The sequence below is a fragment of the Sphingomonas sp. BLHR8 genome (genome assembly GCF_056821725.1).
Genome location: NZ_JBPDIM010000002.1, coordinates 279,014 through 336,301 on the forward strand (window position 1 = coordinate 279,014; position 57,288 = coordinate 336,301).

Annotated in this window: 47 protein-coding genes and 2 pseudogenes (2 of these 49 only partly in view); 22 read left to right on the forward strand and 27 right to left on the reverse strand. The window is 67.9% G+C overall.

Annotation, left to right across the window (positions count from 1 at the left end; translation table 11 throughout):
• Nucleotides 1-618, reverse strand: the 5' portion of a protein-coding gene (locus tag ACRYJK_RS11370) for a histidine phosphatase family protein (RefSeq protein WP_482667698.1). 6 nt of this gene lie to the left of the window's left edge; 618 of the gene's 624 nt are visible here — the first part of the coding sequence; the start codon lies at nucleotides 616-618; its stop codon lies off the left edge, out of view.
• A 134-nt stretch (nucleotides 619-752) separates the two neighbouring features.
• Between ACRYJK_RS11370 and dnaN the strand changes: the two genes are divergently transcribed.
• Nucleotides 753-1,868, forward strand: coding sequence for a DNA polymerase III subunit beta (dnaN, locus tag ACRYJK_RS11375; RefSeq protein WP_482667699.1), 1,116 nt, complete (start codon nucleotides 753-755; stop codon nucleotides 1,866-1,868).
• 175 nt (nucleotides 1,869-2,043) lie between these two features.
• Nucleotides 2,044-2,814, forward strand: coding sequence for a hypothetical protein (locus ACRYJK_RS11380; protein ID WP_482667700.1), 771 nt, complete (start codon nucleotides 2,044-2,046; stop codon nucleotides 2,812-2,814).
• 15 nt (nucleotides 2,815-2,829) lie between these two features.
• On the opposite strand, the gene ACRYJK_RS11385 is transcribed toward ACRYJK_RS11380, so the two are convergent.
• Nucleotides 2,830-3,054, reverse strand: coding sequence for a hypothetical protein (locus ACRYJK_RS11385; RefSeq protein ID WP_482667701.1), 225 nt, complete (start codon nucleotides 3,052-3,054; stop codon nucleotides 2,830-2,832).
• A gap of 119 nt (nucleotides 3,055-3,173) precedes the next feature.
• Here ACRYJK_RS11385 and ACRYJK_RS11390 point away from each other — a divergent pair, with 119 nt between their 5' ends.
• Nucleotides 3,174-4,562 carry a PQQ-dependent sugar dehydrogenase gene (locus tag ACRYJK_RS11390; RefSeq protein WP_482667702.1) on the forward strand — a complete coding sequence of 463 codons (1,389 nt, stop codon included), beginning with the start codon at nucleotides 3,174-3,176 and terminating at the stop codon, nucleotides 4,560-4,562.
• Between the two features lie 25 nt (nucleotides 4,563-4,587).
• Here ACRYJK_RS11390 and ACRYJK_RS11395 read toward each other — a convergent pair whose 3' ends face one another.
• Nucleotides 4,588-5,811, reverse strand: a complete 1,224-nt coding sequence (locus ACRYJK_RS11395; RefSeq protein WP_482667703.1) for a polyhydroxyalkanoate depolymerase — start codon at nucleotides 5,809-5,811, stop codon at nucleotides 4,588-4,590.
• A 257-nt stretch (nucleotides 5,812-6,068) separates the two neighbouring features.
• Between ACRYJK_RS11395 and ACRYJK_RS11400 the strand changes: the two genes are divergently transcribed.
• A complete protein-coding gene (locus ACRYJK_RS11400; RefSeq protein WP_482667704.1) occupies nucleotides 6,069-7,880 on the forward strand; it encodes an ABC transporter transmembrane domain-containing protein in 1,812 nt (603 codons plus the stop codon).
• On the opposite strand, the gene ACRYJK_RS11405 is transcribed toward ACRYJK_RS11400, so the two are convergent.
• The 11 genes from ACRYJK_RS11405 to ACRYJK_RS11455 all read right to left on the reverse strand — a co-directional run bounded on the left by ACRYJK_RS11405 (nucleotide 7,877) and on the right by ACRYJK_RS11455 (nucleotide 21,614).
• Entirely contained in the window at nucleotides 7,877-8,977 is a 1,101-nt protein-coding gene (locus ACRYJK_RS11405; RefSeq protein ID WP_482667705.1) for a hypothetical protein, read from the reverse strand. The genes ACRYJK_RS11400 and ACRYJK_RS11405 overlap by 4 nt on opposite strands.
• Nucleotides 8,974-10,317 carry a glycosyltransferase family 2 protein gene (locus tag ACRYJK_RS11410; RefSeq protein WP_482667706.1) on the reverse strand — a complete coding sequence of 448 codons (1,344 nt, stop codon included), beginning with the start codon at nucleotides 10,315-10,317 and terminating at the stop codon, nucleotides 8,974-8,976. Before ACRYJK_RS11410 ends, ACRYJK_RS11405 begins: the two co-directional genes overlap by 4 nt.
• Nucleotides 10,318-10,438: 121 nt before the next feature.
• On the reverse strand, nucleotides 10,439-12,475 hold the full coding sequence (locus tag ACRYJK_RS11415) for a 3-hydroxyacyl-CoA dehydrogenase NAD-binding domain-containing protein (protein ID WP_482667707.1): 2,037 nt from the start codon (nucleotides 12,473-12,475) through the stop codon (nucleotides 10,439-10,441).
• Nucleotides 12,476-12,504: 29 nt separating this feature from the next.
• The gene (locus ACRYJK_RS11420; RefSeq protein WP_482667758.1) at nucleotides 12,505-13,692 is read right to left on the reverse strand and encodes a serine hydrolase domain-containing protein; all 1,188 of its coding nucleotides are present in this window, start codon (nucleotides 13,690-13,692) and stop codon (nucleotides 12,505-12,507) included.
• A gap of 11 nt (nucleotides 13,693-13,703) precedes the next feature.
• Nucleotides 13,704-14,654 (reverse strand): aldo/keto reductase family protein, encoded by a 951-nt coding sequence (locus ACRYJK_RS11425; RefSeq protein ID WP_482667708.1) that lies wholly within the window; start codon nucleotides 14,652-14,654, stop codon nucleotides 13,704-13,706.
• A gap of 160 nt (nucleotides 14,655-14,814) precedes the next feature.
• Nucleotides 14,815-15,612: an SDR family NAD(P)-dependent oxidoreductase gene (locus ACRYJK_RS11430; protein WP_482667709.1), complete on the reverse strand. Its 798-nt coding sequence runs from the start codon at nucleotides 15,610-15,612 to the stop codon at nucleotides 14,815-14,817.
• A complete protein-coding gene (locus ACRYJK_RS11435) occupies nucleotides 15,609-16,670 on the reverse strand; it encodes a phosphotransferase family protein (protein ID WP_482667710.1) in 1,062 nt (353 codons plus the stop codon). The genes ACRYJK_RS11430 and ACRYJK_RS11435 overlap by 4 nt, the downstream gene beginning before the upstream one ends.
• A gap of 133 nt (nucleotides 16,671-16,803) precedes the next feature.
• A complete protein-coding gene (locus ACRYJK_RS11440; protein WP_482667711.1) occupies nucleotides 16,804-17,892 on the reverse strand; it encodes a Zn-dependent alcohol dehydrogenase in 1,089 nt (362 codons plus the stop codon).
• A 125-nt stretch (nucleotides 17,893-18,017) separates the two neighbouring features.
• A complete protein-coding gene (locus tag ACRYJK_RS11445) occupies nucleotides 18,018-19,319 on the reverse strand; it encodes an acyl-CoA dehydrogenase family protein (protein ID WP_482667712.1) in 1,302 nt (433 codons plus the stop codon).
• A 4-nt stretch (nucleotides 19,320-19,323) separates the two neighbouring features.
• Nucleotides 19,324-20,751: an MFS transporter gene (locus tag ACRYJK_RS11450; protein ID WP_482667713.1), complete on the reverse strand. Its 1,428-nt coding sequence runs from the start codon at nucleotides 20,749-20,751 to the stop codon at nucleotides 19,324-19,326.
• On the reverse strand, nucleotides 20,748-21,614 hold the full coding sequence (locus ACRYJK_RS11455) for an SDR family NAD(P)-dependent oxidoreductase (protein WP_482667759.1): 867 nt from the start codon (nucleotides 21,612-21,614) through the stop codon (nucleotides 20,748-20,750). The genes ACRYJK_RS11450 and ACRYJK_RS11455 overlap by 4 nt, the downstream gene beginning before the upstream one ends.
• A gap of 189 nt (nucleotides 21,615-21,803) precedes the next feature.
• Between ACRYJK_RS11455 and ACRYJK_RS11460 the strand changes: the two genes are divergently transcribed.
• The 7 genes from ACRYJK_RS11460 to ACRYJK_RS11490 all read left to right on the forward strand — a co-directional run bounded on the left by ACRYJK_RS11460 (nucleotide 21,804) and on the right by ACRYJK_RS11490 (nucleotide 31,715).
• Complete coding sequence (locus ACRYJK_RS11460; RefSeq protein WP_482667714.1) at nucleotides 21,804-22,988, forward strand: acyl-CoA dehydrogenase family protein; 1,185 nt, start codon at nucleotides 21,804-21,806, stop codon at nucleotides 22,986-22,988.
• Between the two features lie 127 nt (nucleotides 22,989-23,115).
• Entirely contained in the window at nucleotides 23,116-24,252 is a 1,137-nt protein-coding gene (locus tag ACRYJK_RS11465) for an acyl-CoA dehydrogenase family protein (protein ID WP_482667715.1), read from the forward strand.
• Between the two features lie 136 nt (nucleotides 24,253-24,388).
• Nucleotides 24,389-25,186: an SDR family oxidoreductase gene (locus ACRYJK_RS11470; RefSeq protein WP_482667716.1), complete on the forward strand. Its 798-nt coding sequence runs from the start codon at nucleotides 24,389-24,391 to the stop codon at nucleotides 25,184-25,186.
• A 76-nt stretch (nucleotides 25,187-25,262) separates the two neighbouring features.
• Nucleotides 25,263-25,928, forward strand: a complete 666-nt coding sequence (gene rpe, locus ACRYJK_RS11475; RefSeq protein WP_482667717.1) for a ribulose-phosphate 3-epimerase — start codon at nucleotides 25,263-25,265, stop codon at nucleotides 25,926-25,928.
• Complete coding sequence (locus ACRYJK_RS11480; RefSeq protein ID WP_482667718.1) at nucleotides 25,928-27,712, forward strand: heparinase II/III family protein; 1,785 nt, start codon at nucleotides 25,928-25,930, stop codon at nucleotides 27,710-27,712. Before rpe ends, ACRYJK_RS11480 begins: the two co-directional genes overlap by 1 nt.
• A 27-nt stretch (nucleotides 27,713-27,739) precedes the next feature.
• Nucleotides 27,740-29,329: a bifunctional phosphoribosylaminoimidazolecarboxamide formyltransferase/IMP cyclohydrolase gene (purH, locus tag ACRYJK_RS11485; protein ID WP_482667760.1), complete on the forward strand. Its 1,590-nt coding sequence runs from the start codon at nucleotides 27,740-27,742 to the stop codon at nucleotides 29,327-29,329.
• A gap of 277 nt (nucleotides 29,330-29,606) precedes the next feature.
• Nucleotides 29,607-31,715, forward strand: coding sequence for a malate synthase G (locus tag ACRYJK_RS11490; protein ID WP_482667719.1), 2,109 nt, complete (start codon nucleotides 29,607-29,609; stop codon nucleotides 31,713-31,715).
• 3 nt (nucleotides 31,716-31,718) lie between these two features.
• On the opposite strand, the gene ACRYJK_RS11495 is transcribed toward ACRYJK_RS11490, so the two are convergent.
• Together ACRYJK_RS11495 and ACRYJK_RS11500 are read right to left on the reverse strand one after the other, a co-directional pair.
• The gene (locus ACRYJK_RS11495) at nucleotides 31,719-32,012 is read right to left on the reverse strand and encodes a GNAT family N-acetyltransferase (RefSeq protein WP_482667720.1); all 294 of its coding nucleotides are present in this window, start codon (nucleotides 32,010-32,012) and stop codon (nucleotides 31,719-31,721) included.
• An 80-nt stretch (nucleotides 32,013-32,092) separates the two neighbouring features.
• Nucleotides 32,093-33,457, reverse strand: a complete 1,365-nt coding sequence (locus ACRYJK_RS11500; RefSeq protein ID WP_482667721.1) for a cytochrome P450 — start codon at nucleotides 33,455-33,457, stop codon at nucleotides 32,093-32,095.
• A gap of 48 nt (nucleotides 33,458-33,505) precedes the next feature.
• Between ACRYJK_RS11500 and ACRYJK_RS11505 the strand changes: the two genes are divergently transcribed.
• Both ACRYJK_RS11505 and ACRYJK_RS11510 read left to right on the forward strand, forming a co-directional pair.
• Entirely contained in the window at nucleotides 33,506-33,826 is a 321-nt protein-coding gene (locus tag ACRYJK_RS11505) for a hypothetical protein (RefSeq protein WP_482667722.1), read from the forward strand.
• A gap of 60 nt (nucleotides 33,827-33,886) precedes the next feature.
• Nucleotides 33,887-34,879 (forward strand): LLM class flavin-dependent oxidoreductase, encoded by a 993-nt coding sequence (locus tag ACRYJK_RS11510; RefSeq protein WP_482667723.1) that lies wholly within the window; start codon nucleotides 33,887-33,889, stop codon nucleotides 34,877-34,879.
• On the opposite strand, the gene ACRYJK_RS11515 is transcribed toward ACRYJK_RS11510, so the two are convergent.
• Entirely contained in the window at nucleotides 34,876-35,730 is an 855-nt protein-coding gene (locus ACRYJK_RS11515) for a GAF domain-containing protein (RefSeq protein WP_482667724.1), read from the reverse strand. The two genes, ACRYJK_RS11510 and ACRYJK_RS11515, sit on opposite strands and share 4 nt — an antisense overlap.
• A gap of 420 nt (nucleotides 35,731-36,150) precedes the next feature.
• Between ACRYJK_RS11515 and ACRYJK_RS11520 the strand changes: the two genes are divergently transcribed.
• Nucleotides 36,151-36,309: a hypothetical protein gene (locus ACRYJK_RS11520; RefSeq protein ID WP_482667725.1), complete on the forward strand. Its 159-nt coding sequence runs from the start codon at nucleotides 36,151-36,153 to the stop codon at nucleotides 36,307-36,309.
• 59 nt (nucleotides 36,310-36,368) lie between these two features.
• On the opposite strand, the gene ACRYJK_RS11525 is transcribed toward ACRYJK_RS11520, so the two are convergent.
• Complete coding sequence (locus ACRYJK_RS11525) at nucleotides 36,369-37,964, reverse strand: isocitrate lyase (protein ID WP_482667726.1); 1,596 nt, start codon at nucleotides 37,962-37,964, stop codon at nucleotides 36,369-36,371.
• 118 nt (nucleotides 37,965-38,082) lie between these two features.
• Here ACRYJK_RS11525 and ACRYJK_RS11530 point away from each other — a divergent pair, with 118 nt between their 5' ends.
• Complete coding sequence (locus ACRYJK_RS11530) at nucleotides 38,083-39,480, forward strand: helix-turn-helix domain-containing protein (protein WP_482667727.1); 1,398 nt, start codon at nucleotides 38,083-38,085, stop codon at nucleotides 39,478-39,480.
• A 4-nt stretch (nucleotides 39,481-39,484) separates the two neighbouring features.
• On the opposite strand, the gene ACRYJK_RS11535 is transcribed toward ACRYJK_RS11530, so the two are convergent.
• The 3 genes from ACRYJK_RS11535 to ACRYJK_RS11545 form a co-directional block, all read right to left on the reverse strand.
• Entirely contained in the window at nucleotides 39,485-40,132 is a 648-nt protein-coding gene (locus ACRYJK_RS11535; RefSeq protein WP_482667728.1) for a hypothetical protein, read from the reverse strand.
• A gap of 234 nt (nucleotides 40,133-40,366) precedes the next feature.
• Nucleotides 40,367-41,566 (reverse strand): ADP-forming succinate--CoA ligase subunit beta, encoded by a 1,200-nt coding sequence (gene sucC, locus ACRYJK_RS11540; protein ID WP_482667729.1) that lies wholly within the window; start codon nucleotides 41,564-41,566, stop codon nucleotides 40,367-40,369.
• Between the two features lie 82 nt (nucleotides 41,567-41,648).
• Nucleotides 41,649-41,981: a hypothetical protein gene (locus ACRYJK_RS11545; RefSeq protein ID WP_482667730.1), complete on the reverse strand. Its 333-nt coding sequence runs from the start codon at nucleotides 41,979-41,981 to the stop codon at nucleotides 41,649-41,651.
• A 75-nt stretch (nucleotides 41,982-42,056) separates the two neighbouring features.
• Here ACRYJK_RS11545 and ACRYJK_RS11550 point away from each other — a divergent pair, with 75 nt between their 5' ends.
• A complete protein-coding gene (locus ACRYJK_RS11550) occupies nucleotides 42,057-43,088 on the forward strand; it encodes a sigma-54 interaction domain-containing protein (RefSeq protein WP_482667731.1) in 1,032 nt (343 codons plus the stop codon).
• Nucleotides 43,089-43,333: 245 nt separating this feature from the next.
• On the opposite strand, the gene ACRYJK_RS11555 is transcribed toward ACRYJK_RS11550, so the two are convergent.
• Complete coding sequence (locus ACRYJK_RS11555; RefSeq protein WP_482667732.1) at nucleotides 43,334-45,052, reverse strand: alkaline phosphatase family protein; 1,719 nt, start codon at nucleotides 45,050-45,052, stop codon at nucleotides 43,334-43,336.
• A gap of 87 nt (nucleotides 45,053-45,139) precedes the next feature.
• On the opposite strand from ACRYJK_RS11555, the gene ACRYJK_RS11560 reads away from it, so the two are divergent.
• From ACRYJK_RS11560 to ACRYJK_RS11570, 3 genes are all read left to right on the forward strand, one after another.
• A complete protein-coding gene (locus ACRYJK_RS11560) occupies nucleotides 45,140-47,215 on the forward strand; it encodes a protein-disulfide reductase DsbD family protein (protein ID WP_482667733.1) in 2,076 nt (691 codons plus the stop codon).
• Nucleotides 47,212-47,940, forward strand: coding sequence for a TlyA family RNA methyltransferase (locus ACRYJK_RS11565; protein WP_482667734.1), 729 nt, complete (start codon nucleotides 47,212-47,214; stop codon nucleotides 47,938-47,940). Before ACRYJK_RS11560 ends, ACRYJK_RS11565 begins: the two co-directional genes overlap by 4 nt.
• A 257-nt stretch (nucleotides 47,941-48,197) precedes the next feature.
• Complete coding sequence (locus tag ACRYJK_RS11570; protein ID WP_482667735.1) at nucleotides 48,198-48,668, forward strand: hypothetical protein; 471 nt, start codon at nucleotides 48,198-48,200, stop codon at nucleotides 48,666-48,668.
• Nucleotides 48,669-49,091: 423 nt separating this feature from the next.
• On the opposite strand, the gene ACRYJK_RS11575 is transcribed toward ACRYJK_RS11570, so the two are convergent.
• Together ACRYJK_RS11575 and ACRYJK_RS11580 are read right to left on the reverse strand one after the other, a co-directional pair.
• On the reverse strand, nucleotides 49,092-50,648 hold the full coding sequence (locus ACRYJK_RS11575; RefSeq protein WP_482667736.1) for an MDR family MFS transporter: 1,557 nt from the start codon (nucleotides 50,646-50,648) through the stop codon (nucleotides 49,092-49,094).
• Nucleotides 50,649-50,651: 3 nt separating this feature from the next.
• Nucleotides 50,652-51,800 carry an HlyD family secretion protein gene (locus tag ACRYJK_RS11580; RefSeq protein ID WP_482667737.1) on the reverse strand — a complete coding sequence of 383 codons (1,149 nt, stop codon included), beginning with the start codon at nucleotides 51,798-51,800 and terminating at the stop codon, nucleotides 50,652-50,654.
• A 97-nt stretch (nucleotides 51,801-51,897) separates the two neighbouring features.
• On the opposite strand from ACRYJK_RS11580, the gene ACRYJK_RS11585 reads away from it, so the two are divergent.
• From ACRYJK_RS11585 to ACRYJK_RS11595, 3 genes and pseudogenes are all read left to right on the forward strand, one after another.
• The gene (locus ACRYJK_RS11585) at nucleotides 51,898-52,371 is read left to right on the forward strand and encodes a MarR family winged helix-turn-helix transcriptional regulator (protein ID WP_482667738.1); all 474 of its coding nucleotides are present in this window, start codon (nucleotides 51,898-51,900) and stop codon (nucleotides 52,369-52,371) included.
• Between the two features lie 10 nt (nucleotides 52,372-52,381).
• Entirely contained in the window at nucleotides 52,382-53,977 is a 1,596-nt protein-coding gene (locus ACRYJK_RS11590) for an ABC1 kinase family protein (protein ID WP_482667739.1), read from the forward strand.
• Nucleotides 53,978-54,187: 210 nt separating this feature from the next.
• Nucleotides 54,188-54,301: pseudogene (locus tag ACRYJK_RS11595) on the forward strand (MlaD family protein); the annotation flags it as partial.
• Nucleotides 54,302-54,643: 342 nt separating this feature from the next.
• On the opposite strand, the gene ACRYJK_RS11600 reads toward ACRYJK_RS11595, so the two are convergent.
• The 3 genes and pseudogenes from ACRYJK_RS11600 to ACRYJK_RS11610 all read right to left on the reverse strand — a co-directional run.
• The gene (locus ACRYJK_RS11600) at nucleotides 54,644-54,931 is read right to left on the reverse strand and encodes a site-specific integrase (protein ID WP_482667740.1); all 288 of its coding nucleotides are present in this window, start codon (nucleotides 54,929-54,931) and stop codon (nucleotides 54,644-54,646) included.
• Nucleotides 54,921-56,096, reverse strand: coding sequence for a DUF6538 domain-containing protein (locus ACRYJK_RS11605; RefSeq protein WP_482667741.1), 1,176 nt, complete (start codon nucleotides 56,094-56,096; stop codon nucleotides 54,921-54,923). The genes ACRYJK_RS11600 and ACRYJK_RS11605 overlap by 11 nt, the downstream gene beginning before the upstream one ends.
• A 410-nt stretch (nucleotides 56,097-56,506) precedes the next feature.
• A pseudogene (locus ACRYJK_RS11610) lies at nucleotides 56,507-57,288 on the reverse strand (benzoate/H(+) symporter BenE family transporter); it runs 1 nt beyond the window's last position.

The following is a 57,288-nucleotide window of genomic DNA, read 5'->3' on the forward strand; positions in this document are numbered from 1 at the left end:
GACGAAATGCACCGTCTCGCGCCCGTTTGCGATGGCGACGTAGCTTCCCTGCGGCACCGGCGAAGCGATCGGCGTGCCGCATGACGGGTGGGGTCGCCCTTCGCCCACGAGCAGCGCGCGCAGCACGGCGGCGGTGACGCCGTGGGTGACGATCAGCCGGTCGCCGCCGCGTCCCGTCTCGTCCGCCAGCCAGCATTCGAGCCGCGCGCGCACATCCGCGTAGCTCTCCCCGCCCGGCGCGACGCGGATGAAGGCGGCGTGCGCATCGCTGTAGATGGGGCCTTCGCGCGCGACGATGTCGGCATAGCTCTGCCCGTCCCAGCCGCCCATGCCGATCTCCAGCAGGCGATCGTCATATTCGACATCCGCATACTCGCGCCCAAGCCGTTCGGCGATGATCGCGATCGTCTGGCGCGTGCGCTGGGTCGGTGAGGCAACCAGGCGCAGCGGCGCGCCCGGCGCGATGCGCGACGCGAGGTCGGCGCCCAGCGCGTCGACCTGCGCAAAGCCGCGGCGCGTGAGCGGGGTATGTTCGAGCGCGCCCTGAATGCGCTTGGCCGCGTTGAAAACCGTTTCGCCATGGCGGGCGATGAACGTCGTCCCGTCGAGCAAAGCCACCCCCCTTTTCGCCCACCATCGCACCGCCTTGCGAGTCGTGGAGGCCGCGTTAAGGATGCTGTGCCAGACCGGGGGGAATCGGCCAACCGGGCGCTGCACGACGCCCAGCAACCCGGCCGAATAGAGGGTATGCAATGAAAGCGAAGATCGAGCGGGCGGTGCTGCTGCGGTGCCTCGGCCACGTTCAGTCGGTGGTCGAACGCCGCAACACGATCCCGATCCTGTCCAATATCCTGATCGAGGCAATGGGGGGCTCGGTCATGCGGATCATGGCCACCGACCTCGACCTGCAGGTGGTGGAGACGATCGACGCGGTGGTCGAAACCCAGGGCGCGACCACGGTCAGCGCGCATCTTCTCTACGACATTGCGCGCAAGCTGCCGGACGGGAGCCAAGTGTCGCTGTCGGTGGAGGACGGCATCATGACCGTCCGCGCGGGCCGCTATCAGTCCAAGCTCAAGACGCTGCCGCGCGACGATTTCCCGGTCATCGCCGAGGGCGAATTGCCGACGCGGTTCGAACTCGATGCCAAGGACATCGTGCGGCTGATCGACAAGACGCGCTTCGCCATTTCGACCGAAGAGACGCGCTATTACCTCAACGGCATTTTCCTGCATGCCTCCGACGAGGGCGCGGGGGTGCTGCGTGCAGCGGCGACCGATGGCCACCGCCTCGCTCGCTACACGCTGCCGCGGCCGGCGGGGGCGGAGGCGATGCCCGACGTGATCGTGCCGCGCAAATGCGTCGCCGAACTGCACAAGCTGCTCGGCGAAGGTGGGGAGGGCATGGTCGAGGTGGAGCTGTCCGCGTCGAAGATCCGCTTCACCTTTGGCAACGTCGTGCTGACGTCTAAGCTGATCGACGGCACTTTCCCCGACTACACCCGCGTTATCCCGACCGCGAACGACAAGCTGCTGCGGGTCGACCCGGTGTCGTTCGGTCAGGGCGTCGACCGCGTCGCCACCATCGCCAGCGACAAGACGCGGGCCGTCAAGATGCTGCTCGATACCGACAAGGTGACGCTGTCGGTGACCAGCCCCGAGAACGGCACCGCGGCCGAGGAGATCGAAGGCGATTACAGCGCCGCGTCGATGGAGATCGGCTTCAACGCCCGCTACCTCAAGGACATCATCGACCAGATCGACGGCGACACGGTGGAGGTCCACCTTGCCGACCCAGGCGCGCCGACGCTGATCCGTGAGGCGGAGGAATCGAACGCGCTCTACGTGCTGATGCCGATGCGGGTGTGATGTCGGCGGCACCTGCGTAAACCATCCTTCGCCGCGCCAGACATTGCCCCGCGCTGGCACAGGCGGAGGGCGCGTTAACGCTGTTGCGGGGTTGCGACCTCCATCGCCAAAGCGCAATCATGCACGGCAGGATGTGCGCGATCGGCTCGCGCGGCGAGGGATGGACGAGGGCGCGATGACAGGGATGCAGTTTCGCAGAGGGGCGATGGCGGGCGCTGCCGTCGCGGTCGCGCTGGGTCTCGCCGCATGCCAGCAACCGGCGCCGGCGGCGAACGCCGACGACGCGGCCGCATCGAACGATCCGGCGGTGCGTCAGGCGCTCAACCAGCCGCTGATGGTCGATCCCGACCGCGCCGGAAACACCGATGCGACCGCGGTACGCGCCACCCCGGCCGTGGCTGACGGCGGGGTGCCGGTGGTGCGGGGCGCGGGTGAACCGCGACTGGCCATCGCCGATGCGCGCGCGCTGGCGGGGGGCGAACTCACCCGCGCGCCCGCGCCGGGGGCGTGGGCCGCGCAGAAGTGCGAGGGGGCCTGCACGCGCACCGATCCGCAGGCGCGATCGGTGACGCTGGGCGGTCTCGCCCGCGAGCAGGCCGACCGCGCGGGTCGCTGCGGCACGATCACTTACGGCGACGGCTGGGCGCAGCGGCTGCCGGCAGCGTTCCCCGTCTATCCCCGCTCGGCGCTGGTGGAGGCAGCGGGATCGGAATCGACTGCCTGCGCCATGCGGGTCGTCAATTTCCAGACCCGCGTCGACATGCAGTCGCTGATGGATTTCTACTATACGCAGGCGCGGCGCGGCGGGTTCAGCGCCGAACATCTGCTCGACGGGCGCGAACATATTCTCGGCGGGACGCAGGGCGACAAGAGCTTCGTCATCTTTGCCCGGCCGATCGCGGGCGATGTGATCGACGTCGACCTGGTGACCAACGCCGGCCGCTGATCGTGCGGCAGGCGCCTAGTGCCGGGTCGCGTCGGTAGCGGCATCGAGCGCGACCGACAGCCGCTCCACCGCCCGCCAGTGCAGGTAGTCGACCGCATTGTCGCGCGCGAGGCCGGCGAGCGCGCGTGATCGCGCCGCCAGCGGGGCATCGGCACCGTGTTCCGCCACCAGCCGCGCGCAATCGGCAGCGAGCGCGCTCGACCGGCGGGTGAGGGCAGTGGGGAGGGTCGCAGCAGTCATGGCCGCCGCGTAGCGCAACGCCCCCTCCTGCGCGGTGTCGTGATAGGGTGAAGGTCGCGTCAACGCTGTTTTGATGCGACCGCGTTGCGCCCGAACGTGGCGCGGCCTAGCGTAAGGTCATGTTGCGCAAGCTCCTCATCGCCGCTGCCCTGATCGCGATCACGCTGGGGACCGTTTTCTTCATCGTGACACGACCCGACCCGTCGCGCCTGTCGCAGGTCGAGCTGACCGGCCGCGTGCCGGTCATTTCGGGCGTGCGACCGGAGCGCGTGCCGACGGTCGGCCTGCCGGAGATTGTGCGCTGGCAGGGCGACGCGCGCCCGACGACGCTCCCGCGCATGGTGGTGCAGCCCTTTGCCACCGGGCTCGCCCACCCGCGGCAGGCGCTGGTGCTCCCCAACGGCGACGTGCTGGTCGCGGAGAGCGATGCGCCGCGCAAGGAAGCGAGCGGGATCAAGGCGCTGATCGCCAAGCTGCTGATGCAACGCGCCGGCTCCAACCGCGGCTCCGCCAACCGCATCACGCTGCTGCGCGATGCCAATGGCGACGGCGTGGCGGAGGTGCGCGGCACCTACATCACCGGGCTTAATTCGCCCTATGGCATGGTGCTGCAAGGGAGCACGCTGTTCGTCGCCGACACCGACAAGCTGCTCGCCTTCTCCTATGATCCGCAAGCGACGTCGCTCACCGGCAACGGGCGCGTGGTGACCCAGCTCCCCGCCGCGGGAAGCAACCAGCATTGGACCAAGGCGCTGGCGGAGGGGCCGGACGGCGCGCTTTATGTGGGCGTCGGCTCCAACAGCAACATCGCCGATGAAGGGATGGCGACCGAATATGGCCGCGCGATGGTCTATCGCATCGACCCGCGCACCGGCGCGCGCTCGGCGCTCGCGACGGGTCTGCGCAACCCGTCGGGGCTGGCGCTGGAACCGCAGAGCAAGCGGCTTTACGCGGTCGTCAACGAACGCGACATGCTCGGTTCGGACATGGTCCCCGATTATCTGACGCGGGTGGAGCAGGGCGATTTCTACGGCTGGCCCTGGTACTATTGGGGCGGTTTCCTCGACGATCGGATCAGCGAACCCGATGCGGAGGACCGCTCGAGCTATGTGCGGCGCCCCGACTATGCGCTCGGCGTGCACGTCGCGCCGCTCGGCATCAGCTTCGCGCGGAGCGACCTCGCCAACGCCCCGCACGCGCTCGGCGCACCGTTCGATCGCGGCGCCTTCATCGCGCTGCACGGATCGTGGAACCGCAGCCCGGTGACCGGGGGGAGCGTGGTGTTCGTCGCCTTCGACGACAGCGGGCGCCCGCGCGACGTGCTGCCGATCCGGGTGCTGGGCGGCTTTCTCGATGCGCAGGGGCGGACGCAGGGGCGCCCGGCGGATGCGGACATCGCCAATGATGGCACGCTGCTCGTGACCGACGATGTCGGCGGCGCGGTCTGGCGGGTCAGCCGCGCGCCACCGCCGACGCCGCTCCCCGGCCGGCAGACGAGCGCGCGCTGAGCGAGCCGCCCGCCGCACGGGGCGGTCAGGCGTCGTGCTGGCGGATCCACTCCTCCAGCACCGGCGCAATGCGATCGCGCCACTTGCTGCCGTTGAAGATGCCGTAGTGGCCGACGTCGGGCGCGAGGAAATAGCGTTTCTGCGCATCCTCCAGCCCCGTCGCGATGTCGAGCGCGGCCCGCGTCTGGCCGATACCGGAGATGTCGTCGCGCTCGCCCTCCACCGCCAGCAGCGCGGTGCGGGTGATCGCGCCCGGATCGATGAGTTCGCCACGATGACGGAATTCACCGCGCGGCAGCAGGTGGCGCTGGAAGACGACATCGATGGTCTGCAGGTAAAAGGCCGAATCCATGTCGCAGACGCTGCGATATTCGTCGTAGAACGCTTTGGTCGCCTCCGCGCTTTCGCCGTCGCCTTCGACGAGGTGGCGGAACATGGCGTAGTGGCTCATCAGATGGCTGCCGAGGTTCATCGACAGGAATCCGGTGAGCTGGAGGAAGCCCGGATACACGCGCCGACCTGCGCCGGGGTAATAGGCGGGCACAGTGGCGATGACATTGTGCGCGAACCAGGCATGCGGCCGGTCGGTGGCGAGCGTGTTGACCGCGGTCGGCGCCTGCCGCGTGTCGATCGGTCCGCCCATCATGGTCAGCGTGCGGGGGATGGCGGGGTGCTCGCGCGCGTTCATCAGCGCCGCCGCCGCAAAGCTCGGCACCGACGGCTGGCACACCGCGAGCATGTGCGCGCCCGGCCCGATCGCCTCAAGGAATTCGACCAGATAGTCGACATAATCGTCGAGATCGAACGTGCCTTCGCTCATCGGCACCAGCTTCGCATCGGCCCAGTCGGTGATGTACACCTCGTGCCCTGGCAGCATGCGTTCGACCGTGCCGCGCAGCAGCGTCGCATAATGGCCCGACATCGGCGCGACGATCAGCAATTTCGGCTGTCCTGCGGGCGCCCCGTCGCGGACGAAATGTTTTAGATTGCCGAACGGCTTCTGGACGATCTCGACCTCGCTCACCGCATGCCGGCGGCCGTCGATCAGCGTATGGTCGAGCCCGAAGACGGGCTTTCCGCGCGGTTCGGCGGCGTGGGCGAATACTTCCAGCGCCGATGACAGCGTCGGGCCCATGCCAAGATAGGCGGGGTGACGTTCGAACGCGTCGATCGCGCGCGCAGACCAGCTCGCCCACTGCGCTGCCCCGGCAAGCATCGCGCGGTGCCAGTCATAAGCCTGATAAAGCAAGTTCGCGCGTCCCTTCGCGGCTGATCGAGCCGAAGCGGCCTCACCGCATATAACACGCTGACACGCACTTTGCTGCACTGCAAGATTAAGGATCGGTCCCCGTTCAACGCCCCGTCATCCTGAACTCGTTTGAGGGTCCAGGAGCTGCACCGCCCGGCTGTGGATGCTGAAACAAGTTCAGCATGACGGGAGCAAGGCCGACAAGGCGATCAGGGGAGTGTGAACCCCCGCGCCGCTCTGCTAGGGCGCGGCTTACCATGGCCGACGCCCCCTCCCCCGCCGCCCCGACCGATCCAGCCGCGCCCGACGCCAAACCCCCCAAGCCGCGCCTCGGCAGCCTGCGGATGGTGTGGGACGCGACGCGGCGTTATCCGGCGCAGATCGCGGTGGCGTTGGTCGCGCTGACCGTCGCGGCGCTGGCGACTTTGCTCATCCCGGCGGGGCTGAAGCGGATCATCGACCAGGGCTTCGTCGCGGGCGGTGGGCAGAATATCGACGTTTATTTCTACGAGCTGTTCGGCGTGGTCGCGCTGCTCGGCGTTGCCACCGCGGCGCGATTCTATTTCGTGAGCTGGCTCGGCGAGCGCACCGTCGCTGACATCCGCGCTGCGGTGCAGCGCAACCTGCTGCGTCAGTCGCCCGCATTCTTCGAGGAAAACCGCCCGTCCGAAATCGCCAGTCGCATGACCAGCGACACTGCGGTGATCGAACAGGTGGTCGGCACCACCATCTCGGTCGCGCTGCGGAACGTGGTGATGGGGATCGGCGGCACGCTCTATCTCTTCACCCTCGCGCCCAAGCTGACGGCGATCATGCTGGTGGCGATCCCGATCATCATCCTGCCGATCGTCGTGCTCGGCCGCCGGCTGGGGAAGATCGCGCGGGCGAGCCAGGACCGCGTCGCCGACGTGGGCGCGATGACCACCGAAGTGCTGGGCGCGATGAAGATCGTGCAGGGCTTCAATCAGGAGGGGCGCGAGGCGGACCGCTTTGCGAGCGCGGTCGAGCGCACATTTTCGACCGCCCGCCGCCGGATCGCTCTGCGGGCGCTGATGACCGCGCTGGTCATCACGCTGCTGTTCGGCTCGATCGTCGCCCTCCTCTGGTACGGCGCGAGCGAGGTCGCAGCCGGGCGCATTTCGGGGGGCACGATCATGGCCTTCGTGCTGGCGGGCGGCCTCGTCGCGGGTGCGTTCGGCGCGCTGACCGAAGTCTATGGCGACCTCATCCGCGGCTCGGCGGCGGCGGGGCGGCTGTCCGAACTGCTGGTTGCAGAGCCCAACATCACCGTGCCCGCGCAGCCGCTCGCGCTGCCGCTGCCGGCGCAGGGGCGGCTGACGTTTGACGCGGTCGAGTTCCGCTACCCCAGCCGGCCGGACGTCGCGACACTCAAGGACTTCACGCTCGACATTGCGCCCAACGAGACGGTGGCGGTCGTCGGACCGTCGGGCGCGGGCAAATCGACGCTGTTTCAGCTCGCGCAGCGTTTCTACGATCCCCAAGGGGGCCGCGTGCTGCTCGACGGCGTGGACATTCGCGACGCGGACCCCGCCGACGTCCGCGCACGCATCGCGGTCGTCCCGCAGGAAACGGTGGTGTTCGCCGCCTCCGCGCGCGACAATCTGCGCTACGGCAACTGGGGGGCGAGCGACGAGGCGATATGGACCGCCGCGCGCGCGGCCAATGCCGAAGCGTTCCTGCGCGCACTGCCCGACGGGCTCGACACATTTCTCGGCGAAGCGGGGACGCGGCTGTCGGGCGGGCAGCGCCAGCGCATCGCCATCGCCCGCGCGCTGCTGCGCGATGCGCCGCTGCTGCTGCTCGACGAAGCGACCAGCGCGCTGGATGCGGAGAGCGAGCGGCTGGTGCAGGACGCGCTCGAAACGCTGATGCACCAGCGCACGACGGTGGTCATCGCGCACCGCCTGGCAACCGTGCGCGCGGCGGACCGGATCGTCGTGATGGACGAAGGGCGCATCGTCGAGATGGGACGGCACGACGAGCTGGTGGCGCAACGCGGCCTCTACGCCCGCCTCGCCAGCCTGCAGTTCGACGCGCTGCCCGCTTAAAAGCCGCTCGACAGCGTCAGGGTCGGGCCGTGCGCCGGCGCGGCGTTGCCGGTGATCCGCTGGCGCCAGTCGAGCGCGACCCGGTGTCTTCCGAGCGGCGCGACGAAGCTCAGCCCCACATCGACGCGCCGCGTGTCGCGCTGCGCCGCGCTCCAGATGGCCGGCCCAACCGCGGCGGCGCCGATCCGCGCGCGCGCGGCGATGGCGCTCTCGGCGAACCATTCGGGGTCGCGCAGGGGCGCGTCCGGAGCGACCCGCGCGCCGACCGTGGCGTAGGTTTCGATGTCGAGCGGCCCGACGCGCGCCGCCCGACCTCCCGACAATGTCGCCAGTGTTGCGTCGCGCCCGCGCGTTGCGATGCCCTGCCGCCGCCACGCCGCAGCCGCCAGCGGCGTGCCGGCGATGCGCGCGCTCAAGCCCAGCGCAGCATCGGCGCCGTGACGATCCGCGCTCAGCCGACCCATCGCCTCCACCCCGCGCGTGAGGCGATAGCGCCCCTCCACCATCGCCTGAGTGCCACCGAGCGACGGCGTGACCGGATCGGCGCCCGACCCGCTACGCGCGAAGATATATGCCCCGCCAGACCAACGCCCGCTGGCCGGTCGGAGCGGGCGAGGGGGTGCATGCAGCGAAGTCGAGCCGTCGCCGACCGACTTCTGTTGTCCGTCGGTTGCATCAGGCGCAGGGGAGGGCGCCGCTCCCGAGGCCGACGCACCTGGCACCACCGGGCCCTGCCCGGTCGGATCGGCTGTGGCGACCCAGGCCGCCGCGGGGTGTGGGCCCAGCACCGCCGCAACGACGCGCCCCGGCTTCCCGCCCGTAAGGCGCAGACGATCGGCGATCGCTCCACGACGCTTGGCGAACGTCCGGGGCGACGCGGCCGATCGGGACGCTAGCGCGTGATGGGCGGGGGATGTTGCGTGGCTCACAGGCTCTTCGCCCACGACTGCCGCCGTCTGCAAGGCAAGCCGCGGGCGCAGCGACGTCGTATTGCTGCTCGCATCCCACCACAGCGCGCCTCCGCGCACGCCGAACCATAGCAGCGTCACGCCGACGAGCAGCCGCAACGGGCCGGATGCGGTCGGCCTGGGCGTCACTCGGCGAAATGCGGCTGCGGGTGGTCGGTCTTGTCCCAGTGGAGCGGTGCGCCCGCTCGTCCCGCGCGATATTGCAGCACCGCCCGGCGCGCGACGAGAATGAGGATGAGGTTCGCGCCGAATTGCCGGGGCAGCGACCGCACGCCCTGCCGCCAGCCGTAAATCCTCGCGGTATAGGCCGCCCGTACCGCGAGGCGCCAGAGCAGCAGCGCCGCGGTGGCGCTCGCCAACCAGGGCGCCCAGCCCGGCAGCGCGGTGGCCGGAGCCCCGGCAAGAACGCCCGCCAACCACATCAGCGCGCTTGCGTAGCTCACCACCAGCGCGATCGCCGCGAGCACGGGCCGCCGGTCGCGCCACAGCATCCAGCGCCAGATCATGCGCCGCGCAAGGCTGGCGTCCTCGGGCACCGGCCAGCCCAGCCGGTCCCAACCGTCGAGTGCAACCCCGCGCACCCAGCGCGTCTTCTGGCGCAATGCCGCGCCGAGCTGCGTCGGAAACGGCGAACGCACCGCGATTGGGCGACCGTCATCGCCGCGCGTGTCGATCATCGCGCCAACGAAGCCCGCCCTCGCCAGCTGAATCCCCGCTTCATAATCCTCGGTGAGCGAACGCGGTTCGAACGGCGCGCCGCCGCGCAGGTCGGCCAGCGCGCGGATGGCCTCGACGCGAAATGCGCAGCCGGCGCCCGCAGTCGGCAACGCGACGCCGAGCGCGGCCCGCAGCGGCAGTTCCTTGGCATGCGCTTCGGCGAATTCGTCGGCATAATGATTGCCGACCCACGACGGGCCGATGTCCGGAATGACGGGCAGCTGCGTATAATGCGCATCGGCGAGCGATGCGCGCACCGCCGCCAGTTCCTCGCGCTGCACGCGGTCCTCGGCGTCATGGATCAGCAGCGCGTTCGGGTCGAACGCGGCCAGCTCCCGCTCGACAAAGGCCCAGATGCTGCCGAGATTGTCGCCCTTCGTCGTCGGGCCGGGGCGCGGGTTGACGGCCAGCGACACGCGCGCATCCGCCGCCGCAGCGGCCCGCGCAGCGCTCACCGTGGCGGGGTCATTGGCATAAACGCCGATTACGAAGCGCACGTCGTCGTCACTCGACCAGGCTCCGCCCATCGCGCGAGTGGTCGCGGCGATCAGCGCGCCCTCCTCCCAAGCGGGCAGCGCAACGACGATGCGCCGGATGTCGCGGCGGGGCGCACGACCGTGACGTTTCGGACCTCGCCCCCGATGCAGCCACAGCAGGTCGAGGGCCACATCGTCGGCGCCGCCGATCAGCAGCAGCACCGCCGCGAACAGCGCGCATTCCCGCGCGCAGCCCAGCAGGGCGGCACCCAACAACCCCCAGTCCATGCCATCCCCGCTGCAGTCCCTGCGAGCGGGGATGGCGATCAGTCCATGATGGTGCAACCGGCTTTTGCGCGCGATCGCACTAACCTCGATCAGGGAACACGGGCGCCGGTCAGAACCCTGCCTTGGCGTCCGCCTTTTCGCGCAGCAGCGGGCTCACCTCCAGCCCGTGCTTTTCAAGCCCCGCAACGATCTTGTCGGTACCTTCGAGGCCGGCCCAGAACATCGGGCCGCCGCGGTAGACCGGCCAGCCGTAGCCGTAGATCCACACCACATCGATGTCGCTCGCGCGCTGGGCCTTGCCTTCGCTGAGGATCTTCGCGCCTTCGTTGACCATCGGGTAGAGCGTGCGCTCGACGATCTCCTGGTCGGTGATCTGGCGCTTGGTCACGCCTTCCTTCTGGCGGAATTGCTCGATGATCTCCTCGACGCGCGGGCTGGGCGACGCCTGCCGCTTGTCGTCATAGTCGTAGAAGCCGGCCTGCTTCTTCTGCCCCCAGCGGCCTTCCGCGCAGAGCGCGTCGCGGATGCTTTCGATGCGGTTTTCGTCGCGGTGCCAGCCGATGTCGGTCCCAGCGAGGTCGGCCATCTGGAACGGCCCCATCGGCATGCCGAAGTCGGTGTGGACCTTGTCGATCTGCGCCGGAGTCGCCCCTTCGAGCAGCAGCTTCTGCGCCTCGAGCTGCCGCGGCGCGAGCATGCGGTTGCCGATGAAGCCGTGGCAGACGCCAGCAACCACCGCGACCTTGCCGATCTTCTTGCCGGTCGCCATCGCGGTGGCGAGCACGTCGGGCGCGGTCTTGTCGCCGCGCACCACCTCCAGCAGCTTCATCACGTTGGCGGGCGAGAAGAAGTGCATCCCCACCACGTCCTGCGGGCGCGAGGTCGCCGCCGCGATCTCGTTCACGTCGAGGTAGCTGGTGTTGCTGGCGAGGATCGCGCCCGGCTTGGCGATCGCGTCAAGCCGGCCGAAAATGTCCTTTTTCACGTCCATGTTCTCGTACACGGCCTCGATGATGAGGTCGGCGTCGGCGAGGTCTTCGAGGGCCAGCGTTGGGGTGAGGAGGCCCATCATCTGCTCGACCTGTTCGGGCTTGAAGCGGCCCTTGGCGGCGCTCGCCTCGTAATTCTTGCGCACCGTGGCGATGCCGCGGTCGAGCGCTTCCTGCGCGGTCTCGACGATGGTGACCGGGATGCCCTTTTGCAGGAAGTTCATGGCGATGCCGCCACCCATCGTGCCCGCGCCGATGACGCCGACCTTCTTGACCTCGCGCAGCTTGGTGTCGGCGGGCAGGCCGTCGATCTTCGCTGCCTGCCGCTCGGCGAAGAAGATATGGCGCTGCGCCGCCGACTGCGTGCCGAACATCAGCTTCATGAACTGCTCGCGCTCGAATGCCATGCCTTCGTCAAAGGAAAGGCGCGTCGCCGCCTCCACGCAGGCGAGGTTGGCGAAGGGCGCGTCAAAGCCCTTCCACTTGCGACCGAACTCCTGCTTGAGCGCCTCGATCGCGGAGGCATCGCCCTTGACCTCGCGCTCGCGGGTCGGGCGCGGGCCTTCCGCGATCTTGCTGCGCGCAAAGGCGACCGCGTCGACGCGCAGGCTGTCCTCGCCGGTCAGCGCATCGACCAGGCCCAGCTCGTGCGCCTTGGGCGCGGGGACCGGGTCGCCGGTCGCCGCCATGCGCGCCGCGGCCTCGACCCCGACGACGCGCGGCAGCCGCTGCGTGCCGCCCGCGCCGGGGAGGAGGCCGAGCTTCACTTCCGGCACGCCCAGCTTCGCCGACGGCACCGCCACGCGATAATGGCAGGCGAGCGTCGTTTCGAGCCCGCCGCCCAGCGCCGTGCCGTGGATCGCAGCGACGATCGGCTTGGACGCGCCCTCCATCATGTTGAACACGCTGTTGAGGTCGGGCCCGCGCGGCGGCTTCGAAAATTCGGTGATGTCCGCGCCGGCGATGAAGGTCGCGCCGTCGCAGGTGAGCACGATCGCCTTGACCCCATCGTCGGCGAGCGCGGCGGTCATCTCGCGCTGCAGCCCTTCGCGCACGTGCCACGACAGCGCATTGACCGGCGGGTTGTCGACCACGACGATCGCGACATCCCCATCGCGCGTGGTGGTGACGGTCATCGGCGTCGCTTCATCGGTCATCGCAGGAACATCCTTGGCTGGTTGGGAGATCAGTCGGCAATGGCGGCGTGGACGAGCGTCTTCAACTCGCGCCGCACCTTGTAAGTGGAGGAGGGGGAAAGCTGGGTCATGAACACCATTGCCAGCTGCTCCGCCGGATCGACAAAGAAGCCGGTCGAGAACATCCCGCCCCAATAAAGATCGCCGACGCTCGCGGGGAGCAGCGTCGCGGCGGGGTCGATGGTGGTGGCAAAGCCGAGTCCGAAACCGACCCCGGCATTCTCATCCTCGCTGAACAGGCCGATGCTATGTTCGGTGAGGTCGCCGCCGCCGGGGAGGTGGTTTAGCCCCATCTGCTCGAGCGTACGCCGCGAGATGATGCGCGTGCCGTCGAGCGCCCCGTCGCCGAGCAGCATGGCGCAGAAGCGGTAATAATCGTCGAGCGTGGAGACGAGCCCGCCGCCGCCTGAATGGAACCGCCGAGACCTCGCCCAGCGGCTATCCGCGCCGCTGTCCCACAGCCGCTTGCCTTGCGGGTGAAAGACAAAGGCGTCGGTCACGCGGTGGCGCTCGCTCTCGGGCACCTCGAACCCGGTATCCTTCATGCCGAGCGGGTCGAACAGCCGCGCCTTGAGCACGTCGGCGAACGGCCGCCCCTCGACCTTCTCGATGACCGCGCCGAGCACGTCGGTGGCCATCGAATAGCACCAGCGCGTGCCCGGATCGAACAGCAGCGGCAGTTTCGCGATGCGCTCGATGAATTCGTCCATCGACTGATCGGCGTCGAAATCATCGATCTTTTGCGCGCGGTAGGCGGCGTCGACCGGGTTGCGCTCCTGAAAGCCGTAGGTGAGCCCCGCGGTGTGGCGGAGGAGGTCGACCATCAGGATCGGGCGCGCGGGCGGGCGCGCCACGAACGGGATGGCGCCGCCACCGGCGACGAACACTCCGGTGTCCTTGAACTGCGGCAGCACCGCGTGGAGCGGGGTGTCGAGTGCGACCTTGCCCTCCTCCACCAGCATCATGAACGCGACCGAGGTGATCGGTTTGGTCATCGACGCGATGCGAAAGATCGCGTCGTCCTTCAGCGGCTCGCCGCGGCGTGCCTCGCCGATGGCGGAGCGGTGGACGATCTCCCCCCGCCGCGCAACCAGCACCGCCGCGTGCGGCAGTTTGCCCTGGCGGACGTAATGTTCGTCGAGAAACGCGGGGATGCGCTCGAGCCGCGCCCGATCCATGCCGCCTGAACTCACGAAACGCGCACTTTTTCGAGCGCCGCCTCCGCGCGCGCGAACAGCGCGGGGTCGATGCTGAGGCCCGACGCCGCGGCATTGTCGTCGACCTGCTCGGGCCGGCTCGCGCCGACGATGGCGCTGGTCACTTCTGGGCGCCGCAGCACCCAGGCGATGGCGAACTGCGCCATGGTGCAGCCCGCCTCCTCGGCGATCGGACGCAGCTGCTGCACCGCCTCCAGCACCGACGTTTCGAGATACTGGCCCATGAAGCTGTCGCCCGCGCTGGTCGTCGCGCGGCTTCCCTCGGGGACGGGCGCGCCGGGTGCGTATTTGCCCGTCAGCACCCCCATCGCCAGCGGCGACCAGACGATCTGACCGATGCCGTTGGCGTGACTGATCGGAAACACCTTCGCCTCGGGGCGGCGGTAGAGCATGCTGTACTGCGGCTGTGAGCTCACGAATTTGACGTTGGGCGGGGACAGTGCGAGCGCCGCCTCGATCTGATCGGGCGACCATTCGGAAAAGCCGATGGCGCGCACCTTGCCGCTGTTCACGGCCGCCGACAGCGCTTCCATCGTCTCCTCGAGCGGCGTGTCGGGGTCGTAGCGGTGGCATTGGTAGAGGTCGATATAATCGGTCTTGAGCCGCCGAAGGCTCGCGTCGAGCTGCTTTTCGACCTGCGCGCGGCTCAATCCGCGGTCCTGTTCGGTCATCGGCCAGAACAGCTTGGTTGCGAGGATATAGCTGTCGCGCGGGCGCCCCTCGAGCGCGCGACCGAGGAACTCCTCCGCCGCGCCCTTGCCGTAGATGTTGGCGGTGTCGATGAAGTTGATCCCGCGCTCGAACGCCCGGTCGACGCACGCGCGCCCGACGCTGTCGTCGACATCGACGCCATAGGTCAGCCAGCTGCCGAGGCAGATCTCCGACACGCGAATGCCGCTGTCGCCGAGGTTACGATATTGCATGGCTGTGACCTTTCCCAACTCGACGCGCCGCTCTCGTCATTGCGAGGAGCGAAGCGACGAAGCAATCCATCACCAACGCTCGCACGCTACGCGACGTTGCGACTGCCGCGACCCCGGGTGATGGATTGCTTCGCTCCGCGCAATGACGGACGTAGCCCCATCACACCGCGGTCCGCCCGGTCAGCTGGCGTGTCACCGGATGGCTCGACGACAACCCGCCGTCGACGACCAGCGCCTGCCCGTTGACGTAGCTCGCAAGGTCGCTCGCCAGGAACAGCGCGGCGTTGGCGAGCTCCTCCGGCTGCGCGGCGCGGCGGAGCGGATTGAGTTGCCCGAGCTTGTGCTCGACCCCCTTGCCGCGCGCATAGTCGAACGTCGGCTGGGTCATGCCGGTCTCGGTGAGCCCCGGGCAGATCGCGTTGACGCGCACCCCCGTCTCGCTGAGCTGCTGCGCCGACGTGGCGGCGAGGTTGATGACCCCCGCCTTCGACGCCGAATAGGCCGGCCCGCCCGCGCCCGAGCGTAGCCCTGCGACGCTCGCGGTGAGGATGATCGATCCGCCGCGCCCCGCGTCCCACATCGCCTTGCCGGCATGCTTCACCATCAGCCACGGGCCGATCAGATTGATCCGTAAGAGTTCCGCGAAGGCCTCGGGTGTCTCGTCGAAAATGCCGGGTAGCCCGCCCGACACGCCGGCGTTGGCGAAGGCGATGTCGAGCCCGCCGAAGCGTTCCTGCGCAGTCGCGACCAGGCGCGCGACGTCCGCCTCGCTCCCCGCATCGACCTCCAGCGCCACCGCCGCTTCGCCCAGCTCGCCCGCGACGTCGTGCACGCCGCCCGCACGGTCGCCCAACACTACCCGCGCGCCCTCCGCGACGAACCGCCGCGCCGCCGCACGCCCGATCCCCGACGCCGCCCCGGTGATGATCGCCACTTTGCCGTCGAGCAACCCCGTCACGCTCCCGCCCTCTGCGCAAAATGCCACGCGCGCGCCGCCAGTTCGCCGACCTTTTCGCTCATCGCGCGGGCGTGAGCCGAGGTGGCGGTGCCGTCGATGACGCGCTTCTTGATGCCCTGGATGATGCCTGCCAGCCGGAAGAAATTATAGGCGAAATACCAGTCGAGCTGCGGCAGCCCGTCGCGCCCCGTCGCCGCGCAATATCGCGCGACCGCCTCGTCCAGCTCGGGGATGCCGAGGGCCTTGCGGTCGAGATCCTGCACCCCCGACCGTCCGCCATTGTCGGTCACCCACGCCATCAGGAAATAGCTGAAGTCCGCCAGCGGATCGCCCAGCGTCGACAGCTCCCAATCGAGCACCGCGCGCACCAGTGGGCCGTCGGGCGCGAAGATCAGATTGTCGATGCGATAGTCGCCGTGGACGATGCTGGTGCGCGTCTGTTCGGGGAGGCTGGCGGGCAGGAACGCGATAAGCCGCTCCATCTCCGGCATCGTCTCGGTTTCGCTGAGGCGATATTGCTTCGACCAGCGCTCCACCTGGCGGCCGAAGTAATTGCCCGGCTTGCCATAGTCGCCGAGGCCCGCCGTGTCCGGGTCGATCGCGTGCAACGCGGCGAGGTTGTCGACCATCGCGAAGTAATGCGCGCGGCGGCTCTCCTGGGTCGCGCCGGGCATCGCGCCGTCCCAGATGGTGCGCCCCTCGACCAGAGCCATGACGTAGAACATCGCGCCGATAACGCTGTCGTCGGTGCACAGGCCATAGGGCCGCGCGACCGGGTAGCTGGTGGGATGGAGCCCGGCGATCACGCGATACTCACGGTCCACCGCATGCGCCGAGGGGAGCAGCGGCCCGAACGGCTTCCGGCGCAGCACATACGACCCCGAGGCCGCATCGAGCCGATAGGTCGGGTTGGACTGCCCGCCCTTGAACTTTGCGATGCGCAGGGGACCGGCGAACCCCTCGACATTGGCCGCCATCCACTCCGTCAGCCGCCCCTCGTCGAGCCGGTCCTGCCCCTGCGGTTCGACCGTGCCGGTGAACGCTTCCTCGGCGTTCATCCGATCCTCCCTGGCTCGCCGGGGAGGGGGACCAGCGAAGCTGGTGGAGGGGTGTTCGGGGGGCCGTCGACCCCTCCCCCACCCCGCGGGTGGTCCCCCTCCCCGCCTGCGGGGAGGATCTGGAGCAGCCCCCTCATTCGAACACGATCACACTGCGCGCGCTGTCGCCGCGCTTCATCCGGTCGAACCCTTCGTTGATGCGCTCGAGCGGGATCGTCTCCGCGACGATCGTGTCGAGGTCGAGCAGCCCGCGCAGGTAGAAGTCGACCAGCCGCGGGATGTCCACCGGGAAGCGGTTGCCGCCCATGATCGCGCCCTGCAGCTTCTTGCCCGAGAGGAGGTCCATCGCCCCCAGGCCGACCTGTTCCGTCAAAGGCATCATGCCGAGGATCGTCGCCGTTCCCCCGCGCCGCAGCGATTTGACCGCGAGGTTTGCCGACGCTGGCCGCCCGACCGCCTCGACCGCATGATCGACCCCGCCCTTGGTCATTTCGACGATCTGCGCTGCCGCGCCGTCGCTCGCCGCATCGACCACGTCGGTCGCGCCGAGCTTCTTGGCGAGCTCGCGCTTTTCGGGAATCGGGTCGGCGGCGATGATCCGCCCGGCGCCCGCGATCTTGGCGGCGTTGATGGTGGCAAGGCCGACCCCGCCGCAGCCGATCACCGCCACCGTCTCCCCCGGCGTCAGCTTGCAGGCGTTGAAGATCGTTCCCGCGCCGGTCGTTACCGCGCAGCCGATCACCGCCGCGCGGTCGAGCGGCATGTCGGGGTCGATCGCGACGCAGGCATGTTCGTGCACCAGCATCGTCTCGGCAAAGGCGGAGAGGTTGAGCATCTGATGCACGACGCTGCCGTCGGGGCGGGTGATGCGCGGCGGTTCATCGGCCCCGCGCCGCGTCTCGCCGCCGAGGCACAGCGACATGCGCCCGGTGACGCAATATTCGCAGTGCCCGCAGAAGGCGGAGAGGCAGGTGACGACCGCGTCGCCGACCTTCACCGTCCGCACCTCGCTGCCGACCGCCTCGACGATCCCCGCCGCCTCGTGCCCCGGGATTGCGGGGAGGGGGTGGGGGTAGGTGCCTTCAATGAAGTGCAGGTCCGAATGGCACAGGCCGCAAGCGGCGGTGCGAATCCGCACCTCGTGCGGGCCGCAGTCGGCGACGCGGACCTCCTCGATTACGAGCGGCTGGCCGGGGGCGGTGAGGATGGCGGCTTTGGTCATGATATAATCCTAGCAAGCACCTCCCCTTCAGGGGAGGGGTTGGGGTGGGGGCTATCGTCCTAACCCTGCGCCAGCCGGAGAGCCCCCACCCCCGGCCCCTCCCCTGAAGGGGAGGGGAGGGTTCATCACCGCGTCACACCCAGCTGCCCCGAACTCATCTCGCGCGCGGCGGCCATGGCTTCGCGGCCGCCATATTTGCCGAATTCGCTGCGGGCGATGGCGCGGGCGTGGACTTCGTCGGGGCCGTCGGCGAGGCGGAGCGTGCGTTGGTGGGCGTACATTTTGGCGAGCCCGAAGTCCTCGCTCACCCCGCCGCCGCCGTGCGCCTGGATGGCGTCGTCGATGATCTTGAGTGCCATCGTCGGCGCCTGCACCTTGATCATCGCGATCTCGTTCTGCGCGATCTTGTTGCCCGCCTTGTCCATCATGTCCGCCGCCTTGAGGCAGAGGAGGCGCGTCATTTCGATGTCGATGCGCGCGCGGGCGATGCGCTCCTCCCACACCGAAAACTGCGCGATGGTGCGGCCGAAGGCGACGCGGCTAAGGAGCCGCTTGGTCATCCGCTCGAGCGCCTCTTCGGCGACGCCGATGGTGCGCATGCAATGGTGGATACGCCCTGGCCCGAGCCGCCCCTGCGCGATCTCGAACCCGCGCCCTTCCCCGAGCAGCATGGCGTCGGTGGCGTTCACGCGCACGTCCTTGAGCTCGATCTCCATGTGCCCGTGCGGCGCGTCGTCGTAGCCGAACACGGGGAGGTGGCGCAGGATGGTGACGCCGGGCGCGTCCATCGGCACCACCAGCATCGACTGCTGGCGGTGGCGCTCGCCTTCGAAATCGGTCTTGCCCATGACGATGGCGACCTTGCAGCGCGGATCGCCCGCGCCGCTCGACCACCATTTCCGCCCGTTGATGACATAATCGTCGCCGTCGCGCTCGATCCGCGTCTCGATGTTAGTTGCGTCGGAGGAGGCAACCTGCGGTTCGGTCATCAGAAAGGCGCTGCGGATTTCGCCGTTCATCAGCGGGCGCAGCCAGCGTTCCTTCTGCGCGGCGGTGCCGTAGCGATGGAACACCTCCATATTGCCGGTGTCGGGGGCGGAGCAGTTGAACACCTCGCTCGCGAAACCGACGCGGCCCATCTCCTCGGCGCATAGCGCATATTCGAGGTTGGTGAGGCCCGGCCCCTCGAACGCGACCGTCTCGTCGACATGGTGATGGTGCGAAGATCGCGGCGGCATGAACAGGTTCCAGATGCCCTGGGCCTTGGCTTCGGCCTTCAGTTCCTCGACCACCGGCAGCACTTTCCAGCGATCGCCAACGTGATCCTGCTCGACATAGGTCGGAACGGCGGGGCGGACTCGCTCGTCGATGAAGCGCTTCACCCGGTCGCGCCAGTGCGTCTGCCGATCGGTAAGGGCGAAATCCATGAAGCTACTCCTGAACGGGGGCGAGCGCGCGCTCGTCGAGCGGGAAGCGGGCAATGAAATACGAAGCGAGCATCCCAAGCAAAAGGATGACCGCGCCATAGGAAAGGATCAATCGGTCGAGCACATCGGGCGCGACCTGGCCCTTCACCGCGCCGGCGGGAAAGCCGACCAGCACCAGCATCTGCCCGACGATGAAGATGCCGAGCCCGCCGACGCATTTCTGGATGAACAGCTGCCCGGCGAAAAACACGCCTTCGCGCGCGCGCCCGGTTTCGACGCGGTAGGCGGTGGTGACGTCGGCCATCATCGACTGCGCGGTGAGCAACCCCGCGACGCCAGTGCCGGTCGACAGCGCGGCGAACAGGAACACGACGGCCGCGCGCTCGATCGTCACCGCGTCGGGCAGCTCACCCAGCAGGAACAGCAGGAACGGCGCCGCGCCGATGAACGGGGTGATCAGCACCATCGTCATCGCCGTGCGCCGCTTGCCGACGCGTCGCCCGAGCGCGCGCGCAAGGTAGAGCCCGAGCGCGACGCCGACCCCCAGCAGCACCGCGTACGCCAGCAGCCCCGCGGACGTAAGCTGCCAGACGTAACCGAGCACATAATTGGTGATGGCAAAGGTGACCCCCTGGCTCGCAAAGGCGAACACCATCGCCAGCACCAGGATACGGAACGGGCGATAACGCGCGCAGCCGATCATATCGCCGATGCTGGGGTGGGCGGTGGTCGCCGGCACCGGGCGCGCATAGCGGCGGTGCGTCCCCATCGCCGCGGCGAGCACCGACACGAACATTACCGCCGCCCCGGTCATCGCATAGGCGTGATAGCTCGCCTGGCTCGCTTCATCGATCGGGATCAGCTTGAAGAAACCGTAAGCGAGGCCGAGCGTGATCAGCCCGCCGAGCCAGCCGAGCATGAACCGCCAACCGACGACCTCGGTGCGTTCGTGCGGGTCGCTGGTCATCTCGGGCAGCATGGCGAGGCTAGGCACCTCATTCAGCGAAAGCGACATGCGCACCGCCAGCGCGCAGAAGAACACCCACAGATACGGCGCCCACCCCTCGCCCGAGGGCGGTATCCACAGCAGCACCCAGAACAGCGCGATCGGGATGGCGCTCGCGTAGAGGAAGGGGTGCCGCCGCCCCCAGCGCGAACGGGTGGCGTCGGTCCAGTGGCCGACGACCGGGTCGAACATCGCGTCGAGCACCAGCACGACCAGCAGCGTGATGCCGACGCGGCCGGGATCGAGCCCGATCATCTGGTTGAGGTAGATCAGCAGGAAGACGGAAAAACCGTTGTCCTTAATCCCGTAGGCGACCGCGCCCAGCCCGTAGAAAAAGCGCTCTTTGAGCGGCACCTGCGCCGGTGGGCGGTGGAGGGTGGGCGCCACCGCCGGCACGCTGGTCGAGGCGGGGGCGGCGAGGCTCACGTCGTCGCTGGGCTCGCCGTCATGCCCGCTTGCGCCGCAAAGGCTTCGAGCGAGTCGAACAGCCCTGGCATTTCCGGGTCCCAGCTGTAACGCTCGCCGATGGTCAGCCCGCCGTCGACCAGGATCGACGTGCCGGTGACGAAGCTCGCATCGTCGCTGGCGAGGTAGAGCACCGCCCCGGCGATGTCATCGGGGGTGCCGCTGCGGCGCACCGGTTGCGCGTTCGACGACATCTGCGCGATCAATGCCTTCGCCTGGGCGGCGGTATCGCCGGTGAGGCCGACGCTGCTCGTGAAGATATTGGTGTTGATGAATCCCGGAAGCACCGCATTCACCCGGATGCCGAACTGCGCGAGGTCGGCGGCGGCGATTTTCGATAGGTGCAGCACCCCCGCCTTCGCCACCGAATAGGCGGTGGGCGCGTAGCCCGACCGCAGCGCGGCGACGCTGGCGGTGTTGATGATCGACGCGCCCCGCCGCGTCTGCATGTGCGGCACGGCGTAACGGATGCCGAACGCGACCGAGCGCAGCAGCAGGTCCATCGTCCGGTCCCAGCCGTCGGGCGCGATCTCGGCGATGTTCTCCTTCGCGCCGCCCGCGCCGGCGTTGTTGAACAGGACGTCGATTCCGCCCGACTCGGCTGCGGCAAAGTCCATCAGCGCGGCGATGTCCTCAGCGCTCGTCACGTCGGTGCGGTGAAAGCGGATGCGCCTGTTGGACTCGTCGGCGAGCGCGTTGCCGCCCGCTTCGTCGATGTCGGCGGCGACGACCTGCGCTCCCTCCGCGGCGAATCGCAGCGCAGTGGCGCGACCGATACCGGAGGCGGCGCCGGTGACCACCGCTGTTTTGCCCGACAGGCGCATAGACACGTCTCTCCTCGCGGCGTCTCCCGGCCCGACGGGTCGGTGCGCCATCGCCATACTGTGCTTTCGACAATCGCCTCGCGTCAAGCGAATACGCCGGTCGCTGCGACATTCCGTTTCATCGCAACGGTGCTTGCGGGGCGGCCCGCTTTTCTCCTAGCGTGCGCCGCCAGACAGGAGAGACGTAACATGGCCGAAGACCTCAACGCCTTTCGGAGCGAGGTGCGCGACTGGCTGGAGGCGAACTGCCCGGCGGAGATGCGCACCCCCGCGACGGGCGAGGGTGACGTGTGCTGGGGCGGCCGGCGGTGGCAGTTCAAGAACGACGCGCAGCGCCAGTGGCTCGAGGCCTGCGTCGCGAAGGGCTACACCGTCCCCGATTGGCCCAAGGATTACGGCGGCGCTGGCCTTTCGCCCGAACAGGCAAAGGTGCTGCGCGAGGAGATGGCGCGGATCGGCGCGCGCTCGCCCCTCTCCAGCTTTGGCATCTGGATGCTTGGCCCGGCGCTGCTCCACTTCGGCACCGAGGAGCAAAAGCTCAAATATCTGCCGCCGATCGCGCGCGGAGAAATCCGCTGGTGCCAGGGCTATTCCGAACCCGGCGCAGGAAGCGACCTCGTCTCGTTGCAGACTTATGGCGAGGACGCGGGCGACCATTGGGTGGTCAACGGGTCGAAGATCTGGACCAGCTACGCCGATCAGGCCGACTGGATCTTCTGCCTCGTCCGCACCGACAAGAGCGACAAATACCGCGGCATCACCTTCATGCTGTTCGACATGGAGAGCCCCGGCGTTTCCACCAAGCCGATCCTGCTGATCAGCGGCAACTCGCCCTTCTGCGAGACCTTCTTCGACGATGTGAAGGTGCCCAAGGACCAGTACATCGGTGAAATCAATCGCGGCTGGGATGTCGCCAAATATCTCCTCGGCCACGAACGCGAGATGATCTCCGGCGGCGGCGCGGGCGGTGACATGGTGTCCGTCGGCGCGCTCTACGCGCAGTCGCTTGGGCGCAACGCGAACGGCGAGCTCGACGACCCGATCCTGCGTGCGGAGATGGCGGCGTTCGACGTCGATGTCTTCGCCTTCCGCGCGATGGGCGAACGCTTCATGGACATGTGGAAAACCGGCCGCGCGCACCCCGCAAGCTCGAACATGATGAAATATGCCGGGACCGAGCTCAACAAGCGCCGCTACGAGCTGGTCATGGCCGGCGGCGGCAGCGACGCGCTCGAATGGGAGAGCGAAGCGAGCGTCGGCGGCGCCAAGGCGCGGACGTGGCTGCGGACCAAGGCGAACTCGATCGAAGGCGGGACGAGCGAGGTGATGCTCAACGTCATCGCCAAGCGAATCCTGGAACTGCCGGGGGGGTAGGGCGGCTCGAGCCCCTCCCCTTCAGGGGAGGGGTTGGGGTGGGGGCTACCGTCCTCACGCCGCGCTAACCGGAGAACCCCCACCCCCGGCCCCTCCCCTGAAGGGGAGGGGAGACGAAGGAAGAACAATGCCTCTCTACCACAGCGACGACCAGGCGATGCTCAAGGACATGGTGGCGCCGTTCGTCGCCGAGACGGCGCCGGTCGCGCACCTGCGGTCCTTGCGCGACACGAGGGACGAAACCGGCTTCTCGCGCGACCTGTGGCAGCAGTTTGCCGAGATGGGCTTCACCGGCATCCTAGTGCCCGAAGCGCAGGGCGGCATGGGGCTGGGCCATGCCGAAGCGGGCATCGTGCTCGAGGAAATCGGGCGTAATCTGACGCCCTCGCCGTTTCTGACCACATCGGTCGCGGCGGCGTCGGCATTCCGCGCGGCGGGCGGCGCGCTGGCCGACGAATGGCTGCCAAAGATCGCCAAGGGTGAGGCGGTCGCCGCGCTCGCCATCGACGAAGGCCCGCGTCATGCGCCCGAGCGCACCGCAATGAAGGCGGAGCGCGCGGGCAACGGCTTTCGCCTGTCGGGCACTAAGCAGTTCGTGTTAGGCGGTCACGTCGCCGACGTGCTGCTCGTCCTCGCGAGGACCGCGGGGGGTGAGCGTGAGGAGGCGGGGCTGACGCTGTTCGCGGTGCCGAAGGACGCCGCCAACATGACCGCCGACCCGCGCCGTCTGGTCGACGCTAGCCTCGCCAGCCACCTCACCTTTGACGGCGTCACGGTCGATGCCGACGCGGTCGTGGGCGAGGTCGACGCGGGGTGGGACTCGGTGAAGCCCCTTCTCGCCGCCGCCCGCACCGGTGCCGCGGCGGAAATGCTCGGCGTCGGGCAGGGGGCGATGGATATGACCATGGGCTACCTCAAGCAGCGCAAGCAGTTCGGGCGGCTTATCGGCGAATTTCAGGCGCTCCAGCACCGCGCCGCGCATCTTTATTCCGAGCTCGAGATCGCGCGCGCCAGCGTGATGAAGGCGCAGCAGCTGCTCGACGAAGGGAGCGAGGGCGCCGAGCTGATGGTCTCGGTCGCCAAGGCCAAGGTCGGCGCCGCCGCCAACCTCGCGGTGCGCGAAGGGGTGCAGATGCACGGCGGCATCGGCATGACCGACGAATATGACATCGGCCTCTACATGAAACGCGACCGCGCGCTGAGCGAGTTCATGGGCGATGCGCGATACCACACCGACCGCGTGGCGCGGATGAACGGGTATTGAGGCGACGCCCTCCCGCAAGCGGGAGGGGAGAAGTTTTGAGCCCGTCATGCTGAACTTGTCTCAGCATCCAGCGGCGGGGCGCGAGAACATGGACCTTGAAACAAGTTCAGGGTGACGAGCTGAAGGACGCGACGATATGAACCTCAACCAACTCTTCACTCTCGAAGGGCGCACGGCGCTGATTACCGGCGGGTCGCGCGGGATCGGGGCGATGTTCGTCGAGGGATTCCTCGCGGCGGGAGCGGCGAAGGTCTATATCACCGCGCGCAAGGAGCATCAGATCGCTGCCGCGGTGGAGCGCTTCGGCGGCGACCGCGTGGTCGGCTTCGCAGGCGATGTGTCGACGGTCGACGGCTGCCGCGCCATCGCTGAAGAGATCGCCGGGCGGGAAAAAAAGCTCGACATCCTCGTCAACAATGCTGGCGCGGCCTGGGGGGCGGACTTCGAAAGCTTTCCCGAAAGCGGCTGGGACAAGGTGATGGACGTCAATGTGAAGGCGCCCTTCTTCCTCAGCCAGGCGCTGTATCCGCAGCTCAAGGCTGCGGCGAGCGCCGAGCGGCCGGCGAAGATCATCAATGTCGGCTCGATCGACGGGCTGCGGCTCAATGGTTGGGAAACTTACAGCTACGCCGCGTCGAAGGCCGCGATCCTGCACCTCACGCGGCGGCTCGCGGCGCGGCTGGTGCGCGACCATATCCATGTCACGGCGATCGCGCCCGGTGCGTTCCAGAGCGACATGAACAAGGCCGCGCGCGATCACGGCGACGCGGTCGGCGCCAACATTCCCGCCAAGCGCATCGGCTCGCCCGAAGACATGGCGGCGGCGGCGATCTACCTCGCCAGCCGGGCAGGGGATTATGTCATCGGTGAGACGCTGACCGTCGATGGCGGGCTGGTGCACGCTTCGGTGGGGTCGTCGATCGACGCCGACTAAGCAGCGCCGGGGGCGGGCCAACCCGCCGTCGCTCGCGTTGCCCCTCGGGGCGGGTCACGCTAGGGGCGGCGGCACCATGACCGTTGTTGCTCCGCTCATCGCGCCGTCGATTCTCAGCGCCGATTTTGCCGCGCTGGGCGAAGAGGTGCGCGCGATAGATGCGGCGGGTGCCGACTGGATCCACATCGACGTGATGGACGGGCATTTCGTGCCCAACATCACCATCGGTCCGGCGGTGGTGAAGGCGCTGCGCCCGCACAGCGCCAAGCCGTTCGACGTGCATCTGATGATCGCGCCGGTCGACCCGATGCTGGAAGCGTTTGCCGAGGCGGGCGCGGACCTGATCAGCTTTCACCCGGAGGCGGGGCCGCATCCGCATCGCACCGTCCAGTCGATCAAGGCGCTGGGGAAGCGCGCCGGCATCGTGCTCAACCCCGCGACGCCAGTGGAGGCGGTCGACTGGCTGATCGGCGACCTCGACCTGATCCTCGTCATGAGCGTCAATCCGGGCTTTGGCGGGCAAAAGTTCATCGCCAGCCAGCTCCACAAGATCGAGGCGCTGCGCCGTCGCATCGACGCCAGCGGGCGCGACATTCGCTTGCAGGTCGATGGCGGGGTCGACCCGACCAACGCCGCGCAGGTGGTGGCGGCCGGGGCGGACGTGCTGGTGGCGGGTTCGGCGGCGTTCCGTGGTGGGCGCGATCACTACGCCGCCAACATCGCCGCGCTGCGGGGCGGCTGATGGCCCGGCAGGCGCCCGATCTGTTCGACGACCTGCCGCCCGGCGTGCGCGATGTCGATCCGGTCGACGCCGATCGCCCCGACACGATCGAGACGGGCAAGCGACTGATCCGCCTCAGCGAAAACCGCGGTGCCAGCCTTGCCGAGCGGGTCGCGGCGCAATTCTATCGGCTGACCTGGCGAACGCCGCTGCACGCGCTGAAACTCAAGGGAAAGTTCCCCCTAAAACTGCTGGGCGTGCCCGAAGACCCGATCCCCGGCGACGTGGTGGCGGGGAAGGCGATCCGCGCCGGGCATTTCCTGTTCCGCGGCCTCAAACTGCCGACCGCGCGCACCGATTTCGGGCAGCCGGGCGTCCCCAACCAGTTCGCCGACCATCTGCACAGCTTTGCCTGGCTGCGCGATCTCGCCGCGGCCGGTCCGATGGCGGAAGTTGCGCCCACCGCCGAAGCGCTGCAGCGCCGCTGGCTCGACGCGCATGACGAGCGCATCACCACCGCCGCCTGGCGCCAGGACGTGGCCGGCTGGCGGCTGCTGTTCTGGCTCGCCTACGCCCCGGCGCTGCTGGCGAGCAACGACATCGTCCATCGCTCGAAGACATTGAACCACATCGCCCGCGTCGCGCGGCATCTCGACCGCACCGCGCCCGCGGCGCGGCCGGGCGTGGCGCAGGTGGTGGCGTGGAGCGCGATCGTCGCGGCGGGCCTCGCGCTGCCTAATGGCGATGGGCGCCGAGCCTTCGGTGAAGGGGGCCTGCGCGATGCGCTGCTCGCCTGTTTCTACGCCGACGGCGGCACCATCAGCCGCTCGCCTGACGCGCAGATCGAGGCGATCGCAGCGCTGTCGATGCTCGCGCGCGTCTATGCGCTGCGGCGGCTGGAGGTGCCGGCGTGGATCGCGGAGACGCTCGGCGTCGCGGTGCCGGCGCTGACCGCGCTCACCCACGGCGACGGCGGGCTCGGCAACTGGCAAGGCTCGGGCGCAATCCCCGCGGAGCGTGTCGCCGCCATCGTCGCCGCGAGCAAGGTGCGCGCGCGGCCGCTGCGGCAGGCGCGCGACTGGGGCTATCAGCGGCTCACCGCGGGGCGCACCGTGCTGCAGGTTGACGCCGCCCCGCCGCCGGTCGCGCGCGCCACCGACGCGGGCTGCGCCTCGACGCTGGCGTTCGAATTTTCTGACGGCGGCGACCGGCTGATCGTCAACTGCGGCGGCGCGGGACTCGCGGGCGCGCTGGTCCCGAGCGAGCTTGCTAAGGGGCTGCGCACCACCGCAGCGCATTCGACGCTGACGCTGGCCGATCAGAACTCGACCGCCATCCTCGCCGACGGCACGCTCGGGCAGGGCGTGACCGAGGTCGAGATCGACCGGCGCGAGCTCGATAGCGGCAGCCGCATCGAACTCTCCCACGACGGCTATCGCCGCCGCCACGGCTTCGTCCACCGGCGGCTGCTGATCCTCGCCGGGTCGGGGCGAGAGCTGCGCGGCGAGGATATGCTGATTCCTGCGGGCCGGAAACGCCGCGGCGATGCATTGCCGTTCGCGGTGCGATTCCATCTCGCGCCCGAGGTGCAGGTGAGCGTGCTCGATGGCGAGGGCCAGCTGCTGCTCCGCCATGACAGCGGCGCGGGCTGGCATTTTCGTTGCGCGGGCGCGGCGGTGCGGATCGAGGACAGCCTGTGGGTTGACGGCGACGGCCGCCCCGTCCCCTCCTATCAGATCGAGCTCTCGGGCGAAGTTCCCCAGGGCGGCGTCAGTGTCGGCTGGCGTCTGCGCAAGCTCGGTTAATCCAATCAGAACAAGGACTCTCCCGTGATCGATCGTATCGCCATCCGCCGCGCGCTGCTCAGCGTTTCCGACAAGGCCCGGGTAGTCGAATTGGCGCAGGCGCTCAGCGAGGCGGGGGTCGAGTTAATCTCCACCGGCGGGACGGCAAAGGCGCTGCGCGACGCGGGACTCGACGTGCGCGACGTCAGCGACCTCACGGGCTTTCCCGAGATGATGGACGGCCGCGTCAAGACGCTTCACCCGATGGTTCACGGCGGCATCCTCGCGGTGCGCGGCTCGGACGAGCATCGCGCCGCGATGGACGCACACGGCATCGGCGCGATCGACTTGGTTGTCGTCAATCTTTACCCCTTCGCCGCCACCGTCGCCCGCGGGGCGGGGCGCGAGGAGATCATCGAGAATATCGACATCGGCGGCCCGGCGATGGTGCGCTCGGCGGCGAAGAATCATGCCGACGTGGCCATCGTCACCGACCCCGCCGACTATGCCGCGCTGATCGAAAGCGCCGCTTCGGGGGTGGCGTCCACCGACCTCGGCCAGCGCCGCCGCCTCGCCGCCAAGGCGTTCGCGCACACCGCGACCTATGATTCGATGATCGCCAGCTGGTTCGGCTTCGGCGATCAGGGCGAGCGCTTCCCGGCGACGCTGCCGCTGGTGGCGGAGCGTGTGTCGACGCTGCGCTACGGCGAAAACCCGCACCAGAACGCCGCCTTCTACCGCCCCACGGGTCCGCACGTGAAGGGCATCGGTCACGCCGAGCAGGTGCAGGGCAAGGCGCTTTCCTACAACAACCTCAACGACGCCGACGCCGCACTCGAGCTGGTGGCGGAGTTTCGCGACGACCGCCCCGCGTGCGTCATCGTCAAGCACGCCAACCCGTGCGGCGTGGCGCTGGGCGACGATCTGGTGAGCGCCTACACCCGCGCGTTCGAGTGCGACCATGTCTCCGCTTTCGGCGGGATCGTCGCCTTGAATCGCCCGCTCGACGGGGCGACGGCGGAGGCGATCGCGGCGATCTTTACTGAAGTGGTAGTAGCGCCCGACGCCGATGCCGATGCACGCGCGGTGTTCGCGAAAAAGCCTAACCTGCGGCTGCTGCTGACCGGCGAGCTCCCCGATCCGGCGCGCGCGGGTCTGGCCGTGCGGCAGATCGCGGGGGGCTGGTTGGTGCAGGACCGCGATGCGGCCAAGCTCGACCTCAACTCACTCAAGCTCGTCACGCAGCGCGCCCCGAGCGAGGCCGAACGCGCCGACGCCGCGCTTGCCTGGACGGTGGCACGGCACGTCAAATCCAACGCCATCGTCTATGCTAAGGACGGCGCGACCGCGGGCATCGGCGCCGGGCAGATGAACCGCCGCGATAGCGCGCGGATCGCTGCGGCGAAGGCGCGCGAAGCGGCCGAGCATTTCGGCTGGGATGCGCCGCGCACGGTCGGCAGCGCGGTCGCCTCCGACGCCTTTTTCCCCTTCGCCGACGGGCTGATCTCCGCGGCCGAAGCAGGCGCGACCTGTGTCATTCAACCGGGCGGATCGATGCGCGACGCCGAAGTCACAGCTGCCGCGGATGAGGCGGGGCTTGCAATGCTGTTCACCGGGGTGCGCCACTTCCGGCATTGAGCCGGTCCCGAACCCCAGTCCGTCACGCTGAACTTGGTTCGTCATCCAGCAGGGGCGCGCTGCCGCATGGACCCTGAAACAAGTTCAGGGTGACTGAGGGGGTGTGAGCGAGTGACCCTCCATCCCGTCACTCCGGACTTGTTCGGGGGTCAGGCTTTCCTTTCGAAGCGCGGTGAAACCAGCCCTGGATCAAGCCCGGGGCGGCGTTGTGTTTTGCGGATGGGTGGCGCTCCCCCGCCGCCCGCGTTACGCCGCGGGGGCACGACGATGGAGCTTGATGCGCATGGCGATGGTGGAGCGGGCGGGGTTGCAGGTCGACGAGGCGCTGGCGACGTTTCTGGAAACGGAGGTGCTGCCCGCTGCCGCCATCGAATTCGCAGCGTTCTGGGCGGACGCCGCGCGGATCTTCGCCGACCTCACGCCCGAAAACCGCGCGCTGCTCGCGAAGCGCGACGCGCTGCAGGCGCAGATCGACGATTGGTGGCGCAAGCAACGCGATGCCGCGCCGACAGTCGAGCAGCAGGAGGCCTTTCTCCGCGAGATCGGCTACCTCGTCCCCGAACCTGCGCCGTTCGCCGTCGACACCGCCAACGTCGATGATGAGGTCGCGCGGCTCGCCGGGCCGCAGCTGGTGGTGCCGATCCTCAACGCGCGCTTTCTCCTCAATGCCGCCAATGCGCGCTGGGGGAGCCTGTACGACGCGCTCTACGGCACCGACGCGCTCGGCGACGCGCCGGCGGGCGGGGGCTATGACAAAGCGCGCGGCAGCCGGGTAATCGCTTGGGCCAAGGCGTTCCTCGACGAGGCGCTGCCGCTGCGCGAGGGAAGCTGGGCGGACGTCACCGACGCTGACGCCGTGGAGCTTGCCGACCCGTCGGTGCGCATCGGTCGGACGCATCGCGGGCCGCTGTTCCGCCACCACGGCCTCCATATCGAGATCATCGTCGATCGCGACCATGCCGTCGGCGTCGACGATCCGGCGGGGATCGCCGACGTCATGCTCGAAAGCGCGCTGACGACCATCTGCGACCTCGAAGACTCGGTGGCGGCGGTCGATGCGGCGGACAAGCTCGCCGCGTATCGCAACTGGCTGGGGCTGATGCTCGGCACGCTCGAGGAGCGCTTCGACAAGGGCGGCACCAGCGTCCACCGCACGCTCAATCCCGACGTCGCCTACACCGACGCGAGCGGCAGCGCGCAGACGCTGCCGGGGCGGAGCCTGCTGTTCGTGCGCAACGTCGGGCATCTGATGACCACGCCTGCGGTGCGCCTCGCCGACGGGAGCGATGCGCCCGAAGGGATGCTCGACGCGATCGTCACCGCCGCAATCGGCAAGCTCGACCTGATCGGCAAAGGCCGTTTCCAGAACAGCCGCGCGGGGTCGATCTACATCGTCAAACCCAAGATGCACGGGCCCGAGGAAGCCGCCTTCGCCGACCGGCTGTTCGACCGCGTCGAGGACCTGCTGAGCCTCCCGCGCAACACGATGAAGATCGGGGTGATGGACGAGGAGCGCCGCACCAGCGCCAACCTCGCTGCGACGATCCACGAGGTGCGGCACCGCGTCTGCTTCATCAACACCGGCTTTCTCGATCGCACCGGCGATGAAATCCACACCGCCATGCAAGGCGGGGCGGTCATCCCCAAGGGCGAGATGAAGGCCAGCCGCTGGATCGCGGCCTATGAGGATCGCAACGTCCAGATCGGGCTTGCTTGCGGGCTCGCGGGGCGCGCGCAGATCGGCAAGGGCATGTGGGCCGCGCCCGACCGCATGGCAGACATGCTCGAGCAGAAGATCGCGCATCCGATGAGCGGCGCGACGACCGCCTGGGTGCCGTCGCCCACCGCGGCGACGCTGCACGCAACACATTATCATCGGGTGAGCGTCGCCGATCGGCAGGCGGAGCGCACCAGCGAATCCGTGGCGCCGCTCGCCGCGCTGCTCGACGTGCCGCTGGCGGGCGGACGCAACTTCAGCGACGAGGAGGTGCGCGCGGAGCTCGACAACAACGCGCAAGGCATTCTGGGCTATGTCGTGCGCTGGATCGACCAGGGCGTGGGCTGTTCCAAAGTGCCCGACATCCACGACGTCGGACTGATGGAGGACCGCGCGACGTTGCGGATTTCCTCGCAGCATATCGCCAACTGGCTGCTGCACGGGGTGGTGACGCCAGCGCAGGTGGACGCCGCGCTCACGCGTATGGCGGCCAAGGTCGACGCGCAGAATGCGGGCGATCCGCTCTACCGACCGATGGCCGGAAACGAAGCCACCAGCCTTGCCTATCAAGCCGCGCGCGCGCTGGTGTTCGATGGGGTAGAGCAACCGTCCGGCTACACCGAACCGTTGCTCCACGCCTATCGGTTACGGGCGAAGGCCGGCGCCTAAGCGTCAGGCGCGCAGGTCGGCCCAGTCGGGGTTCTTGTCGAACAGCCGTGCGACGTAGCTGCACGTCGGGTGAACCTTGATACCGTCGCGGCGGGCGTCGGCAATCAGCGCGTCGACCAGCTTGCGCGCGGCACCAGTGCCCTGCGTCGCCCCGTGAGCGTAGGTGTGGTCGGCGCTGATCGTGCCGTCGGGGCGGCGGCCGTAAATCAGCTCCGCCTCCTCGGCCACGCCCTCCACCTTGGCGACGTAGCGACCGCCGTTGGCGGACTCTTCGTGACGGACGTCCATGTTCGGCATGCTGCTACTCCCGCAGATGATCTTCTCAGCACCCACAACCCCCGCGGGGGCGAGACGATCCAGTGCGCGCGGTCGAGCGATCAGGCCGGATGCACGATCAGCGGCATGCCACCGCGCGGGCGCAGCGTGACGCCGCCGGCGGGGTCGGGTTGCCAGCCCGGCGGCAGCGCGATGCGCCAGCGTTCGATCCAGCGCGAGAGGATCAGCGCCGCTTCGACCATCGCAAAACGCTGGCCGACACACACGCGCGGGCCACCGCCGAAGGGGATGTACTGGAACCGACGGATCGCACCGCGCCGCTCGGGGGCGAAGCGGCGATGGTCAAAGCTATCGGGATCGTCCCACCACAGCCGGTGGCGGTGCACCACCCATGGCCAGATCGAGACGAGGTTGCCCCGCTCGATCGCGACGTCGCCCAGCATGTCACCGGCCTGCGCCTCGCGATCGAAGCGTGGCGCGGGCGGGTAAAGCCGCAGCGATTCCTCCAGCACTTGTCGCAGCAGCGGCAGCGCGTCGTAACGGGCGTCGGGATCGGACCGATTGGCGACGGCGGCTTCGGCGCGCACCTGCGCCTGCAACGCGGGTTGCGCGGCAAGGCAGTAGAGCGTCCAGGCAATCGCGTTGGCGGTGGTTTCGTGGCCCGCCACGTAAAAAGTGACGGCATTGTCGATCGCCAGCGTGCGCGCTTCGTCGGGCGGGTAATGCTCGCGAAGGCCGCGGATCAGCTCGCCGAAGCTGTCGCCACCGCCTGCGTCGCCGCGGCGGTCGACGAGATCGGTGAGCGTGGCGCGCAGCCACGCCTGCGACGCGCGAGCCTTGCGCATGGTCGGCGAAAAATCCCAGTCCTGCACGCCGAGCAGCGCAGACAGCCGCGCCTGCCCGCCCGACATCACCAGCGTTTCGATGTGGCGCGCGGCGAGCGGGGTCACCAGCGCAGGATCGCCACTGAACAGCGCCGCGGCGATGATGCGCATGGTGGTGTCGGTGGCCGCCGCGGCGAGGTCGACGCGCCCGCCCGCCTGCGGCCAGCGCGTCATCGCGTCGGCCGCGCAACCGTCGAACACCGGAGCCAGCCGATCGACCGCGGCGGGGGCGAAGCTGTGCGCGACGAGCTTGCGCTGGACGCGCCAATCCTCTCCCTCCGCCGACAGCAACCCGCGCCCGAGCAGCGGCGCGAGCAGCCGCTGCGCGATGCCGGGGCGGAGATAATTGGGCTTGTTGGTGAGCAACACCCGCTCGATGGCGGCAGGATCGTTCACGAAATGGACGGTGAAGCCCATGATCCGCCGCGTGAAGATCGGCATTTCGAACGCCGCTTCGGTCCAGCCGTAAACGCTGTTGCGCAGCCGCTCGCCGAAAAAGCCTGCCCACACCGGCGGCAGCGTTCTGGGGCGGTGGGGGTGCACCGGCACGAACGGCGGAGGCGCGAGGGTCGCCATGCTCATCATGTAAGGCGGCTTGCGCGGGCGTGCGAGGGGGGCAATGCTCGCGCAATGGTGCTGACCACGCCCGACGGGCGCTACATCATCGTGCGCGGACGGCTGTGGCGGGCGAGCAATCCGAACCTCTCGGATAGCGAACGCGCCGCGGCGGTGAAGGCGCTGATGGACGCCCGTCGCGCGAAGAAGGCCGCGATGGCGGCGGGCGATGCGAACGCGCGCGAGGCAGCACGCGCCGCGGTGGACGCGGCCAAGGTCGCACTTGGCGAACGCGGTCCGCTGTGGTGGGACGACGGCGCGCCCGACCTCAACCGGCGGATGGCGAAGAACACGCCTTACGCGGCGTGGTACGCGAGCGTCGCGGACGAGTCGTAACCGTAGGCACGAGTTCGCCCATCGCTTGCGCGCGACGATGGCGCTGCCCATCTTGGCAGCATGACACCGCTCAGCGTCCTCGATCTCGTCCCCGTCATCGAAGGCGGCGACGTCGCTCAGGCGCTCGCCCGCAGCGCCAATGCGGCTCGGGTGGCGGAGGGGGAGGGCTACAAGCGCTACTGGATCGCCGAACATCACGGGATGGCGGGCGTCGCGGGGGCGGCGACGAGCGTGGTCATCGCCCACGTCGCCGCCGCGACCTCGACCATCCGCGTCGGCGCGGGCGGCATCATGCTGCCCAACCACGCCCCGCTCGCCGTCGCCGAACAGTTTGGGACGCTCGCCGCGCTGCATCCGGGGCGGATCGACCTCGGCCTCGGGCGCGCCCCGGGGAGCGACGGGCGGGTGGCGCAGGCGCTGCGCCGCAACCTCGATAGCGATGCCAACCAGTTTCCGCGCGATGTGGTCGAGCTGCGCGCCTATTTCGCGGGCGACCCGCGGCTCGGCATCACCGCGACCCCGGGCGAAGGGGCGGAGGTCGAGATGTGGATCCTCGGCTCGAGCCTGTTCGGCGCGCAGCTGGCGGCCATGCTCGGGCTGCGATTTGCCTTTGCGAGCCATTTCGCGCCCGATCATCTGATGGACGCGCTCGCCATCTATCGGCGTGACTTTCGGCCGTCGGAGACGCTCTCACAGCCCTATGCTGCGGCGGCCATGGGTGTCGTTGCGGCGCCGACGCGTGAGGAGGCGGTGTATCTCGCCAGCTCGCAGGCGCAGGCGTTCGTCGCGCTGCGAAGCGGTTCGCCGGGCCGGTTGAAGCCTCCGGTCGAGGGCTATCGCGAAACGCTGCCCGAGTCGGCGCAGGCCATGCTGGCGCACGTCGGTCGCTACGGCGCGATCGGCACCGGCGAGGAGGTCGCGCAGGCGATCGCCGACTTCGTCGCGGCGACGGGGGTCGATGAGGTGATCACCGCAGGGTCGATCTACGATCCGGCGGCGCGCGAACGCTCGCTCCGCCTTGTCGCACAGGCGTGGGCAGCGCGGGGGGCTTAATCGAGTTTGGGCACGCGGCGCATGATGCCGGTCATGATGTCGCGACCGCCGACGTCCTGCGTGCGTTCGCCGCGGCAATCGATGAGGTAATCCGCACCCTTGTCCGCGAGTTCGAGGATGAGGTCGAAACGCTGCCCCGACGACGTATCCGTCACCGCCTCGGTCGACCCTTGTTGACTCGCCTCTGTCAGATATTCGAGCACCTCGGGCACGGTCATCGCCCGCCGCTCGGTCATCCCGAACATGGCGTAGAGATTGTCGGACCAGCTGATCTTGCGGCTGGCAAGGTCGATTTCCCAGAAGCCAATGTCGGCTTCGGTCGAGGCGAGCCGCGTGCGGCGCACTTCGCGTTCGAGCGCGGCGGCGGTCGTCGCGACGCCCTCGCGCGTACGTTCGAGCAGCCTGGCGCAGCGCTGATTTTCGATAATGTCGCTCGCCATCACGGCAAAGTTGCGCATCGTTTCCCGCAAGGCATCTTCGGGCGGCGGCTGTCCGGCGAACTGGGCGCACAGCACGGCGACGGTCCGCCCGCGATCGTTGTTGATCGGAAAGCCAGCGTAGGCGCGCTGCGGTGCGCCCGGGTCCACTCCGGCTTCGAGCGCGCGCGGGTCGGCGGAGAGGTCGGGGATGAGCAGTTCATCGCCGGTGGCGATGACATGTCGGCAGATCGACGCGGCGGCAGTCGTGCGGTCCACGTCGGTTCCGGACCGCGCGTAAAGCCGCTGGGTATCGTCGTTGACAAAGGTGACCGCCGTCATTGACGCGCCGGTGTCACGGCGCACGAGATCGACCAATATATCGAGCGACAGGGGCGCTTTCTGCTCCGTCGCGAACACCCAACTATATGCCATCGCCTGACAGTCCTGAATCCCCCGCTGCCCACTCTACCCGAAATCGTTAACGAAATCCTACCGGATCGAAGCCGTTTTTTCGAGCGCGTAACGATTTGTTAACCAGACAGCGCGCATCTGCGGCTGGTCGACGAGAAGTGCTCCCCAGCGGGCGCGCCACGTCACAACGCTGAACGTCGCAGGACCAGATCGACGGGATGCGAAAAAGGGCGGCCACGTTCGCTGCAGCGACGTGACCGCCCTTCGGGTTCGACCGTCCAAGGGGACCAGACCATGGACAGTCTGAAGGGGTTTAGCGCCGCCTTCGATGCACAAAGTCGCAGCGGAGCGTAAACAAACTCTTAATTGCGATGCGGATCGCGGCACTAATTCGTCGACGCGACAACGCGCGGGCAGCGCACCGGGGAGCTGGTCGGTAATGTGCTGAGCTCGCTGCTCGGCGGCGGCACCAGCCGGACGCGGCGGATGCGGATGGACGCGGACGCGGTCGCCTGGCGGGAGGGCGTCGGTGCGGTTGGCGGCGAGGCGATCGGTCGCATGCTCACCGCGGTCGCGGCTACTCCTGCTGTGGCGCGCTGACAAAAAAGGGGGCGGACGCCTGCACGTCCCGCCCCCGCTCTCCCGAACCCGGCTCCGCGTCAGGCGGCGAACTGGTTCATCGTATTGTCCTTGCCGCCCGCCTTCAGCGCGGCTTCCCCGGCGAAATACTCCTTGTGGTCGTCGCCGAGGTCGGAGCCGGCCATATTCTGGTGCTTTACGCAGGCGATGCCCTGGCGGATCTCCTCGCGCTGCACCTTCTTGACGTAGCCCAGCATCCCTTCGTCGCCGAAATAATCGCGCGCGAGGTTGTCGGTCGACAGCGCCGCGGTGTGATAGGTGGGGAGGGTGATGAGGTGATGGAAAATCCCCGCCCGCTGCGCCGCGTCGCGCTGAAAGCTGCGGATGCGCGCGTCGGCCTCGTCCGCGAGCGCGGTGCCGTCATAATCGACGCTCATCAGTTTGGCGCGATCGTAGGCGGACAGGTCGCGGCCCTCCGCTTTCCACGCGTCGAACACCTGCTGGCGGAAGTTGAGCGTCCAGTTGAAGCTCGGGCTGTTGTTATAGACGAGCTTGGCGTTGGGGATGACCTCGCGGATGCGGTCGACCATGCCGGCGATCTGCTCGACGTGGGGCTTTTCGGTCTCGATCCACAACAGGTCCGCGCCATTCTGTAGCGACGTGATGCCATCGAGCACGCAGCGGTCCTCCCCGGTGCCGGGGCGGAACTGGTAGAGGTTGGAGGGGAGGCGCTTCGGGCGCAGCAGCTGGCCGTCGCGCGCGATCAGCACGTCGCCGTGGCGCAGATTCGCGGTATCGACCGGCTCGCAGTCGAGGAAGCTGTTATACTGGTCGCCGAGGTCGCCGGGCTCGCGCACATAGGCGATCTGCTTGGTGAGGCCGGCGCCGAGGCTGTCGGTGCGCGCGACGATGATACCGTCCTCGACCCCCAGCTCCATGAAGGCGTAGCGAATGGCCCGGATTTTCGCGAGGAAGTCCTCGTGCGGCACGGTGACCTTGCCGTCCTGGTGGCCGCACTGCTTTTCGTCGCTGACCTGGTTTTCGATCTGCAGCGCGCAGGCGCCCGCCTCGATCATCTTTTTGGCGAGGAGATAGGTCGCCTCGGCATTGCCGAAGCCGGCGTCGATGTCGGCAATGATCGGCACGACGTGCGTTTCATATCCGTCGATCGCCTGCTGCACCGAGCGCGCCTTGACCTCGTCCCCCGCCGCCTGCGCCGCATCGAGCTCGCGGAACAGCCCGCCCAACTCGCGCGCGTCGGCCTGGCGGAGGAAGGTGTAGAGCTCCTCGATCAGTGCGGGAACGCTGGTCTTTTCGTGCATCGACTGATCGGGCAACGGGCCGAATTCGCTCCGCAGCGCGGCAATCATCCAGCCCGAAAGATAGAGGTAACGGCGCTTGGTGGTGCCGAAATGCTTCTTGATCGCGATCAGCTTCTGCTGGCCGATGAAGCCATGCCAGCAGCCGAGCGACTGGGTGTAGTTGGCGGGGTCCGCATCATAGGCGGCCATATCCTCCCGCATGATCCGCGCGGTGTAGCGGGCGATGTCGAGCCCGCACTGGAAGCGGTTCTGCAGCCGCATGCGCGCGACCGCGCCGGCGTCGATCGCCGCCCACGGCGAACCGCCGCGGTCGATCGCCTGCTGCGCGTTTTGCATTTGCTGCTGATAACCCATCGCGTGCCTCCATCGATCTGCTGGCACAGAGACTAGGGTCCAGTGGGAGGGTCGCATGGCGGCGCGTGGTCAGCTTGTCAGACTTTACAAACTCGCCGCGTAAGCTTGTAAGGACGCGGTGAAGCAGGCCACGTACCTCGGTCCGCGGGTGAAGCGGTTGCGGCGCGAGCTGGGGCTGACGCAGGCGCAGCTAGCCGCCGACCTTGGCATATCCGATTCCTACGTCGCGCTGATCGAGCGCAACCAGCGCCCGGTGACCGCGGACCTGCTGCTGCGGCTGGCGGCGACGTATCGGCTCGATCTCGCGGCGCTGGCGAGCGGCGGGGCGGAGGATGACGCGACGCGGCTGGCGGCGGTGCTGCGCGATCCGTTGCTGGCGGGGGTCGACGTGCCGGCAATCGAAGTGCGCGACGTCGCCGCCAACTATCCCGGCATCACCGAAGCGATGGTCCGGCTGCACACCGCGCTTAGCGAAAGGATGCTGGCGCTGGCCGATGCTGAGGCGGCGCAGACCGGCACGGCGGCGAACGACCCGGTCGCGCAAGCGCAGCACTTCATCGCCGCGCGGCGCAACTGCTTCCCCTCGCTCGATGAGGCGGCGGAGGACCTCGCCGCCAAGGTCGAGGGGGCAGGTGGAATGGAGCGCTACATTGCCGACCGCTTCGAAGTGCGCGTGCGCACGTTGCCGAGCGACGTGATGATGGGCGCGCAGCGTCGCTATGATCGGCACCGCGAGGAGTTGTGGATCGACGAGACGCTTGATGGTGCATCGCACCGCTTTCAGGTTGCGCTGCAACTGGCGTGGCTGGCGCTGAGGGCGCCGATCGAGGCGGCGATGGGCGACACCGACGCGCTGGGCGAAGAGGCACGGGTGCTGATTCGCCGTGCGCTGGGCGGCTATGCGGCGGCGGCGCTGCGGCTACCCTACACCGCCTTCGCGCGCGATGCCGAGGGGTCGCTTTATGACCTCGACCGGCTGGCGCGGCGCTGGGGGGCGAGCTTCGAGCAGGTGGCGCATCGGCTGACGACGCTGCAAAAGCCGCGGGCGAGCCATGTCCCGTTCTTTTTTCTGCGCGTCGACATCGCCGGCAATGTGTCAAAGCGGCTGGACGGCGCGGGCTTTCCCTTTGCGCGGCACGGCGGGGCGTGTCCGCTGTGGAACGTCCACGCCGCCTTTCGCGAGCCGCGTCGTATCCTGACGCAGTGGCTGGAGCTGCCCGACGGCAAGCGCTTCTTCTCGATTGCGCGGACGGTGACCTCGGGGGGCGGGCAATATGGCGCGCCGCTGGTCGAGCGCGTCGTCGCGCTCGGCACCGCCGCCAGCGAAGCGCACCGTCTGATCTACACCCGCGGCGAGGGCGCACCCGATCCCGAGCGCCCGACCCCGATCGGTCCCACCTGCCGCCTGTGCGACCGCACGCAATGTCCGGCACGCGCACACCCACCATTAGGGCGAGCCCTCCTCCCCGATGACAGCTACCGCGGGGCGACGCCTTGGAGCTTTGCGGAGGGGTGAGGGGTCAGCAGGTGCCTTCGCTCACCGACCAGCGGCCGGCGTTCTCGGCGATGTGGTGGGTGCGCTGCGGCACGTTGCTCCAACTCCCATCCGCGCCGACAGTCTGGGCGTCAAATTGGATGCATCGGTCGGTCACCCAGCGTGCGTTTTCATAGGCCGCGAGCGTGCCCGGCTGTGCGCCGCTAGGCATATAGAACAGGCGCATGAGGCGACCGCCGCACAGATCGACCACGTTGATGCCCTCGTCGGATGGGTGCGACTCGCTGAAGGAAAATGCTGCCAACTTGTGGCCGTCAGGGGAAACCAACGGAGCCTGTCCCAGCGAGAGCGCGGTGCCGTCGCGTGAGAACAGCATGTAGTCGCTGCCTTCATAAAAGCCGAGGCGAACGCCCACGATACTTGTGCCGAACCTGCGGTCGAGATGATAGACGACGCCCTCGTCGGGATGCTCTTCCGGGTGAACGTCGCGCAGTTTTCGCTCGGTCGACGTGCCGGGAAACAGGGTCAATGTGCGGTTGCGGTCGCGACGGGCGATGCCCGGTTCTAGTCCGGCAAGTGCCGCCCGTTCGGCATCATCGTTGGCCTTTGCACCGGACCAGTCGAGCGTTGTCGCACAACCGGTCAGCAAGATCGCTCCGGCGAGCAATGTCACAAGTGTCGCGAACTTCATCTGCCCCCCCCCCCCGCACGGACGTGACGAGTAGCCGCTGCCGCTGATGGGGTCCGGGGCGGCGGATGACTAAGGCTACGCGGGGAGGCCGTCATGGGAGTGAATCCCATGACGTCGGACGGGTTCGCTCACGCGACCCGCCGGCCGGCCTGCGGCGTCCACCTGCCTGTGGCGCGGTGGACCGGCGGACAGCTACGCTATTCGCCTCGCCTTGGCTCAGGCCGCCTTCTTCACCTCCGCCACGATCTTCTTCGCCGCGTCGCCGAGGTCGTTGGCGGGAACGATCGCGAGGCCGGAGTTCGCGAGGATGCGCTTGCCTTCCTCGACGTTGGTGCCTTCCAGGCGGACGACCAGCGGGACCGACAGGTTCACCTCGCGCGCGGCGGCGACGATGCCGTCGGCGATGATATCGCACTTCATGATGCCGCCAAAGATGTTGACGAGAATGCCCTCCACCGCCGGGTCGGAAAGGATGATCTTGAACGCCGCGGTGACCTTTTCCTTGGACGCGCCGCCGCCGACGTCGAGGAAATTGGCCGGGAACGCGCCGTTCAGCTTGATGATGTCCATCGTCGCCATGGCGAGGCCCGCGCCGTTGACCATGCAGCCGATGTTGCCGTCCAATTTGATGTAGGCGAGGTCGTGCTTGGAGGCTTCGACCTCCATCGGGTCCTCTTCCGTTTCGTCGCGCAGCTCGGCGAGGTCGGGGTGGCGGAACATCGCGTTCGAATCGAAGCTGACCTTGGCGTCAAGCACCATGATCTTGCCGTCAGTGGTCGACACCAGCGGGTTCACCTCAAGCATCGACATGTCCGAGCCCATGAACGCCTCATAGAGCTTCTTGACGGTGTCCTTGGCCTGTTCGGCAAGATCGCCGTCGAGCTTGAGCGCGGCTGCCGCCTTCGCCGCATCGGCGTCGGTGAGGCCAGTGGCGGGGTCGATGGTGATGGTCTCGATCTTCTCGGGCGTGTCGTGGGCGACCGCCTCGATGTCCATGCCGCCTTCGGTCGAAACGATCATCGCGACGCGGCCGGTGGCGCGGTCGACCAGCAGCGAGAGATAATATTCCTTGTCGATGTCAGCGCCGTCGGTGACGTAGAGGCGCTGCACCTGCTTGCCCGCATCACCGGTCTGGATGGTCACCAGCGTGTTGCCGAGCATTTCCTTGGCGTTGCTCTCGACTTCCTCGACCGACTTGGCGAGGCGGACGCCGCCCTTGGCTTCCGCGCCGAGTTCCTTGAATTTGCCCTTGCCGCGGCCGCCGGCGTGGATCTGCGCCTTCACCACCCACAGCGGTCCGGGGAGCTTCTTCGCTGCGGCGACCGCTTCCTCGACGCTCATCGCCGCATAGCCGGCCGGGACCGCGACGCCATATTTCGCGAGCAGTTCCTTGGCCTGATATTCGTGGATGTTCATGTGCGCCGCGCCTTTGCCGGAGTGGGGGATTGCTCCCCCGCCCCTAGTCCAAGCGAGGCGCGCGGCGCAACCGCCGCAAACGTCAGTTGGTGACCGCGCAGATCGCGGCGGAGCTCGTTACCACGCCAAGAATCTCTGGATCGCCGAGCGCGCGGGCGCGGTGCAGGACGAGGTCGACCGGCATCGAGCCGATGTTCTGCCCACGCAGGCCGGCGGCATCGCCGAATCGGCGAAGCTGGGTGATCGACAGGCGGCTCGCCATGCGCTGGGCGAGGCAGCCGGCGACGGGCCGCGAAATGCCCGCTTCGATGAATCCATTGCGGAGTCGCTGCTCGGGCGTCGCGCACGCGGACAGCGCCAGGATGGCGGCGGCTCCGGCAGCGGTGGCGGCGAGGCGGGGAAGGGCGCGGGTCATGAGTTCGCTCCAGTTCGGTGCCGCACCGGAAGGTTCGGCGACAAAGTCGAAGGGCGGCGGCGGCACAAGCAGCGCATGACCAGTCGCCCCACTTCACCACCGCATAACGCCGCCACGCCAGAATCGCTGCTGATCGGCGACAGTGCCGCCATGCGGCAGCTGCGCGAGCTCGTCGCTCTGCTCGGGCCGGCGGAGGCGCCGGTATTGCTGTCGGGGCCGAGCGGCGCGGGCAAGGACGTCACCGCCAGGGCGCTGCATGCGGCGGGCGGCGGCGAGCGGCCGTTCGTCGCGATCAACTGCGGTGCGATCCCCGCCGAGCTGATCGAGAGCGAGCTGTTCGGGCATGAAAAGGGCGCGTTCACCGGCGCCAGCGAACGGCGCATCGGCCGGTTCGAGGCCGCCATCGGCGGCACGTTGTTCCTCGACGAAATCGGCGACATGCCCCTGAGCGCGCAGGTGCGGCTGCTGCGCGTGCTCGAAACACGGACGTTCGAGCGGGTCGGGTCGACCAGGCCGATCGCCTTCACCGGGCGCATCGTCGCGGCGACGCACCGCGATCTGCCGGCGATGGTCGCGGCAGGGCTTTTCCGCGAAGACCTCTATTTTCGGCTGGCGGTCTTCCCGCTGACCGTTCCCGCGCTCGATGAACGGCGCGAGGATGTGCCCGAGCTCGCTCGTCACCTCGCCGCGGCAGCCAGCCCCACCCCGGAGTTCTCCGACGCTGCGCTCGCGGCGATGTGCGCGCGGCGCTGGCCGGGGAATGTGCGCGAGCTGCGTACGCTGGTGGAGCGCGCGGCGCTGCTCGTGCGCGGGCGGCGGGTGGAGCCGGGCGATCTCGAGCTGTTGAGCGCCTTCGGTCAGGTGCGGCTGCCGCAGGACGTACAGCCTATCGCGACCGGGCCGCAGCTGCATGCGGTGGCGGATGCGCCCGATCCAGACCTCAACGGCCTCCTCGAAGCGATCGAGCGGCGGCAACTGCAACTGGCGCTCGATCGGGCGCGCGGGGTGGTGGCGGATGCCGCGCGCACCGTCGGCCTGTCGCGCACGACGTTCATCGACCGCATGCGCCGCCACGGGCTGCAGCGGACGGAGGCGATCGCCGCCTAAAGTTTCAAGGCTGCGGGGCGTCGGTGCTGATCCGCCGCGCGCCCCACGGGCTCCGCCTCACCCGGCGGGGCAGTTTGGTAGCGTCACGGTGGCGGCCTGACTGGTCCCTCGCCCCACCGTGACGCTGCCCTCTGGTCGCCCCCTCCCGTCACCCTGAACTTGTTTCAGGGTCTCGACCGCACCGCCGGATGTGAATGCTGAAACAGGTTCAGCATGACGATGCTTGAGGGGTCGGCGACCTTCTCTCACCGACAGCTCGTCTCCGGCCCGGGCAGCAGGTCGCGGCACTGGCCGTCGATCTCGTTCGCTGGAATGGAGAGGCCGATCCATGACGCGAGCGTCGGCATGGCGTCGGCGACGAGCACCGGATTGGGCTGTTCGAAGCCCTGCATCCCGCGTCGCCAGAAAATCAGCGGCACGCGCCGGTCATAGTCCCACACCGACCCGTGCGTCGCGACGTAGCCGACGCCCGCTTCGGGGATCGGTGTCACGCGGTCCTTCAATACCAGGAAGATGTCTCCCGAACGCTCCGGATCGTAATTGGCGCGCAGCCGGTCGGTGACGTCCCACAGCTCGGGCGAGCGCGTCGGCATCGCACGGCGGGCGAGGTCGCTGCCGAGCACCACGCGCTCGACCTGCGGATGCGCGGAGAGGATGCGCACCGCCGCATCGCGCACGCGGGTGGCGTCACGCGGAGTGAGGGCGCGTGAGATGTACAGGTCGCCGAACGGCGCGTCGCCGTAGAGCAGCGGCGCGTTGGTGGCGATGCCGAGCTCCCGCGCGATGCGCTGCGACAGGTTGGCCGGTGCGAGCGCCATATCGACCCGCTGCGCGGTGGGCGCGGCCTGATCGCGGTTGCGTTCGGGGAGGTCGTGGCCGCCATGATCGGCGGTCAGCATGACCATATAATCGACCCCGCTCGCGTCGAGCCGGGTGAAGAAATCGCCCAGTTCACGGTCGAGCCCGCGCAACTGCAGGCACATCTCGCTGCCTTCGGTGCCGTAGCTGTGGCCGACATAGTCGGTGGCGGAGAGGCCGATGGCGAGGAGGTCGGTCTGCGGCCCTTCGCCGAGCCGACGCGACTGGCGCAGCGCCGCGGCGGCGGCGAGCACGGCGCCATCGGCTTCGGGCGAGGCGAGGAAGGCGCGGAAATTGCCGCCTTCGCGGGCGAAGCGCCCGGTGCCGACGCTGCGTCCCTGCGGCAGCGCTACGGCCCGGTCGTAACGCGCGCAGTCGGCCGGGAGCGTCAGTGCGGCCCGCGGCGCTGCGATGGCGCGCTGAATTGCAGCGCTGATCTGGCCAACATCGGCGCTCGGCTCACGCCCGCGCACGCTGGCAAGACCGGTCGGCGCCAGCCACCATTGTTCGTCCGCGTTACGCCCGGTCATCATCAGCACCGCGCGGTCCTTGCCCGCCACCGCGACGACGCGGGTGGCGGGGTTGGCGGCCTTCATGCGTTCGCCAAGCGTCGGCACGCGCAGATATTGCGACGACGGGGCGTAGCGGCCGCTGGCGCTCGACGTGCCGGGGACGCTCGGGTCCTCGGAGCAATAAACGCGCTTGTCTTCGCGCGCGATCGACAGGTCGAACCAGTTGTTGGCGATGATCCCGCTGCGCGACGGGTGCGCGCCGGTGAGGATCACCGAATGGCCAGGGCAGGTCTCGGTCGCGGCGTGCGCCTGATAGGCTTGCGGGAACACCACTCCATGGTTGAGCAGCCGCGCGAAGCCGCCGCCCCACTGGCCGCGATACTGGTTGAGGAGGTCGGCGCTTAGCTGGTCGATCGAGATGGCGACGATCAGCTTGGGGGCGCCGGTCGGTGCGGGCGCGACGTTGACGCTCGCGGCCGGAACACGCGTCGGGGGCGGGGTGCGGTTGCCCTGTTCCTGCGCCGACGCGGGCAAGGCGACGAGCGCCGCCCCGGCGAACAGCGGGGCGAGCAACGCGAGCTGAGAACGACGCATCGGTGGCGACTCCGTAGTGCGGCACGTGCGCATGACCGCGCGTGCGCTCTTGCGGAAAGAGGGGCGCTTGGCGCAAGCGATTTGGCGATGACCGCGCTGCGCCTGTTGCTCTCCCTGATCGTCCTGCTGCTCGGCGCCCCTGTCGCCGCGCAACTGGGCGCGGCGACAGGGCCCAATCATATTGCGGCCGAGCTGGTTGCCGAAACTGCCGCACCGGCACCCGGCCAAACGACCACGCTCGCCATCGCCATGACGCCGTCGCCGACGTGGCACGGTTATTGGCTGAACGGCGGCGACGCCGGCTTCGGGATGCAGGTTGAATGGCGCCTGCCGCCGGGCGTCACGGTCGGCGAACTTGCCTATCCGGTGCCCGAGACGCTCGTCATCGCCGGGCTAATGAACCATGTGTACGAGCGGCCCTACGCGCTGCTCGCGCCGTTGCAGGTCGCGGCGGACGTGCCGCGCGGGACGCGCCTGCCGATCGTCGGGGAGGCCAACTGGCTCGCCTGCACCGATCGCGTCTGCGTGCCCGAACGCGGCACGTTGCGGATGGAGCTGGTTGCCGGGGATGGCAACGTGGAGGCGCCGACGGCGGCGCGGTTCGACGCCTGGCGCGCGGATCTGCCGCAGCCGCTCGGCTCGCCCGCGCGCTTTGCGCGGGTGGGCGAGACGCTGCGCATCGCGCTCCCCTATCCCGCAGGGGCGCCGCTGTCGGCACCGCATATTTTCATCGCTGAACAAGGTCCGACCGCGCCGGGGGCGACGCAGCGCTTCTTTCGCGCGGGCGACCTGTTAATTGCCGAACTGGCGGTCGGCGACCGACCGGCGCAGGCGCTAAGCGGCGTGCTGCGCATCGGCGAGCATCGCGGGCTGCGCTTCAGCGCGACGCCGGGAGCGGTGCCGAGCGGCGGCAATCCCATCGCGACCGACAGCGCTAGCGATCGCGCCGCGTCGGGCGCAACCTTTGGCTGGGCGCTGCTAGGTGCGCTGATCGGCGGGCTGCTGCTCAACATCATGCCCTGCGTGTTCCCGATCCTCAGCCTGAAGGCGCTGGCGCTTGCGCGGGCGGGCGGTGACGAAGCGGAGGTTCGCGCGGAGGGGGTCGCCTATACGCTCGGGGCGGTATTCACCGCGCTCACGCTCGGGGCGGCTCTCCTGCTGCTGCGCGCGGGCGGCGAAGCGATCGGCTGGGCGTTCCAGCTGCAGAACCCGGCGATGATCCTGCTGCTGATCGTGCTCACGGCAGCGATCACCGCCAACCTCGCCGGGCTGTTCGAGCTTCGCAACATCGGCATCGGCGACCGCTGGGCGCAGGCGGGCGGCGCCAAGGGCGCGTTCGCCACCGGGGCGCTCGCGGCGTTTGTCGCGACGCCGTGCAGCGGCCCGTTCCTCGGCGCAGCGCTGGGCGCGACGCTGGTTCTGCCGAGCTACGCCGCGCTGGCGGTGTTCGGCGGACTGGGGTTGGGGCTCGCGCTCCCGTTCCTGCTGCTGGCGTTCGTGCCCGCGCTGCGCCGCCGCCTGCCCAAACCCGGTCCGTGGATGGAGCGGCTGCGGCGCTGGCTGGCGCTGCCGATGGCGTTGACGCTCGCGGCGCTGGTCTGGCTGTTGTGGCGGCAGGCGGGTGTGACCGGGCTGCTGGTGGCGCTGGCGGCAAGCGCGGTGGTGCTGGCGCTTGGCTGGTGGGCTGGACGGCGCCAGCGCGCCGGGCTCGACCCACGCCCTGCGATCTTCCTGCTCGCCGCGAGCGCGGTGCCGCTGGCGCTGCTGCTGCCCGCTGCGGAGGCGACGCCACGCGCGGTCGCGCCGACGCTCGGCCAGCCATGGGACGCCGCGCGGGTGGAGGCGGCGCGCGCGGCGGGGTGCCCGGTGTTCGTCTATTTCACTGCAGACTGGTGCGTCAGCTGCAAGGTTAACGAAGCGGCGGCAATCGACCGGGCGGAAACGCGCGCGGCTTTTGAGCGCGCGGGGGTGGCGGTGTTCGTTGCCGACTGGACACGCCCCGACCCGGCGATCACTCGCGAGCTGGCGCGTCACGGACGCAATTCGGTGCCGCTTTACCTCTGGTATGCGCCGAGCGCCCAGGCGCCCGAATTGCTTCCGCAGTTGCTGACGCCGGCGATGCTGATCGACCGCGCCGCCGCCGTGCCGCGAGCCGGGGGATGAAAACGCGCGCCGACGTTCGGCTGGTAGAACTCGGTCTGGCCGAAAGCCGCGCGCGCGCGCAGGCGCTGATCATGGCCGGGCTCGCCTTCGCGGGCGACCGGCGCATCATCAAGCCGGGGGAGACGGTCGCCGCCAAGGCCGCGCTCCGCCTCGCCGGCCGAGACCATCCCTGGGTGTCGCGGGGCGGGGTCAAGCTCGACCATGCGCTGACCGAGCTTCGTTGGGACGTGACCGGCGCGGTGGCGATCGATGTGGGGAGCTCGACCGGCGGCTTCACCGACGTGCTGCTCAGCCGCGGGGCGGCGCGGGTCTATGCGGTCGATTCCGGCACCAATCAGCTCGCGTGGAAGCTGCGCCAGGACGAGCGGGTGGTGGTGCTCGAACAACTGTCGGCGCGCCTGCTCACGCCGGAGCATATCCCGGAGCCGGTTGACCTCATCGTCTGCGATGCAAGCTTCATCAGTCTCGCCAAGGTGCTGGCGGTGCCGCTGAGCTTCGCCAAGCCGAGCGCGCGACTGGTGGCGCTGGTCAAACCGCAATTCGAGGCGGAGCGCTCCGAGGTCGGGAAGAAGGGTGTCGTGCGCGACCCCGACGTGCACGCCCGCGTCTGCGCCGAAGTCGCCGCGTGGCTCGAACAGCAGGATTGGGCACCTTGCCCGATCATGACCAGCCCGATCACCGGGCCCGAGGGCAACGTCGAATTCCTCCTTGCCGCGCAGCGTTGAAGAGCGCGCGGCCCGAGGTCCAACCGACTATTGCCTTTCATTTTTTCGGGCGTCACATCGTCATCGCGATGATTGCACAGGGGGTGCAATTCGCGCGAGGGGGAGGGGGCGATGGTCCAGCGGAAGGGGTTCGCCGCGACTGCGGCGGCCGCGGCGTTGCTGACGGGATGCGGCGGTGGCGGGGGCGGCGGCCGTGGTAGCGGCGGCGGCACTGGCGGCGGCGGAGCCCCACCGCTGCAACGATCCCGACGCTCAATTTGACCCTGTGGGCCCCGTCTCTCGACTTGGTTTCACCCGAGGGCCGGCCCGCCAGCTTCAATATCCCCGGAAATTACAGCGGGACCAGTTCGCAACCTGTCGTCGCCGACGTGCACGTGAGCGACGCGCGCTTTGCGTTGGACGGTTCGCCGACCGTCTCGGGCAGCGCGGTGCAGGTTCCGCTGAAAGTGGCGCCGAACCTTCCGCGTGGTCGCGTCGCCACGTCGGTGCGCGTCCGCCTGTGCACAACGGTCGCGTGCGACGTTGTCTATCCGGGCTCGACTCGGACGATCAGCGTCAACCTCGACGTTCAGCTCAAGGACTGGGAAACCCAGCAGCGCGACGCAGCCCACACCGGCTATGTGGCGGCAGCCTACAAGACAGAGAATTTCGCGCAGCTTTGGGCGGTCACGCCGCTGGTTCAGGTCGCTGGCACGGCGTCGCGGCGGGGGTCGGTCTTCGTCAACTAAGCCGCTGCCGCGGCCAGCGCGTTGGCGGCTTCAATGGTCCGCGCCTGCCCGCCGGCAAGATCGATCTCCCAATTCGCATTGAGGCCGAGATTGTAGAATCGGAGCGAGCTGTCCTCGTCCTGTGCCGACGCCGCGGGAGCGGGAGGCGGCGTAGGCGTCGTAGTGCTTCCCTGCGCGGCCTGGAGCGAGGGGTTCGAGGCTAGCGCCCGCCTTTCAATCTCCGCCAGCACCGAATCCTGAAGCGATGTCCACCAAGACGCAAGCGTCGGCTGATTTGACTGTGCGCCTGCCCCTTCCGAACAAATGAGGCATTGGGAGTGGCGCGTCCGAGGTCTGGCGGGCCTGACTAGTCGGGACCGACGACGCATCCGCCAAGGAGCAAGGGAGCAAAGACCAGATATCTAGACTTGATCATGGAACGCCTCAGTGCATCGCCAGCGAGAGCCCCTTGGGCAGCGGACGGAGGAAAAGTACGAGCGGAACGGTAAGGAGCGTTAGCAAACCCATTCCCCAGAAGATGTCGTTGTAGGTCATGACGAAGGCCTGCTGCTGGATGGTTCCAGCGAGCGACTGAAAACCAGCCTCCATGCTCCCCAGCGCGCCGGTCAGTCCGCCGAGATACTCTTGCAAGCGCGGATCATTTGCCCAAAGCGTCTCCTCCATCCGCCGGCTGTGGAGCCACATGCGCTGGTCTTGAACGGAGGCGAGGGCTGCCAATGCGAAGGAGCCACCAAGGTTTCGGGCCGCATTGAAGATACCCGACGCGTCGCCTGCATCCTCCGTGCTTACTGAGGCGATGGTTGCCTGGTTCAGGAAGAGCATGGTGAGAATCATGCCAACGCCACGCATCAGCTGTCCGGCTGTGAATGCTTCGCCGGCCGACCCGGCTGTCAGGCTCGTGCTCGCAAAACAACTCACGGCCATGATCGCCAGCCCGGCCCCAACTGCGATCCTGATGTCAACGAGGCGGATCATGAACGGAATGAACGGCATCAGGAAGAAGGCGGGCACGCCCATGAGAAAGATGACCTGGCCGGTCTGAAGAGCGTTGTAGTTAGCAACGAGTGCGAGGAATTGGGGAATGACGAACGTCGAGCCGTACATCACCATTCCGAGCGCGAGCGCCATCACGACCACACTGCCGAACTGTCGGTTGAGAAGCAGCCGAAGCTTCAAGACCGGCTTTGCCGCGCGAAACTGCCCAATGCTCAGCAGAGCGAAGCCGACCACCGTCATGATCGTCAACTGAATGATCAGGGAAGATTCAAACCATTCTTCCCGGTGCCCTTCTTCGAGAACAACGGTCAGCCCTCCGAGCCCAAGGATCAATCCGAGGATCCCGAACCAGTCCGCCTCCCGCAGATACTCCCAGTTCGTACGTTCATGCGGGAGGCCGAGCAACAGCAACAGCAGCAGCACCCCGCAGACCGGCACGTTGACGAAGAAGGCATAGTGCCAGCTCAGGTTCTCCGTCAGCCATCCTCCGAGCAGCGGCCCGAGGACCGGACCGAGGATCACCGTCATTCCGAACAGGGCCATGCCGATTGGCTGCTGCTGCGGAGGAAGCCGCTTGGCGACAATGGTCATCGCGGTCGGGATCAGCGCTCCGCCCATGAACCCCTGCCCCGTGCGGCCGATGATCATAGTCGTCAGGTCGGTGGCAATACCGCACAGGATCGAAAACCCGGTGAAAGAAACGACGGCGATGAGAAGCAAGGTCCTGAGGCCCAGCAGACGCTCCAGCCACGCGCTCAAGGGAATGACGATGATTTCCGCAATGAGGAAGGAGGTCGCGATCCAAGTTCCCTCCGTCCCCGTCGCACCGATTTCGCCCTGGATGGTAGGTAGGGCGGAGTTCACAATCGAGATGTCGAGCGTTGCAAGCAGCGCGCCGAGCGCGCCTGCAGCCACGGCAATCCACGCCGCCGCGTCGGCCCTCTCGGGACGCGCTGCACCTAAAGGAGCTGCGGCTGTGGCCACTTGCTAGCGCTCCCGGCCAGCAGCCTGGCGAATCCGGTCCAATTCGCCTTTGGCTGATCGTGTGTCGACGGTCACTTCCACCGACATTCCCGGAACGAGTAGCTGTCGGACTGTGGGAGGCGCGTCGATTGCAATGCGAACCGGCACACGCTGGACGATCTTCGTGAAGTTGCCGGTCGCGTTCTGCGGCGGAAGCACGGAGAACTGCGCGCCAGTCCCTGGAGCAAAGCTCGCGACCCGTCCGGCGAGCTCAACACCCGGTAGCGCGTCGACTTCGATGGAGACGGGCTGGCCCACCCGCATCAGTCCTAGCTGGGTCTCCTTGAAGTTCGCCTCGATGAACAGGCGATCCACCGGAACCAGTGTCATCAGCCGTGTCGCGGGCTGGACGAACTGCCCGACGCGGACGGCAAGGTCGCCGACACGGCCGCTGATAGCGGCCCTGAGCACGGCAGACTCGACGTTCACCCGCGCCGCGGCGAGCTGGGCGCGGGCCGCTTCGGCCTGAGACTCGGCCTGACGGATCTGCGCGCCCAGCGTGCCTACCCGGCGCTGCGCGGCCACTAGCCCGGCTTGTGCCGCATCGGCGCGCTCGCGTGCCTGCCGGGCCTGTATCTGCAGCTGAGCAAGCCGTTCGCGTGGCTCGGCTCCGGATGCGGCAAGCGGCGCGTAGCGAGCGACCTGCTGGCCAGCAAAGGCAGCCTCGGCGCGGGCCGCGTCGAGTTGCGCCTGCGCTTGACTGATTGCTGCCTGTTGCTCGGCGATCTGGGAGCGGGTGGTCTCGGCCGCGGCAATCGACACGCCAATCTGGCTGGTGATCTGCTCGGTCTGGGCCCGAACCTCGCGGGGATCGAGTTCGACGAGCGGCTGTCCTTGCCGCACCGCTTGGTTCTCGGAAACCAGTACACGCTCAACGTAGCCGGCGATCTTGGGTGCCACGACCACCGAGTCTGCAGCAATGTAGGCGTTGTCGGTGCCCTGCATGTAAATGCCGCGGTTCTGGCGATCGGAATACCAGAGGAACCCGGCAACGAGGATCACTATCGCCCCAACCAGGAGCGCGACTCTGACGCGCGGCGATTTGAGCGGGGAACTCCGAGGTTCTTCGACCTTTTCAGTGTCTGCCGTCACGGTTGTCGGTTGATCGGCCATGCGAAGATTAGTCCGGTTCTGGTTTGAAGGCGCAGGCCCTTGCCATATCGGCCAAGGTTGTGCAATGCCATAATATATGGAACCTCACAAAGACGTATTGCGCACCGCCGCGACGTCGTTCGGATGGACGTGGTACCGGATGCGCCGCATAATCGACGCGCACCTTGCCGCGCGGGGCGCATCGATGGCGCGGCTGAAGCTGCTTGCCTTCCTTGCAGAAAAGCCACGCCGATCGACTGACATCGTCGGCTTCTTCGACCAGGCGCCACGCACGGTGACTCAGGCGATCGACGCGCTTGAGCAGACTGGAATGGTTGTGCGGTTGCCTGTCCCCGGCGACCGTCGCGCCAAGCTCGTGCAGATCACTGACTTGGGCATGGCGATGCTGGAGGAGAGCATGCCACTCTGCGACGCTATCGTCGCTCAGACCTTCGGCAGCCTGACGGCGGAGGAGCTCGAAGGACTTGCTGCCGCGATCGCGCACCTCAACCGGATCGTGGACGGGCTCGAAGTGGATGCAGGCTTTCGACAAGCTCCCGGCCGTACTCGCGCGGTGAAGAACGGTGGCTGATAGGAACCTGTTGGGCCAGCCTGATGCCGCTACGCTTAAGGAGCGGGAGCGGTTCGCCCAGATTGCAGTCCTGTTCGGGCGCCATGGCCTCAAGGGACTGGCCGCGCGTCTGGGACTCGGGTCGACCCGCGATGAGCCGCTGGAGTATGCCCGGCCTGAAGCCGTGGTGGCATTGCTGCGCGACATCGGACCTGTTGCTGTAAAGTTCGGCCAGATACTCGCCATGCGAAGCGACCTGCTTGAGCCGGAGTGGGTCGCCGCGCTCTCGAAATTGCAGGACCGGGTTCCGCCGCTCCCGTTCGAGAAAGTGCGCCCGCTGATCGAGGAAGCCATCGGCGGCCCAATCGAAACCTGCTTCAGCCAAATCGAACAGGAAGCTCTCGCGGCCGCCTCCATCGCACAGGTGCACGCCGCGACTTTGCTCGATGGGCGCGACGTTATCGTCAAGGTTCGCCGGCCAGGGATAGAGCGGATCGTGGACGCCGACCTGCGGCTCCTGCGACGCCTTGCCAGGATTGCCGAGCGCCGCATTCCCGAGATTGCACGGCTGAAGCCGGACGAGTTGCTGCGTTACTTCGCTGAAAGCCTCGCCCGGGAGATGGATCTCAGTGCCGAGGCCCGCGCCAGTGATGCGATCGGTGATTTCCTCAAGGACCTTCCTGTCCGCACCGCCCGCTTCGATTGGGAGCTTTCAGGAAGGCGGGTCAACGTTCAGGAACGGCTGCACGGCATTCCGGCAAGCGACCTTGAGGCGCTGCGCCGCAGCGATCTCGATCTCACCGCAATGGCTAGCAACTATGCTCAAGCAGTGTTGCAGATGATCGTCATCAATGGCCACTTTCATGCCGATCCCCACCCAGGAAACGTATTCTTTCTGGAGAACGGGACACTTGGCCTGATCGACTTCGGAGCGGTCGGGACTTTGCTTCCGAGACGGCGCGAGGAATTGGTCCGGCTCGGCCTCGCCATAGCGTCGGAGGACGCGGGTGGAGTTGCGGACACCCTTATGCTCTGGGCGGGGGATCCGGACGTCGACCGTGTGAGGCTGGAGGAGGCTCTTGCCGAACTGATCGACCTGTTCAGCAACACGCTGCTCGAGCAGATCGACCTTGCTGATATTTTCCAGCGGGTCTTTGCGCTGCTGCGCGACTTCCATCTTGCCCTGCCGCCCGATCTGGCACTCGTGCTTCGCACACTGCTCACCGCTGAAGGCTTTGTCCGACGCCTCGACCCCGCCTTCGATATCGCCCGTGAGCTTGCTCCACTTGCCAAGGTGCTGATGCGGGAACGAACCAGCCCTGCACGTCTACGTGGAGAAGCGGGCAAGCTGCTTGCAGCGCTAGGCAGGGCGGCGTTGTCGACACCAAGCATCGTCGGACAGATCGAAAAGGTAGCCCGCACGGGTGTCATCACGGTGGGCATCGCGCCGCGAGACCTCGAACGGTTGCGCGGCGGCGCTCGCAGCAGCGGCGGCAGTCCCCAGCTTTACCCGGCTGCGCTGGGTGTATCGGCAGCGATCGTTCTTTCATCCGAGCCTGTGCTGGCGGCGCTTCTGGCGCTGACGAGCATGAGCATGGCGATCTACGAATGGCGAAGACCACGGTAGGTGTACCGTCATCTCGGGTCAGGATTCCGAGATGATCCCTGCGTCCGCGCCCTCGAGGACACGAGGTTACTTTGGAAACGCGAGCGAACTGGCTGATGGTCACCGTGGTGGTAGCTTGCTTTTCGTAGCCACCATCGCGTTCTCCCTCTGGCTCGGGTTGGAGGGCGGCTCTGAAGGGCCAACCTACGAGATCCATTTCGAACAGTCGGTCGCGGCCTGACGAAGGGCGCCAAGGTCGATCTGCTCGGCGTTCCAGTCGGAAGAGTCACCCAAATCCAGATCGAACCTGCCAATCCGCGACTGATCGTGGTTCTTTTGTTCTGACCGAGAACGTCCCGCTGCGCCGAGGTATGACTGCGTCGATCGCGAGGTCTCTGCTCGATGGAACTGCGGTAGTCAGTCTCCAGGGCGGAGATCGCAACGCTCCCGCGCTTGTCGCGCGCGCGGGACAGCCCTTCGCGATCGTGCCGGCGAACAACGGCGGAGGAATCGGCGGGGACCTCGATCCTTCGGCTCTGGTGGCGCAGGCGTCCTCGGGTGTTGAAAGGCTTGTCGAGCAGGCTCGATCCTGCCGGTCAGCGGCAAATCGAAAACCAGCTGACCGCGCTCGCGAGGCGCTCGCGATCTTGGGAAAAGGAGCTCGGCCAGGTTACGGTAGCTCCCGGCTCAGACACCGTTGAAGCAGGGCTGCAGGTTGGGAAAGAGTAGCTCCTTGCCCGCATGCCGCTGCTCGTCTGCATAGGCGAGAAGGCCAAGCCGGATGAGCTCACTATGGACTGGCACCTGGCGGATGGCGTTGGCGTTCTTGAGCTGCTGGCCAATGCGCATGTTGAGGTCGAAGATCCAGATGCTTTCGACCTGTCGAAGGTCGGCAAGCCGCAGCTGGCAAATCTCTTCCTGGCGCACCCCAGAGAAGACAGCGATCAGGGGAAGCCAGAACTTTTCATCGCGCAAGATAACCGAGCCGGACTTCGATCGGCGACTGGGCGACTGGCAGCCAGACCAGACGGGCGTGGCGAACAGTGCGTGAAGTTCGTCCTTCTCCCACATCTGGCGCTGGTCGCGGGCGCGCTTGCTGGCGGCGAACTTCCAGTCGGCGAAGACATTGGTATCGGCGCGCCCCGTGTTCGATCACGGATGCCCAGAGAGAGGTGAGCGCAGCGAAATGCCGCTGCGCAGTGCGCGGGGATAGGCGCTGGACATCCAGGGACTTGGATCGCTTCACCACCTGTTCGGCCTTCATCCCGCGATATTCTGCAGCCTTGCCGGAGTTGGCCGGAAGGTCCTCTAGCAGCTCTTTGAAGCGAGCGGCATCGCGCCGGGTGAAGTTGGCAAGCGGTTTGTCACCGAAGAACTCGACGAAAAGCGCGTAGGTCTTCCGTGCTTGCAGGCCCGTCTGCTGCTCCCAAACTTTGCGGCGCAGCTGGGTCTCCCGAAACTTCTCCGCCTCCTCGCTGAAAGGCGGGCCTGAAGGCACGGGCGGCGCTGGCGGTGCTTGCTGTGGCTGTAATGATGCTGGCGCAGGCTGGGCTGGGGCTTGCAACGCCGCTACCAGCATCTTGTCTTTCGGTTCGTAGTTGAAATCGCCTTGGGCGCGAGCCTTCAGCACTTCAGCGATTTCGATGCCTGCCCGCAGCATGGCATGCGATGCTCGGCGGGCGTCGGCCTTCTCCAGGTGGACGTCTCGACCAAAGTGGCGTGCCAGCATGGTGTTGGTAATAGTCCGCACCGAGCCGAAGGCGCTGTTGGCCAGGTCGATCCTCGCTCGTTCGGCCAATTGCCCGTAATGTTCGATGTAGTGCTCGCGGCGGTCCGCAGGGATCGGGTCGTCCCGCATGAGGCGGGTAGCTTCATCCTGCTCCAGGATGGAGCTGTAGAAGTCCTTCACCATTGCCGCGATGTCCTGCTCGCTCAGCACGGGGGCGGTTCTGACGGCATCGAACAACTCCTCGGAACAGACGTACAGGCACCGCGACAATCGTCGCGCCACTGCCGCATCGGCAGTGCGCAGACTGCACGTAAGCTCGGCCCTGTTGAAGAGTGGTTGAAGGGCAGCTGGCACGGCGCGCCGGAAGTGGAAAACCCCTCCGCGCCGTATCGTATTCGGGATTGATCCCATGCCCACATAGCCCTGCTCTGTAGCAGAGTTCTGTAGCAAAACCCCGCCTAGCTTCGGGCGCCAAGAAAAAAGCGTTTAGCGGTAGTGGGTTATGGGAAACTGGCTGGGGCGGCAGGATCCCCAGCCAAGAAATCCGACGCCAGAAATCCGCAGAAAACCGTGGGTCTTATTCTTGGTCGAAGTCCGACTAGGGACAGTTACTAGGTACAATCACTAGGGACAGTTCGCAAGCCGACAAACAGCCGGGACGACGCCGCGCCGCGCGCCTCGCCAATCAAGCGCGCCTGCGTCGTCTGTCGATCGACCACGCCGGACAAGTCCGCATTTTCTGCGCACACGATCCGGTCGAGTTCGATCTACTCGCTGGGGATTCACCAGCCGGCGTGGCTTTCGGCTTTGAAGGGCCGTCATCAAATCTGTCTCGCTAGGAGCTTGCGAGAGGCCGGCGCCTCGGCGCCAACCGCTAGCCCCCAGAAAGCGGCCCCGAGGCCGTAGATTGCCACGCCAGATCCTGTTGCAAGAAAGGTGACGATCGCTGCGTCACGTTCTTCTTTGCTGGACATCGCCGTCACGAGGGCGCCCACGATGGCCGGGATCAGCGCAACTCCTGCAAGGGCGGCGATCGTGTGGTGCGGCCGCGCGACAAAGAAGCGCACCAGCAGCGGTGCCGTTAGCGCGAGGATGACGTAGAAGCCCGCGTAGAGCATCGCCACGTTCCATCGCCTTGCCGGGTCTGGATGGGTTTCCTCGCCGGTACAGATCGCGGCGGTAATGGCCGCGAGTCAAATCGAGTGCCCCCCGAACGGCGCAACCAGCATACTGATCAACCCCGTGCCCACGAGCAGCGAGCCGGGATTGGGTCGATACCCGGCGCCTCGGAGCACCACCAGACCGGGCAGATTCTGCGACACTAGGGTCACCAGGAACAGCGGTAACGCGACGCTGGCGATGGACTTCAGATCGAAGGCCGGCGTTATCGGCACCAGTGTCCCGAGGCTCGCGCCAGGAGGAAGCGGCGCGATGTCGCCTCGAAGCATCGTAATGGCGACGCCCGCACCAAGCACGAGCGGGAGCGCGTAAAGCGGCGCTCGCTGACGCGCTATGACGAAGACGATGACGATCAGACCGACCAGCAACGGGGTCGGTTGCGGCCGTCTTGAATAGGCCGAGGCAAAAGGGGAGCAGAACGCCA

Bases quoted from the DNA above. Each gene is read 5' to 3' on its own strand.
- dnaN (WP_482667699.1), top strand. From the start codon at position 753: ATGAAAGCGAAGATCGAGCGGGCGGTGCTGCTGCGGTGCCTCGGCCAC.
- ACRYJK_RS11380 (WP_482667700.1), top strand. From the start codon at position 2,044: ATGACAGGGATGCAGTTTCGCAGAGGGGCGATGGCGGGCGCTGCCGTC.
- ACRYJK_RS11385 (WP_482667701.1), bottom strand. From the start codon at position 3,054: ATGACTGCTGCGACCCTCCCCACTGCCCTCACCCGCCGGTCGAGCGCG.
- ACRYJK_RS11390 (WP_482667702.1), top strand. From the start codon at position 3,174: ATGTTGCGCAAGCTCCTCATCGCCGCTGCCCTGATCGCGATCACGCTG.
- ACRYJK_RS11400 (WP_482667704.1), top strand. From the start codon at position 6,069: ATGGCCGACGCCCCCTCCCCCGCCGCCCCGACCGATCCAGCCGCGCCC.
- ACRYJK_RS11415 (WP_482667707.1), bottom strand. From the start codon at position 12,475: ATGACCGATGAAGCGACGCCGATGACCGTCACCACCACGCGCGATGGG.
- ACRYJK_RS11420 (WP_482667758.1), bottom strand. From the start codon at position 13,692: ATGGATCGGGCGCGGCTCGAGCGCATCCCCGCGTTTCTCGACGAACAT.
- ACRYJK_RS11425 (WP_482667708.1), bottom strand. From the start codon at position 14,654: ATGCAATATCGTAACCTCGGCGACAGCGGCATTCGCGTGTCGGAGATC.
- ACRYJK_RS11435 (WP_482667710.1), bottom strand. From the start codon at position 16,670: ATGAACGCCGAGGAAGCGTTCACCGGCACGGTCGAACCGCAGGGGCAG.
- ACRYJK_RS11440 (WP_482667711.1), bottom strand. From the start codon at position 17,892: ATGACCAAAGCCGCCATCCTCACCGCCCCCGGCCAGCCGCTCGTAATC.
- ACRYJK_RS11445 (WP_482667712.1), bottom strand. From the start codon at position 19,319: ATGGATTTCGCCCTTACCGATCGGCAGACGCACTGGCGCGACCGGGTG.
- ACRYJK_RS11455 (WP_482667759.1), bottom strand. From the start codon at position 21,614: ATGCGCCTGTCGGGCAAAACAGCGGTGGTCACCGGCGCCGCCTCCGGT.
- ACRYJK_RS11460 (WP_482667714.1), top strand. From the start codon at position 21,804: ATGGCCGAAGACCTCAACGCCTTTCGGAGCGAGGTGCGCGACTGGCTG.
- ACRYJK_RS11465 (WP_482667715.1), top strand. From the start codon at position 23,116: ATGCCTCTCTACCACAGCGACGACCAGGCGATGCTCAAGGACATGGTG.
- ACRYJK_RS11470 (WP_482667716.1), top strand. From the start codon at position 24,389: ATGAACCTCAACCAACTCTTCACTCTCGAAGGGCGCACGGCGCTGATT.
- rpe (WP_482667717.1), top strand. From the start codon at position 25,263: ATGACCGTTGTTGCTCCGCTCATCGCGCCGTCGATTCTCAGCGCCGAT.
- ACRYJK_RS11480 (WP_482667718.1), top strand. From the start codon at position 25,928: ATGGCCCGGCAGGCGCCCGATCTGTTCGACGACCTGCCGCCCGGCGTG.
- ACRYJK_RS11490 (WP_482667719.1), top strand. From the start codon at position 29,607: ATGCGCATGGCGATGGTGGAGCGGGCGGGGTTGCAGGTCGACGAGGCG.
- ACRYJK_RS11495 (WP_482667720.1), bottom strand. From the start codon at position 32,012: ATGCCGAACATGGACGTCCGTCACGAAGAGTCCGCCAACGGCGGTCGC.
- ACRYJK_RS11500 (WP_482667721.1), bottom strand. From the start codon at position 33,457: ATGAGCATGGCGACCCTCGCGCCTCCGCCGTTCGTGCCGGTGCACCCC.
- ACRYJK_RS11505 (WP_482667722.1), top strand. From the start codon at position 33,506: ATGGTGCTGACCACGCCCGACGGGCGCTACATCATCGTGCGCGGACGG.
- ACRYJK_RS11510 (WP_482667723.1), top strand. From the start codon at position 33,887: ATGACACCGCTCAGCGTCCTCGATCTCGTCCCCGTCATCGAAGGCGGC.
- ACRYJK_RS11515 (WP_482667724.1), bottom strand. From the start codon at position 35,730: ATGGCATATAGTTGGGTGTTCGCGACGGAGCAGAAAGCGCCCCTGTCG.
- ACRYJK_RS11525 (WP_482667726.1), bottom strand. From the start codon at position 37,964: ATGGGTTATCAGCAGCAAATGCAAAACGCGCAGCAGGCGATCGACCGC.
- sucC (WP_482667729.1), bottom strand. From the start codon at position 41,566: ATGAACATCCACGAATATCAGGCCAAGGAACTGCTCGCGAAATATGGC.
- ACRYJK_RS11545 (WP_482667730.1), bottom strand. From the start codon at position 41,981: ATGACCCGCGCCCTTCCCCGCCTCGCCGCCACCGCTGCCGGAGCCGCC.
- ACRYJK_RS11550 (WP_482667731.1), top strand. From the start codon at position 42,057: ATGACCAGTCGCCCCACTTCACCACCGCATAACGCCGCCACGCCAGAA.
- ACRYJK_RS11555 (WP_482667732.1), bottom strand. From the start codon at position 45,052: ATGCGTCGTTCTCAGCTCGCGTTGCTCGCCCCGCTGTTCGCCGGGGCG.
- ACRYJK_RS11560 (WP_482667733.1), top strand. From the start codon at position 45,140: ATGACCGCGCTGCGCCTGTTGCTCTCCCTGATCGTCCTGCTGCTCGGC.
- ACRYJK_RS11565 (WP_482667734.1), top strand. From the start codon at position 47,212: ATGAAAACGCGCGCCGACGTTCGGCTGGTAGAACTCGGTCTGGCCGAA.
- ACRYJK_RS11580 (WP_482667737.1), bottom strand. From the start codon at position 51,800: ATGGCCGATCAACCGACAACCGTGACGGCAGACACTGAAAAGGTCGAA.
- ACRYJK_RS11605 (WP_482667741.1), bottom strand. From the start codon at position 56,096: ATGGGATCAATCCCGAATACGATACGGCGCGGAGGGGTTTTCCACTTC.